This window comes from Streptomyces sp. H51 (genome assembly GCF_035656535.1).
Lineage (GTDB): Bacteria > Actinomycetota > Actinomycetes > Streptomycetales > Streptomycetaceae > Streptomyces.
Window position 1 is genome coordinate 1 of the sequence record NZ_JAYMHD010000033.1, and the last position, 57,671, is coordinate 57,671.

The 57,671-nt window shown below is 72.4% G+C and carries 49 protein-coding genes (1 of these 49 running past the window's edge); 22 read left to right on the plus strand and 27 right to left on the minus strand.

Annotated elements, in window-relative coordinates; all coding sequences use genetic code 11:
* The 3 genes from VKA29_RS09020 to glgB all read left to right on the plus strand — a co-directional run.
* A partial coding sequence (locus tag VKA29_RS09020) for an alpha-glucosidase C-terminal domain-containing protein (RefSeq protein WP_324784748.1) occupies nucleotides 1-352 on the plus strand: 352 nt, incomplete at its 5' end.
* 96 nt (nucleotides 353-448) lie between these two features.
* Nucleotides 449-1,837 (plus strand): maltokinase N-terminal cap-like domain-containing protein, encoded by a 1,389-nt coding sequence (locus tag VKA29_RS09025; protein ID WP_324784749.1) that lies wholly within the window; start codon nucleotides 449-451, stop codon nucleotides 1,835-1,837.
* Nucleotides 1,838-1,872: 35 nt separating this feature from the next.
* Entirely contained in the window at nucleotides 1,873-4,761 is a 2,889-nt protein-coding gene (gene glgB, locus VKA29_RS09030) for a 1,4-alpha-glucan branching enzyme (protein WP_324784750.1), read from the plus strand.
* 209 nt (nucleotides 4,762-4,970) lie between these two features.
* On the opposite strand, the gene VKA29_RS09035 is transcribed toward glgB, so the two are convergent.
* The 6 genes from VKA29_RS09035 to VKA29_RS09060 all read right to left on the minus strand — a co-directional run bounded on the left by VKA29_RS09035 (nucleotide 4,971) and on the right by VKA29_RS09060 (nucleotide 11,766).
* Complete coding sequence (locus VKA29_RS09035; RefSeq protein WP_324784751.1) at nucleotides 4,971-7,187, minus strand: HelD family protein; 2,217 nt, start codon at nucleotides 7,185-7,187, stop codon at nucleotides 4,971-4,973.
* Between the two features lie 192 nt (nucleotides 7,188-7,379).
* Nucleotides 7,380-7,694: a thioredoxin family protein gene (locus tag VKA29_RS09040; protein ID WP_324784753.1), complete on the minus strand. Its 315-nt coding sequence runs from the start codon at nucleotides 7,692-7,694 to the stop codon at nucleotides 7,380-7,382.
* Nucleotides 7,695-7,708: 14 nt separating this feature from the next.
* Nucleotides 7,709-8,098: a MerR family transcriptional regulator gene (locus VKA29_RS09045; RefSeq protein ID WP_324784754.1), complete on the minus strand. Its 390-nt coding sequence runs from the start codon at nucleotides 8,096-8,098 to the stop codon at nucleotides 7,709-7,711.
* 90 nt (nucleotides 8,099-8,188) lie between these two features.
* Entirely contained in the window at nucleotides 8,189-9,019 is an 831-nt protein-coding gene (locus VKA29_RS09050) for a maleylpyruvate isomerase family mycothiol-dependent enzyme (protein WP_324784756.1), read from the minus strand.
* Nucleotides 9,020-9,171: 152 nt separating this feature from the next.
* Entirely contained in the window at nucleotides 9,172-9,936 is a 765-nt protein-coding gene (locus tag VKA29_RS09055; protein ID WP_324784757.1) for a DUF2127 domain-containing protein, read from the minus strand.
* 84 nt (nucleotides 9,937-10,020) lie between these two features.
* Nucleotides 10,021-11,766, minus strand: a complete 1,746-nt coding sequence (locus tag VKA29_RS09060) for an MFS transporter (RefSeq protein ID WP_324784758.1) — start codon at nucleotides 11,764-11,766, stop codon at nucleotides 10,021-10,023.
* A 192-nt stretch (nucleotides 11,767-11,958) separates the two neighbouring features.
* Here VKA29_RS09060 and VKA29_RS09065 point away from each other — a divergent pair, with 192 nt between their 5' ends.
* A complete protein-coding gene (locus VKA29_RS09065; RefSeq protein ID WP_324784759.1) occupies nucleotides 11,959-12,576 on the plus strand; it encodes a TetR/AcrR family transcriptional regulator in 618 nt (205 codons plus the stop codon).
* A 123-nt stretch (nucleotides 12,577-12,699) separates the two neighbouring features.
* Here VKA29_RS09065 and VKA29_RS09070 read toward each other — a convergent pair whose 3' ends face one another.
* Nucleotides 12,700-14,082 carry a cation:dicarboxylate symporter family transporter gene (locus VKA29_RS09070; protein ID WP_324784760.1) on the minus strand — a complete coding sequence of 461 codons (1,383 nt, stop codon included), beginning with the start codon at nucleotides 14,080-14,082 and terminating at the stop codon, nucleotides 12,700-12,702.
* Nucleotides 14,083-14,234: 152 nt separating this feature from the next.
* Here VKA29_RS09070 and VKA29_RS09075 point away from each other — a divergent pair, with 152 nt between their 5' ends.
* The 3 genes from VKA29_RS09075 (at nucleotide 14,235) to VKA29_RS09085 (ending at nucleotide 17,615) form a co-directional block, all read left to right on the plus strand.
* Nucleotides 14,235-15,860 carry a sensor histidine kinase gene (locus VKA29_RS09075; RefSeq protein ID WP_324784761.1) on the plus strand — a complete coding sequence of 542 codons (1,626 nt, stop codon included), beginning with the start codon at nucleotides 14,235-14,237 and terminating at the stop codon, nucleotides 15,858-15,860.
* On the plus strand, nucleotides 15,857-16,543 hold the full coding sequence (locus tag VKA29_RS09080; protein ID WP_324784762.1) for a response regulator: 687 nt from the start codon (nucleotides 15,857-15,859) through the stop codon (nucleotides 16,541-16,543). Before VKA29_RS09075 ends, VKA29_RS09080 begins: the two co-directional genes overlap by 4 nt.
* 367 nt (nucleotides 16,544-16,910) lie before the next feature.
* Nucleotides 16,911-17,615 (plus strand): XRE family transcriptional regulator, encoded by a 705-nt coding sequence (locus VKA29_RS09085; protein WP_324784763.1) that lies wholly within the window; start codon nucleotides 16,911-16,913, stop codon nucleotides 17,613-17,615.
* Between the two features lie 331 nt (nucleotides 17,616-17,946).
* On the opposite strand, the gene VKA29_RS09090 is transcribed toward VKA29_RS09085, so the two are convergent.
* The gene (locus tag VKA29_RS09090) at nucleotides 17,947-18,972 is read right to left on the minus strand and encodes an ATP-dependent 6-phosphofructokinase (protein ID WP_324784764.1); all 1,026 of its coding nucleotides are present in this window, start codon (nucleotides 18,970-18,972) and stop codon (nucleotides 17,947-17,949) included.
* Nucleotides 18,973-19,293: 321 nt separating this feature from the next.
* Here VKA29_RS09090 and pta point away from each other — a divergent pair, with 321 nt between their 5' ends.
* From pta to pyk, 3 genes are all read left to right on the plus strand, one after another.
* Nucleotides 19,294-21,384, plus strand: a complete 2,091-nt coding sequence (pta, locus tag VKA29_RS09095) for a phosphate acetyltransferase (RefSeq protein WP_324784765.1) — start codon at nucleotides 19,294-19,296, stop codon at nucleotides 21,382-21,384.
* Nucleotides 21,381-22,640, plus strand: a complete 1,260-nt coding sequence (locus tag VKA29_RS09100; protein ID WP_324784766.1) for an acetate kinase — start codon at nucleotides 21,381-21,383, stop codon at nucleotides 22,638-22,640. Before pta ends, VKA29_RS09100 begins: the two co-directional genes overlap by 4 nt.
* Before the next feature lie 126 nt (nucleotides 22,641-22,766).
* The gene (gene pyk, locus VKA29_RS09105; protein WP_324784767.1) at nucleotides 22,767-24,197 is read left to right on the plus strand and encodes a pyruvate kinase; all 1,431 of its coding nucleotides are present in this window, start codon (nucleotides 22,767-22,769) and stop codon (nucleotides 24,195-24,197) included.
* Nucleotides 24,198-24,320: 123 nt separating this feature from the next.
* Here the strand turns inward: pyk and VKA29_RS09110 are convergent, their stop codons facing one another.
* The 4 genes from VKA29_RS09110 to VKA29_RS09125 form a co-directional block, all read right to left on the minus strand.
* Nucleotides 24,321-25,634, minus strand: a complete 1,314-nt coding sequence (locus tag VKA29_RS09110; protein ID WP_324784768.1) for a hypothetical protein — start codon at nucleotides 25,632-25,634, stop codon at nucleotides 24,321-24,323.
* A complete protein-coding gene (locus VKA29_RS09115) occupies nucleotides 25,624-26,256 on the minus strand; it encodes a DUF6114 domain-containing protein (protein WP_324784769.1) in 633 nt (210 codons plus the stop codon). The genes VKA29_RS09110 and VKA29_RS09115 overlap by 11 nt, the downstream gene beginning before the upstream one ends.
* Before the next feature lie 216 nt (nucleotides 26,257-26,472).
* Nucleotides 26,473-27,108, minus strand: coding sequence for a DUF6230 family protein (locus VKA29_RS09120; RefSeq protein WP_324784770.1), 636 nt, complete (start codon nucleotides 27,106-27,108; stop codon nucleotides 26,473-26,475).
* 648 nt (nucleotides 27,109-27,756) lie between these two features.
* Nucleotides 27,757-28,728 (minus strand): tetratricopeptide repeat protein, encoded by a 972-nt coding sequence (locus tag VKA29_RS09125; protein ID WP_324784771.1) that lies wholly within the window; start codon nucleotides 28,726-28,728, stop codon nucleotides 27,757-27,759.
* Between the two features lie 244 nt (nucleotides 28,729-28,972).
* Here VKA29_RS09125 and VKA29_RS09130 point away from each other — a divergent pair, with 244 nt between their 5' ends.
* Nucleotides 28,973-29,593 (plus strand): TetR/AcrR family transcriptional regulator, encoded by a 621-nt coding sequence (locus VKA29_RS09130; protein WP_324784772.1) that lies wholly within the window; start codon nucleotides 28,973-28,975, stop codon nucleotides 29,591-29,593.
* Nucleotides 29,594-29,695: 102 nt separating this feature from the next.
* Here the strand turns inward: VKA29_RS09130 and VKA29_RS09135 are convergent, their stop codons facing one another.
* The 4 genes from VKA29_RS09135 to VKA29_RS09150 form a co-directional block, all read right to left on the minus strand.
* The gene (locus VKA29_RS09135) at nucleotides 29,696-31,396 is read right to left on the minus strand and encodes an acyl-CoA mutase large subunit family protein (protein ID WP_324784774.1); all 1,701 of its coding nucleotides are present in this window, start codon (nucleotides 31,394-31,396) and stop codon (nucleotides 29,696-29,698) included.
* A 140-nt stretch (nucleotides 31,397-31,536) separates the two neighbouring features.
* Nucleotides 31,537-31,875 (minus strand): DUF3817 domain-containing protein, encoded by a 339-nt coding sequence (locus tag VKA29_RS09140; protein WP_324784775.1) that lies wholly within the window; start codon nucleotides 31,873-31,875, stop codon nucleotides 31,537-31,539.
* Between the two features lie 55 nt (nucleotides 31,876-31,930).
* The gene (locus VKA29_RS09145) at nucleotides 31,931-32,440 is read right to left on the minus strand and encodes a MarR family winged helix-turn-helix transcriptional regulator (protein ID WP_324784776.1); all 510 of its coding nucleotides are present in this window, start codon (nucleotides 32,438-32,440) and stop codon (nucleotides 31,931-31,933) included.
* Between the two features lie 22 nt (nucleotides 32,441-32,462).
* The gene (locus tag VKA29_RS09150) at nucleotides 32,463-33,812 is read right to left on the minus strand and encodes an MFS transporter (protein WP_324784778.1); all 1,350 of its coding nucleotides are present in this window, start codon (nucleotides 33,810-33,812) and stop codon (nucleotides 32,463-32,465) included.
* A 69-nt stretch (nucleotides 33,813-33,881) separates the two neighbouring features.
* Between VKA29_RS09150 and VKA29_RS09155 the strand changes: the two genes are divergently transcribed.
* Nucleotides 33,882-34,865, plus strand: a complete 984-nt coding sequence (locus tag VKA29_RS09155; protein WP_324784780.1) for an ArsR/SmtB family transcription factor — start codon at nucleotides 33,882-33,884, stop codon at nucleotides 34,863-34,865.
* 188 nt (nucleotides 34,866-35,053) lie between these two features.
* Here the strand turns inward: VKA29_RS09155 and VKA29_RS09160 are convergent, their stop codons facing one another.
* From VKA29_RS09160 to VKA29_RS09180, 5 genes are all read right to left on the minus strand, one after another.
* Nucleotides 35,054-35,704 (minus strand): TetR/AcrR family transcriptional regulator, encoded by a 651-nt coding sequence (locus VKA29_RS09160; protein WP_324784781.1) that lies wholly within the window; start codon nucleotides 35,702-35,704, stop codon nucleotides 35,054-35,056.
* Nucleotides 35,701-36,348, minus strand: coding sequence for a DUF4166 domain-containing protein (locus VKA29_RS09165; RefSeq protein WP_324784806.1), 648 nt, complete (start codon nucleotides 36,346-36,348; stop codon nucleotides 35,701-35,703). Before VKA29_RS09165 ends, VKA29_RS09160 begins: the two co-directional genes overlap by 4 nt.
* A 23-nt stretch (nucleotides 36,349-36,371) precedes the next feature.
* Nucleotides 36,372-37,124, minus strand: coding sequence for a hypothetical protein (locus VKA29_RS09170; protein ID WP_324784782.1), 753 nt, complete (start codon nucleotides 37,122-37,124; stop codon nucleotides 36,372-36,374).
* 114 nt (nucleotides 37,125-37,238) lie between these two features.
* The gene (locus VKA29_RS09175; protein ID WP_133025253.1) at nucleotides 37,239-37,532 is read right to left on the minus strand and encodes an MTH1187 family thiamine-binding protein; all 294 of its coding nucleotides are present in this window, start codon (nucleotides 37,530-37,532) and stop codon (nucleotides 37,239-37,241) included.
* A complete protein-coding gene (locus tag VKA29_RS09180; RefSeq protein WP_324784784.1) occupies nucleotides 37,529-37,873 on the minus strand; it encodes a DUF3817 domain-containing protein in 345 nt (114 codons plus the stop codon). Before VKA29_RS09180 ends, VKA29_RS09175 begins: the two co-directional genes overlap by 4 nt.
* 195 nt (nucleotides 37,874-38,068) lie before the next feature.
* Here VKA29_RS09180 and VKA29_RS09185 point away from each other — a divergent pair, with 195 nt between their 5' ends.
* The 6 genes from VKA29_RS09185 (at nucleotide 38,069) to VKA29_RS09210 (ending at nucleotide 43,316) form a co-directional block, all read left to right on the plus strand.
* Nucleotides 38,069-38,701, plus strand: a complete 633-nt coding sequence (locus tag VKA29_RS09185) for an AIM24 family protein (protein WP_324784785.1) — start codon at nucleotides 38,069-38,071, stop codon at nucleotides 38,699-38,701.
* Nucleotide 38,702: 1 nt separating this feature from the next.
* Nucleotides 38,703-39,353: an AIM24 family protein gene (locus VKA29_RS09190; protein ID WP_324784787.1), complete on the plus strand. Its 651-nt coding sequence runs from the start codon at nucleotides 38,703-38,705 to the stop codon at nucleotides 39,351-39,353.
* Nucleotides 39,350-40,147, plus strand: coding sequence for an AIM24 family protein (locus tag VKA29_RS09195; RefSeq protein WP_324784789.1), 798 nt, complete (start codon nucleotides 39,350-39,352; stop codon nucleotides 40,145-40,147). Before VKA29_RS09190 ends, VKA29_RS09195 begins: the two co-directional genes overlap by 4 nt.
* A 92-nt stretch (nucleotides 40,148-40,239) precedes the next feature.
* A complete protein-coding gene (locus tag VKA29_RS09200; RefSeq protein WP_324784790.1) occupies nucleotides 40,240-40,716 on the plus strand; it encodes a MarR family winged helix-turn-helix transcriptional regulator in 477 nt (158 codons plus the stop codon).
* Between the two features lie 335 nt (nucleotides 40,717-41,051).
* Complete coding sequence (locus VKA29_RS09205; protein WP_324784791.1) at nucleotides 41,052-41,846, plus strand: shikimate dehydrogenase; 795 nt, start codon at nucleotides 41,052-41,054, stop codon at nucleotides 41,844-41,846.
* A gap of 75 nt (nucleotides 41,847-41,921) precedes the next feature.
* Nucleotides 41,922-43,316, plus strand: a complete 1,395-nt coding sequence (locus VKA29_RS09210) for a class II 3-deoxy-7-phosphoheptulonate synthase (RefSeq protein ID WP_324784792.1) — start codon at nucleotides 41,922-41,924, stop codon at nucleotides 43,314-43,316.
* 116 nt (nucleotides 43,317-43,432) lie between these two features.
* Here the strand turns inward: VKA29_RS09210 and VKA29_RS09215 are convergent, their stop codons facing one another.
* A complete protein-coding gene (locus tag VKA29_RS09215) occupies nucleotides 43,433-44,770 on the minus strand; it encodes an acyltransferase (RefSeq protein WP_324784793.1) in 1,338 nt (445 codons plus the stop codon).
* 223 nt (nucleotides 44,771-44,993) lie between these two features.
* Between VKA29_RS09215 and VKA29_RS09220 the strand changes: the two genes are divergently transcribed.
* The 4 genes from VKA29_RS09220 to VKA29_RS09235 are packed head-to-tail and all read left to right on the plus strand — an operon-like array spanning nucleotide 44,994 to nucleotide 48,873.
* A complete protein-coding gene (locus VKA29_RS09220) occupies nucleotides 44,994-46,487 on the plus strand; it encodes an FAD-binding oxidoreductase (RefSeq protein ID WP_324784794.1) in 1,494 nt (497 codons plus the stop codon).
* A 40-nt stretch (nucleotides 46,488-46,527) separates the two neighbouring features.
* A complete protein-coding gene (locus VKA29_RS09225) occupies nucleotides 46,528-47,790 on the plus strand; it encodes a cytochrome P450 (protein ID WP_324784795.1) in 1,263 nt (420 codons plus the stop codon).
* A gap of 5 nt (nucleotides 47,791-47,795) precedes the next feature.
* On the plus strand, nucleotides 47,796-48,017 hold the full coding sequence (locus VKA29_RS09230) for a ferredoxin (RefSeq protein WP_324784796.1): 222 nt from the start codon (nucleotides 47,796-47,798) through the stop codon (nucleotides 48,015-48,017).
* Between the two features lie 40 nt (nucleotides 48,018-48,057).
* Nucleotides 48,058-48,873, plus strand: a complete 816-nt coding sequence (locus VKA29_RS09235) for a DUF2306 domain-containing protein (RefSeq protein WP_324784798.1) — start codon at nucleotides 48,058-48,060, stop codon at nucleotides 48,871-48,873.
* Between the two features lie 403 nt (nucleotides 48,874-49,276).
* Here the strand turns inward: VKA29_RS09235 and VKA29_RS09240 are convergent, their stop codons facing one another.
* The 5 genes from VKA29_RS09240 to VKA29_RS09260 form a co-directional block, all read right to left on the minus strand.
* Nucleotides 49,277-50,380 carry a Gfo/Idh/MocA family oxidoreductase gene (locus tag VKA29_RS09240; protein WP_324784799.1) on the minus strand — a complete coding sequence of 368 codons (1,104 nt, stop codon included), beginning with the start codon at nucleotides 50,378-50,380 and terminating at the stop codon, nucleotides 49,277-49,279.
* A gap of 156 nt (nucleotides 50,381-50,536) precedes the next feature.
* Nucleotides 50,537-52,006, minus strand: coding sequence for an MFS transporter (locus VKA29_RS09245; protein WP_324784800.1), 1,470 nt, complete (start codon nucleotides 52,004-52,006; stop codon nucleotides 50,537-50,539).
* Nucleotides 52,007-52,169: 163 nt separating this feature from the next.
* Entirely contained in the window at nucleotides 52,170-53,807 is a 1,638-nt protein-coding gene (locus VKA29_RS09250; protein WP_324784802.1) for a bifunctional 3-(3-hydroxy-phenyl)propionate/3-hydroxycinnamic acid hydroxylase, read from the minus strand.
* Nucleotides 53,808-53,821: 14 nt separating this feature from the next.
* Entirely contained in the window at nucleotides 53,822-54,616 is a 795-nt protein-coding gene (locus VKA29_RS09255; RefSeq protein ID WP_324784803.1) for an arylamine N-acetyltransferase family protein, read from the minus strand.
* 50 nt (nucleotides 54,617-54,666) lie between these two features.
* Nucleotides 54,667-57,671, minus strand: the 3' portion of a protein-coding gene (locus VKA29_RS09260; protein WP_324784804.1) for a type I polyketide synthase. It continues 124 nt past the right edge of the window; 3,005 of the gene's 3,129 nt are visible here — the last part of the coding sequence; the start codon falls outside the window, past its right edge — the gene reads right to left on this strand; the stop codon is at nucleotides 54,667-54,669.

Sequence of the window (57,671 nt, forward strand, 5' to 3'; positions counted from 1 at the left end):
CGTGGAGGCGTCGATGGCGTCGCCGTCCTCGCTGCTGCACTGGACCCGCCGCATGATCGAGATCCGCAAGCAGAACCTCGCCTTCGGCCTCGGCTCCTACCGGGAGCTGCCGTCGTCGAACCCGGCCGTGATCGCGTTCCTGCGCGAGTACGAGGACGACCTCGTGCTGTGCGTGAACAACTTCTCCCGGTTCGCCCAGCCGACGGAGCTGGACCTGAGCGCGTTCAACGGACGCCACCCGGTCGAGCTGTTCGGCGGGGTGCGCTTCCCGGCCGTCGGTGAGCTGCCGTACCTGCTGACCCTCGCCGGGCACGGCTTCTACTGGTTCCGGCTGCGCAAGGACGCCGCGTAGGGCGTCGGCCCGACCCCGGGCGGGGCGGTTTCTCCCGCCCCACCCGGGGCACGCATCAGTAACACCCCGACCACCCCCGGGGAAAGGACGCGACGTATGTCGGAAGCCGTCACCCGTACCGTCACCAGCAGTCCCGGCCTCCTGGCGTCCCTGGATCCACTGCTGCGCGAGTGGCTGCCGAGGCAGCGCTGGTTCGCGGGAAAGGGACGTCCGGTCACCGGGTTCTCGCTGGTCGCCGTCACCGAGCTGCTGCCCACGGGCGGCAAGCTGGGCCTGTACCACCTGCTGGTGCGCGCGCACCAGCCGTCCACGCCGGGCGGGGAATCCCATCCCGGCGACTGCTACCAGTTGCTCATAGGCGCGCGCGAGGCGCTGCCGCCCCGGCTGGCGCCCGCGCTGATCGGACACGTGGAGGAGGGCCCGCTCGCCGGTCACACGGTGTACGAGGCCCTGTACGACCCCCGGCCCGCCGAACTGCTCCTGGAGGCGATGCGCACCCAGGCCCGGATCGGCGGGCTTCGCTTCGAGCGGGACCCGGCCCAGGAGATCCGCGGCGGGCTGGTGCCCCGGGTGATGACCGCCGAGCAGTCGAACTCGTCGGTCGTCTATGGAGATACGTTTATTCTGAAGCTGCTGCGCCGCATCGTGCCCGGCGTCAACCCCGATCTGGAGCTGCCGCTGGCGCTGGCCCGCGAGGGCTGCCCGCGGGTGCCGGCGCCGGTGGCGTGGCTGCGGGCCGAACTGGGCGGTGAGCCGTACGTCCTCGGTGTGCTGCAGCCCTTCCTGCAGGGCGCGGCGGACGGCTGGGAGCTGGCGCTGCGCGAGCTGGCCAAGGGCGAGGACTTCGGCGCCGAGGCGCGCGCCCTCGGGCGCGCCACCGCCGAGGTGCACACGGCGCTGGCCCGCGCCCTGCCGACCGTCACCCTGGCCCACCACCAGGTGCAGTCGATGGCCGACGGGATGACCGAGCGCCTGGACGCGGCCGCACAGGCGGTGCCCGCGCTGCGGCCGCACGTGCCCGGGCTGCGTTCGGCGTTCACGGCACTGGCCGACCTGGCCGCCGAGGGCCACACCTGGACCGCGCAGCGCGTCCACGGCGACCTGCACCTCGGGCAGTGCCTGCGCTCGCCGGCCGGCCAGTGGTGGCTGATCGACTTCGAGGGGGAACCGTCGAAGCCGCTGTCCGAGCGGCGGCTGCCGCATCCGCCGCTGCGGGACATCGCGGGGATGCTGCGCTCCTTCGACTACGCGGCGCTCTCGGCGGACCCGCCCGCGCCGGAGTGGGCCGAGACCTGCCGGGCCGCGTACTGCTCCGGATACGGCGAGGTCAGCGGCCGGGATCCGCGCACCGACCCGGTGCTGCTGCGGGCCTACGAGACGGACAAGGCCGTGTACGAGGTCGTCTACGAGGCCCGGCACCGTCCGGACTGGCTCGCCGTACCGATGGCGGCGATCGAGCGCTACGCCGCGTCCGACCTGATCTGACCGACCGACCTGACGTCGCCCAGGAGGCTCCGCCCGTGACCCCCCGCCCCCCGTCCAGCGGACCGGATCCGAAGCAGACGGCCGAGCAGACGGCCGCCGCGGAGACGAGCACCGCGAAGAGGACAGCCGAGAAGACCCCGGCCGGGAAGAGCCCGGCCGAGAAGAGCACCGTACGCAGGACCGCCGAGAAGGCGGCGAGGAGCGTGAAGAAGGCCGCGGAGAAGGCGGTCGCTCCCGCCGGATCGGCGGGAGCGAAGACGGCGGCGAAGAAGACGGCGGCCAAGAAGGCCGTCGCCAAGAAGGCCGTCGCGAAGAAGGCGGTGACCAAGAAGGCCGCCGCGCAGACCGCCACCGCGGCGACCGCTCCCGCCAAGAAGACCACTGCCGAGAAGACCACTGCCGAGAAGACCGCGGTGAAGAGGACGGCGGCCGGGAAGACCGCTGCGGAGAAGACCGCCGTCAAGAAGGCCGTGGCGAAGAAGGCCGTCGCGAAGAAGGCCGTGGCCGGGCCGTCGGCCGGGGAGACCGGGGCCGTCGCGGCGGGCGCGGCGGGCGCGGCCGAGAAGGCCGCCGCCCGGAAGACCGCCGCCACCGCGAAGAAGACCGCGCCGAGGAAGAGCGCGCCCCGGAAGGCCGCCGAACCGGCGGCCCGGCCGGCCTCCGTGACGGCGCCGGCCCCGGCCGCCGCGCGGGAGACCCCCGCCGAGCCCTCGGTCGAGACCCCCGTCGAGGTCGCCGTCTCCCCCGCCGTCGGGGCCCCGGACCGCGAGCGGCTGCTCGACGGCTCGCACCACTCCCCGCACTCCGTGCTCGGCGCCCACCCGGTGCCGGGCGGGGTGGCCTTCCGCGCCTTCCGCCCGTACGCCCTGTCGGTCACCGTGGTCGCCGGGGACCTGCGGGCGGAGTTGCACGACGACGGCGACGGCTTCTTCTCCGGGCTGATGCCGTTGTCCGAGGTCCCGGTCTACCGGCTCCTGGTGGCGTACGAGGGCACGGTGCAGGACACCCCGGACGCCTACGGCTTCCTGCCCACGCTCGGCGATCTCGACCTGCACCTGATCGGCGAGGGACGCCACGAGGAGCTGTGGCAGGCCCTCGGCGCGCATCCCATGACCCACCAGGGCGTGACCGGCACCCGCTTCGCGGTCTGGGCGCCGAACGCGCGCGGTGTGCGGGTGGCCGGCACCTTCAACTTCTGGGACGGCACGGGCCACGCGATGCGCGCGCTGGGCTCGTCCGGCGTCTGGGAGCTGTTCGTGCCCGGCGTCGGCGAGGGCGAGCTGTACAAGTTCGAGATCACCCGGCCCGACGGTGCGAAGACACTGCGCGCCGACCCGCTGGCCCGCCGCACGGAGGTCCCGCCCGCCACCTCCTCGATCGTCACCGCCTCGCACCACGTGTGGCAGGACGCCGAGTGGCTGGAGCGCCGCGCCGCACTCCCCGCGCACAAGGCCCCGTTCGCCGTGTACGAGGTCCACCTGCCGTCCTGGCGGCCCGGCCTGACGTACCGTCAACTCGCCGAGCAACTGCCCCGGTACGTCAAGGACCTCGGCTTCACCCACGTCGAGCTGATGCCGGTCGCCGAGCACCCCTTCGGCGGATCCTGGGGCTACCAGGTCACCGGCTTCTACGCGCCCACCGCCCGCCTGGGCACCCCCGACGACTTCAAGTACCTGGTGGACGCGCTGCACCAGGCCGGGGTCGGCGTCCTGATGGACTGGGTCCCGGCGCACTTCCCGCGTGACGCCTGGGCGCTGGCGGAGTTCGACGGCCGCCCGCTGTACGAGCACCAGGACCCGCTGCGCGCCGCGCACCCCGACTGGGGCACCCTGGAGTTCGACTACGGGCGCAACGAGGTGCGCAACTTCCTGGTCGCCAACGCCGTGTACTGGTGCGAGGAGTTCCACATCGACGGCCTGCGCGTGGACGCCGTCGCCTCCATGCTCTACCTCGACTACTCGCGCGAGCCGGGCCAGTGGACGCCGAACGTGTACGGCGGGCGGGAGAACCTGGACGCGGTGGCGTTCCTCCAGGAGATGAACGCCACCGTGTACCGGCGGGTGCCGGGCGTGGTGACCGTCGCGGAGGAGTCGACGGCGTGGGACGGGGTCACGCGGGCCACCCACCACAAGGGGCCGGGCGGCTTCGGCGGGCTCGGTTTCGGGCTGAAGTGGAACATGGGCTGGATGCACGACTCGCTGGACTACATGAGCCACGACCCGGTCCACCGCAAGTACCACCACGACGAGATGACCTTCTCGATGGTGTACGCCTACAGCGAGAACTACGTCCTGCCCATCTCCCACGACGAGGTGGTCCACGGCAAGGGCTCGCTGGTGTCGAAGATGCCCGGCGACTGGTGGCAGCAGCGCGCCAACCTGCGCGCCTACCTGGGATTCATGTGGTCCCATCCGGGCAAGCAACTGCTCTTCATGGGACAGGAGTTCGCGCAGGGCGCCGAGTGGTCCGAGACGCACGGCCCCGACTGGTGGCTGCTCGACCCGGGCTACGGCGCCGAGGCCGACCACCGGGGCGTGCGCGACCTGGTCCGCGACCTGAACGCCGTCTACCGGCACACGCCCGCCCTGTGGCAGTGCGACACCGAGCCCGAGGGCTTCCAGTGGATCGTCGGGGACGCGGCCGAGGACAACGTCTTCGCGTTCCTGAGGCTGGACGCCGACGGCAGTCCGCTGCTCGCGGTCTCCAACTTCGCCCCCGTCGTACGGACCGGGTACCGCCTCGGCGTACCCGACGACGTCCCCGCCTGGCACGAGGTCCTCAACACCGACGCGGCGAAGTACGGCGGCAGCGACGTCACCAACCCGGACGTGGTCAAGCCGGAGCCCCGCGGAGCGCACGGCCGCCCGGCCAGTGTCCGGCTGACGCTGCCGCCGCTGGCGACGGTCTGGCTGCGCCCGGCGTAGCCCGGCCGGCCCGGGCCGGACGTCCGGCGACCGTTGTCGTCCGGCGTCGCGTCCGGCCCTCCTGTCGGATCGCCGTCCGGCAGGAGGGCCGGACGGCGACGGCCCGGGCCGCGGCCGACGGCGGCGCGGCCCGCGGCACCGTCGGCGGACCCGGCGGACCCGGCGGACCCGGCGGACCCGGTGGGCCCGCCGACGGTGCCGGCCGGTGTTCAGCCGGTGGCCAGCGCCTTCGGCGGCTTTCCGGTGTGCAGCACGCCCAGCCGCTGGGTGGCCCGGGTCAGCGCCACGTACAGGTCGCTCGTGCCGTACCGTCCGGGCTCGACCACCAGCACCGTGTCGAACTCCAGCCCCTTGGCCTGCCGCGGGTCCAGCAGGACGACGGCCCGTGTCAGGTCGGGCTGCGCTCCCGCGGTCACCCCGTCCAGCCGTGCGGCCAGCTTGCGGTGCAGCTCGCGCGGGGCGATCACCGCCAGCCGCCCCTCCGCCGGGGTGAGTTCCCGGACCGCCTCCGCCACCGCGCCGGGCAGGTCGGTGGTGGCGCGGATCCAGGGCCGTACGCCCGTGGACCGCACGGAACTCGGTGGCGCGAAGTCCGGGTCCTCGGCCCGTACGACGGCCGCCGCCAGCTCCATGATCTCGGCGGGGGTGCGGTAGTTGACGCCCAGACGGGTGTGGACCCAGCGGTCCTCGACATAGGGTTCGAGGATCTTCGCCCAGGAGCCGACACCGGCCGCCTCCGCGGTCTGCGCCGGGTCGCCCACCAGGGTCATCGAGCGGGTGGGGCAGCGCCGCATCAGCATCCGCCACGCCATGGGCGACAGCTCCTGCGCCTCGTCGACGATGATGTGCCCGAACGCCCAGGTGCGGTCGGCCGCCGCGCGCTCGGCGGCGCTGCGGTGGTCGTCCTGCTCGTGCCGTTCGGCGAACCGTTCGGCGTCGATGATGTCGTGCGCGGACAGCACCTCGCTGTCCTCGTCCTCCTTGTCGTCGAACTCGTAGGTGCGGGAGGCGTAGGAGACGTCGAGGACGCCCTGCGCGTAGGCGATCTGGGTCCGGCGTTCGCGGTCCGCGCGCGCCCGGGCCGTGCGGTCGTCCTCGCCGAGGAGCTCGGCCGCCTCGTCCAGCAGCGGAACGTCCGCCACGGTCCACGCCCGGGTCACCGGGCGCCGGACGGCGGCCGCGTCCTCGTCGGGGAGGTGGCCGACGGGGTCGGCGAGGAAGTCCGCGACCAGCCGCTCGGGCGTCAGCCGCGGCCAGAGCTGGTCGATGGCGGCCCACACCTCCGGGTTCTCGGCGAGTTCGTCCCGGATCTGGGTGATGTCGCTCGGGTCGAGGAGGTTCGTGCCGTCGTAGGGGTCGGTGCCGATGCGCTCGGCGACCATGTCGGTGAGCGTGTTGAGGATGTGCCCCTCGAAGGTCTCGCGGGCGGCGTTGTGCGGCAGCCCGGCGGCGCGGGTGCGCTCCCGCGCCACGCGCACCAGGTCGTCGTCGAGCATCAGGATCTCGCGGTCGTGCTCGATCGCGATCACCGGTTCGGGCAGCGCCTGCCGGTCGCGGACGACCTCGGCGAGCACGTCCGCCATGGCGGCGCGGCCCTTGACCGCGGCCGCCTCGCGGGTGTCGGCCGCCGTCGCCTTGACGCCGGGGAACAGTTCGCCCACCGTCGACAGCAGCACGCCGGTCTCGCCGAGGGAGGGCAGCACCTCGCCGATGTAACCGAGGAAGGCCGGGTTCGGGCCGACGATGAGCACGGCGCGCTTGGCCAGCAGTTCCCGGTGCTCGTACAGGAGGTAGGCCGCGCGGTGCAGCGCGACCGCCGTCTTGCCGGTGCCGGGGCCGCCCTCGACGACCAGCACCCCGCGGTGCGGGGCGCGGATGATCCGGTCCTGCTCGGCCTGGATGGTCTGCACGATGTCGCCCATCCGGCCGGTGCGCGCGGAGTTGAGCGCGGCCAGCAGCACGGCGTCGCCGGACGGGTCCTCGTGGCCGGTGCGCGTCTCGTCGCCGAGGTCGAGGATCTCGTCGTGCAGGGCGGTCACCGTGCGGCCGCTGGTGGTGATGTGCCGGCGCCTGCGCAGGCCCATCGGGGTGTGGCCGGTGGCCAGGTAGAAGGGGCGGGCGACAGCGGCCCGCCAGTCGATGAGGATCGGGGTGCGGTCGGTGTCGTCCGCGCGCAGGCCGACGCGGCCGATGTGGTGGCTGGTGCCCGAGGCGAGGTCGATGCGGCCGAAGCAGAGCGAGCCGTCGACCGCGTTCAGCGCGGCGAGCAGCCCGGAGCGCTCGGCGACCAGGATGTCCCGCTCCAGCCGGGCCTGCATGGGCGTGCTGCCCTGGGCGAGCGCGTCGGTGACGGCGGTCTCGGTGTCGCCGCGCAGGGCGTCGACGCGCGCGTACATGCCGTCGATGAATTCCTGTTCACGCCTCAATTCACCGTCATGAAAGTCGGTGTTTGACAATTCCGCTCCCGCCCGGATATACTGTGCCCACTGAACTTATCCGCGATTCGCATGATGAAGTCGCGAATCAATGAATATACGCAAGAAAATCCCCCGAGCGCAATTGCTCGGGGGATTTTTCGTGGCGTCGTCCGGGCCGGCCGGACGGTCACAGCACATCGGTCACAGCACGTCGGACAGTTCCTCCAGCAGCCGCCGCTTGGGCCGGGCGCCCACCATCGCCTTCACCGGCTCGCCGTCCCGGAAGACCATGAAGGTCGGCATCGACAGCACCTTGTACGCGTTCGTCGTCTCCGGATTGGTGTCCACGTCCAGCTGGACCACCTTCAGCCGCTCGCCCTCCTCGGCCGCGAGGGCGGTGAGCACCGGCCCCATCTGCCGGCACGGCGGGCACCAGTCGGCGGTGAACTCCACCAGCACCGGCAGCTCCGCCCCGATCACCTCCGCCCCGAAGTCCGCGTCGGTCACCTCGGTCACTCCGGCCGCCCTGATCACAGTTCCGTCCCTCCCAGTTCGCACAACGGTGGTGGTTCGCCTTCGGCCATGGCCAGCCGCACGCCGATCTTCGCCCGCACGGCCTGCAGCTCCCCGATCAAGGCGTCGAGTTCGTCCAGCTTGCGCCGGTAGACCTCGATCGAGGCGGGACAGGTGTCACCCTCCGGGTGGCCCGCCCGCAGGCACTCCACGAAGGGCCGCGTCTCCTCCAGCTCGAACCCGAAGTCCTGGAGGGTCCTGATCTGCCTGAGCAGCCTCAGATCGCTCTCGTCGTACGTCCGGTACCCGTTGTCGCCGCGCCGCGCGGGCAGCAGCCCGCGCGACTCGTAGTACCGCAGCGTCCGCGTAGTGGTCCCGGCCCGTGCGGCCAGCTCGCCGATTCGCATGCGTACGACGGTACGGCTTGACGCCGACGTCAAGGCAACACCGGCCGCCCGGCCGACCTCGCCGTCCGCCCGCCTCGCCGTCCGCCCGCGTCACCGCTTGTGCGCGGCGGCCGGGTGGACCGTCCCGTGCGCGGCGGCTGGGCGGCCCGTCGTTTGCGCGGCGGCCGGGTGGACCGTCGCTTGAGCGGCGGCCGGGTGGACCGTCCTGTGCGTCGCGGTCGGACGGAGCGTCGGCGGCTCGCATCCCAGCCAGCACTGCGCCCTCGACCACAGCGGCTCCTCGGCCCGCCGGAACCACGCCCGGGCCGCCTCGGGGCGTCCGGTGAGCAGCAGGAGCAGTGCCGCGACCGGTGCGCGGACCTCCTCGCCCTCGCCGCGCGTCCAGTCGATGTCGGTGGCGACGAGCCGGGCCTGCGGCCGCGGCCACGGACGGGGCGGGAAGCGCATGGTCCACACGCGTTCGGCCGCGTCGCGGGCCGCCGCCGGCGGCATCTCCCGCTCCCGGCCGAGGGCAAGGGCGATGTCCTGGCCGTGGACCAGCAGGTCGAGCAGCGTCTCGTGCGGGGTGGTGCCCGGCGCCGCGCGGCGGGAGCCGACGGCGGAGCGCAGGGCGGCGACGATCTCACCGACGGGCCGCCGGCCCTCGCGGACCGACACGTCGTGGATCATGCGGTGCGGGTCCCCGTGGGCGCGCAGCAGCTCGCGCAGGACGTCCCGCCCGTGGCTGCGCGGTCCGACGGTCAGGTGCGCGGCGACGTCCCGCACCCGCCAGTCGCCGCACAGGGTGGGCGCCTCCCACTCCTCGGGGCTCAGTCCCTCCAGCAGATCGGCCAGACCCGCCCGCTCCTGGTCGACGTAGCGCCAGAGCTCATCCCTGTCCAGGACCGTGACCATGGGGATCACCACCCAGTCGACTGGCAAGCTTCGCCGACCAACATAGCCAGGGAACCGGCCGACACCAAGATGCCGGAAAGGTCCCGGAAAAGTACGGAAGGGTTGTTGACGGCGGGCGCGGAACGTGCAAACCCGATCAGGCCGCGGCCGGACACCGTACGGCGCCGGACCAGCACCCGCTAGACCAGCACCCCCGCGGACTCCTCCACCTCCAGCAGTGAGGCGCTCCGTCGTTCCCGGTCGAAGGCGGCGCGGCCGCCGCGCAGGCCGAACAGGCGCTTGGTGAGGGCGATGTAGAGGACGGCGAGGATGTTGAGGACCAGGGTGGTGATCTTCAGCCAGCTGACGTGCCCGGTGAGTTCGTAGATCTCCAGCGGCAGGAAGGCGGAGGTGGCGACCACCGTCAGGTACTCCGCCCAGCGTTTGGCGTACCAGAGGCCGACCGCCTCGACGAGTTCGACCACCGCGTACGCCAGCAGCAGCCCGGCCAGCAGCAGGAGGGTGTCGTGCCGGTAGCCGAAGGCCTTCTGGATGGTGCCGACGACGGGCGAGTGGTCCAGGTCGTAGTGGAAGTGCCGGAAGACCGGCCGGAAGACGTCGAGGTACTCGTCGAAGAGCCGGCGCACCGCGTTCTGGCTGTTGCTGAACCTCCACACGGCCACCGCGACCAGCACGATGAACACGCCGCGCACCGCCCGTTCGATCGCCAGGAAGCGCAGCACGAACAGGTCCCGCAGCACCTTGCCGCGCGGCACCAGCGGGGCGTCGGCCGCGGGCCCCGAGCCGTGCGGCTCGCCGAGCACGAAGTCGCCGCAGCGCAGACAGCGCCACACCTCGCCGAGCGCGGTCCCGGCGTGCAGCCGCACCCGCAGGCGGGGGTCGTCCGGCGCGTAGGTGACGTGCCCCTTGCGGGCGCACGTCCGCCGGTCCCAGTCGATCGCCATCCCGCGTGCCTCCACAGATACGTGCCGCGCCGGTACACCGCCGGCGCGGCACGCTAGTGGACGACGGTAAGAGACCGGTGAGGATCAGCGGCTCCCGCTGGACTGCCGCACCTTCTCACTCCTCTTCCCTTCCCCCTCGGATCCGGCCGTCCCCTCGGATCCGGCAGTCCCCTCGGCAACGGCGGTCCCCTCGGCCTCGGCCGCCCCCGCGGCCTTGCGTCCGCGCGGCAGCAGCACCGCCACCAGCACCGTGCCGACGCCGAGGATCACCGCACCGGTCAGGCTGGTGCGGGCGACCGCGTCGGCGAAGGCCGAGCCGACCGCGTCCGCCAGTTGCCGGGCGCCCTCGGCGAGCTGCCCGGCCTGGACCTTCAGCCCGGCGGCCTGCTGCGGGTCGGTCGCCTGCCGGGCCTGTGCGGCGGCCTGCTGCGCCTTCTCGCCGAGGCCGTGCGCGACCGCGTACCCGGCGCCGACCGAGTCCTGCGCGGTGGCCAGACCGGCGGCGGGCAGCGGACTGCCGGCGGCGGCGTCGGCGAGGCGGTCCGAGTAGGACGTCCCCAGCAGCGAACCGAGGATCGCGATGCCGAGCGAGCCGCCGAGTTCCAGCGAGGTGTCGTTCACCGCGCCGCCGACGCCCAGGTCGGACTCCGGGAACACCCCCATGATCGTGTCCGTGCAGGGCGAGAGCGCGAGCCCGATGGCCAGGCCCAGGACGACGAGGGGGACGACGAGATCGCCGTACGACGAGCCGGCGTCGACCCGGGTGAGCAGCGCGAGGGCGGCCGTCCCGCCGACCATGCCCGCGGTGACCGTCCACTTCATGCCGACCCGCGGGGTGAGCAGGCCGGTCAGGCCCGCGCCGACGAACACGGCACCGGCCAGGGGCAGCATGCGCAGGCCGGTCTCCAGGGCGTCGTAGCCGAGGACGAACTGCAGGTACTGGGTGAGGCAGTAGAAGGCGCCGAAGACGGCCAGGAAGAACAGGGCCACGGCGAGGTTGGCGCCGGCGAAGGCGCGGTGCGCGAAGCGGCGTACGTCGATCAGCGGGCGCGGGTGGCGCAGCTCCCACAGCACGAAGGCCACCAGGCCGACGCCCGCGACGACCGCGGCCGTGACCGCCTTCACGCCCCAGCCGAAGTGCGGGCCCTCGATGATCATGTAGATCAGCGAGCCGATCCACAGCACGGACAGCAGGCCGCCGACGTGGTCGATGCGCTCGTGGTGGGCGGCCCTGGACGGCGGCACGAGGACGAAGCACGCGAGCAGGGCGACGGCGGCCACCGGGACGTTGATCAGGAACGTCGAGGACCAGCCGTGGCGCTCCAGCAGCGCACCGGCGACGACCGGGCCGGCCGCGATCGCCAGGCCGGCGGTGGCGGTCCACGCGGTGATCGCCCTGGCCCGCTCGGCACGCGGGAAGGTCGCGGCGAGCAGGGAGAGCGTGGCGGGCATGATCAGCGCGGCGCCGGCCCCCATCACGGCGCGCGCCGCGATGACCGTCGCGGCGCTGTCGGCGAGGTAGCCGAAGACCGCACCGGCCCCGAACACCGTGAGCCCGGCGGCGAGCGCACCGCGGCGGCTGTACTTGTCGCCGATCGCGCCGAGCAGCAGCATCAGCGCGGCGTACGGCACGGTGTAGCCGTCGATCACCCATTGCAGGTCGGCGCTGGACAGACCCAGGTCCCGGGTCATGTCGGGCGCCGCGACGGTGAGGGCGGTGTTGGCCATCACGATGATCAGCAGGCTCAGGCAGAGCACCAGGAGCGCCCACCGGCGCCGGGCGTAGGGGCGGTCCATCCTTTCGACCGGTTCGTTCATGACGAGTCGCATGGGCGGGAGCGCCTTCCTCGGACGACAGGACTTCGACACGGCTTGCACAGCCGTGTGCACTTGCACAACGATGTGCAATGTATGTCGCTTGCACATCGCTGTGCAAACGAGGGAGGTGAAGCCCATGCCGGCGAAGTCCGTGCCGGGGCCCACGGCGAAGCCCACGCAAGGGAAACGGGCGCGCCAGGCACAATGGCGGTCATGACCACGGGTAACACCAGCCGCGCCGACGCGAACCGCCGCCGCATCCTCGACGTCGCCCTCGCCGAGCTGCTGCGCGACCCCGACGCGTCCATGGACCAGATCGCGCGCGCCGCGGGCGTCGTACGACGGACGGTGTACGGGCACTTCCCGAGTCGTGAGGCGCTGGTCGACACCATCATCGACGGGGCCGTGGAGGCGGTGGCCGCCGCGCAGGAGGCCGCCCGCGCGGGGGTGCGCGACCCCGCCGAGGCGGTGGCGCGTTCGGTCCTCGCGATCTGGGAGATCGCCGACCGCTACCGGCTGCTGGTGGCCCTCGCCCAGCGCACGGTCACCGTGCGGAGCATCCGCGAGCGCCTCGCGCCGGTCCGGGAGAGCGCCGTGGAACTGCTCCAGCACGGCTTGGACGAAGGGGTGTTCAGCTCCCCGCTGCCCGCGCCGGCGCTCGCCTTCGTGCACGAGCAGATCCTGTTCGCGCTGATGGAGGCGGTGAACGAGGACCTGCTGGAATCGCCGAAGGCGGGCCGCTCCGCCGCGGTCACCGTGCTGACCGCGGCGGGCGTACCCGCCGGGGAGGCCACCGGACTGGTGGCGAAACTGAGCGATTGAGGCAATCGGGCAAGGGACCGGGCGGCCGAGCGACGGGGGAGCACCCAGCCGCCCGGAGCGCGGAAGACCTGGACGACCCCGGACGAACTTGGACGGACCCTGGACGACCCTGGACGCCAGAGCCTACGCCCGGGCGAGTTCCTTCTCGCTGCCCTGCTCGGGCACCTCGGGGCGCTCGGCCTGGTCCTCGTCGAGGAGCGTCGTCTCGTCGAAGGGCAGTTCGCCGGCGAGGACCCTCCGGACGCGGTCCCTGTCGATCTCCTTCGTCCAGGTGCCGATGAGGACGGTGGCGACGGAGTTGCCCGCAAAGTTCGTCAGGGCGCGGGCCTCGCTCATGAACCGGTCGATGCCGACGATCAGGCCGACGCCGTCCACCAGCGCGGGCTTGTGCGACTGCAGGCCGCCGGCCAGGGTCGCCAGACCGGCGCCGCTGACGCCGGCCGCGCCCTTGGACGCCAGCAGCAGGAACAGCAGCAGCGGGATCTGCTCGCCGAGGGACATCGGGGTGCCCAGGGCGTCGGCGATGTAGAGCGACGCCATGGTCATGTAGATCATCGTGCCGTCGAGGTTGAAGGAGTAGCCGGTCGGGACGGTGATGCCGACCACGGCCTTGCTGACGCCCAGGTGCTCCATCTTCGCGATGAGCCGCGGCAGCGCGGACTCGGAGGAGGAGGTGGACAGGATGAGCAGGAACTCCCGCGCCAGGTACTTGAACAGGGTGAGGATGTTCAGCCCGGCGACCACCCGCAGCAGCACGCCGAGGACGAGGAAGACGAACAGCACGCAGGTGACGTAGAAGCCGAGCATCAGCACCGCGAGGCTCTTGAGGGCCTCGACGCCGGAGGAGCCGACGACCGCGGCGATGGCTCCGAACGCGCCGACCGGGGCGGCCCACATCACCATGGCGAGGATGCGGAAGACCAGCCGCTGGACGTGCTCCACACCGCGCAGCACCGGCTGCCCGGCCGGGCCCATGGCCTGCAGCGCGAACCCGGCGAGCAGCGCCACGAGCAGCGTCTGCAGCACCTGGCCCTCGGTGAACGCGGACACGAAGGTCACCGGGATGATCGACAGCACGAAGTCGACCGGCGGCAGCGCGTCCGCGGAGACCTGGTCGTGCCCGGTCGCCTTGACCGCGTCGGTCAGGTGCAGCCCGTCGCCGGGGTGCAGGACGTTGCCGACCAGCAGGCCGATGCTCAGCGCGACCAGCGACATCACCAGGAAGTAGCCGAGCGCCATGCCGCCGACGGCGCCGACCTTGGCGGCCTTGCGGACCGAACCGATGCCGAGCACGATCGTGCAGAAGATGATCGGCGAGATCATCATCTTGATCAGGTTCACGAAGCCGGTGCCGAGCGGCTTCAGCTCGACGCCCGCGTCGGGCCAGATGAGTCCCACGGCGATCCCGAGCGCCACCGCGACGATCACCGCGATGTACAGGTAATGGGTGCGGTCCCGCTTCTCGGCGGGTGCGGCAGGTGCCGTATCGGGGGTGCTGGCGGCCACGGCTGCCCTCCTTGACGTCTTCGTCGGTCACACCGGCGTGCGGCTCACGTCCGGGGGTTGTGGGGGATTGCCGTGACTATCTCCCGGCCTGTGGGGCCGGTCACCCTTGCGTTCATTTAGTTCACGCCCGGCGTGCGGGGCACACTGGCGGCATGCGCCTTCCCGTCCCGAGACCCCGCAGCCTGGCGGGGCAGCTCTTCGCCATGCAGGCCGTGCTGATAGCGGTCGTCGTCGCCGGGTACGCGCTGTTCACCTACATCAGCGATCAGCGGCAGGCCGAGGAGGCGGCCGGCCGGCAGGCCATGGCGGTGACCCGCGCGGTGGCGGACTCCCCTTCGGTCAGGGCGGCGATCCGCACCTCCGATCCCAGCGCCCGGCTCCAGCCGTACGCGCTGCGGGTGATGCGCGACTCGGACGTCGACTTCGTCACGATCATGGACCCGCGGGGGATCCGCTGGACGCACCCCCGCGCGGACCAGATCGGCAAGCACTTCCGCGGCACCATCGACCGGGCGCTGAAGGGCGAGTCCTTCACCGAGACCTACACCGGCACGCTCGGCCCGTCGGTGCGGGCCGTCACCCCGGTCGTCGGCGACGACCGCCGTATCGTCGGCCTGGTCAGCGCGGGCATCAAGGTGGACGCGATCAGCAAGCGGGCGCAGGGCCAGGTGTCGGCGCTGCTCGGCGTCGCGGCGGGCGCCCTCGCCCTCGGCGCGGTCGGAACGTACGTCGTCAACGCCCGGCTGCGCCGTCACACTCACGGCATGAACGCGACCGAGCTGAGCCGCATGCACGACTACCACCAGGCCGCCCTGCACGCCGTGCGGGAGGGACTGCTGATGCTGGACGGGCAGTACCGGGTGGCGCTGATCAACGACGGCGGACGGGAGTTGCTGGGGGTGGGGCCCGACGTGGTGGGCAGGTCGGTGGCCGAACTCGGGCTGCCGGCCCCGCTGACCGGGGCGCTGCTGGCCTCCGAACCCCGGGTGGACGAGGTGCACCTGACGTCCACGCGGGTCCTGGTGGTCAACACCTCGCCGGTGTCGGGCGGAGAGCGCCGGGGCGCCGTGGTCACCCTCCGGGACGTTACCGAACTCCAGTCCCTGATGGGCGAGTTGGATTCCGAACGGGGCTTCACGCAGGCGCTGCGCTCGCAGGCGCACGAGGCGGCGAACCGGCTGCACACGGTGGTGTCGCTGATCGAACTCGGCCGGGCGGACGAGGCGGTCGAGTTCGCGACGGCGGAGCTGGAACTCGCCCAGGCGCTCACCGACCAGGTGGTCGCGGCGGTCGGCGAGCCGGTGCTCGCGGCCCTGCTCCTGGGCAAGACGGCACAGGCCAACGAGCGGGGCGTGGAGCTGGTGGTGTCGCCGGACAGCCGCCTGGACGACGGGCTGCTGCCGGAGAGCCTGCCGGGCCGGGACCTGGTGACCATCCTGGGCAACCTGGTCGACAACGCCGTGGACGCGGCGCAGGGCAGCCCGCGGGCCCGGGTGACGGTGACGGCGTACACGGACGGGGACGAACTGGTCCTGCGGGTGTCCGACACGGGCCGCGGGGTGGACCCGGACCACGCGGAGCTGGTGTTCCGGCGCGGGTTCTCCACCAAGCCGGCCGGACCCGGCGGGCGCGGCCTGGGGCTGGCGCTCGTCCGGCAGGCCGTGCACCGGCACGCGGGGACCCTGACCGTGGCGGATGCGGACGGGGGCGGGGCGGAGTTCGAGGTGCGGCTGCCGCTGAGCGAGCAGGGCGCCGTGGCCGCCGGGAGCGGCGCATGACGAGCGACCGGCCCATCCGCGTCCTGGTGGTGGAGGACGACCCGGTGGCCGCCGACGCGCACGTCATGTACGTCGGCCGGGTGGCCGGCTTCGTGGCCGTCGGCACGGCGCGCACGGGGGGCGAGGCGCGCCGCGTCCTCGACCGCACGCCCGTCGACCTGCTCCTGCTGGACCTGCACCTGCCCGACGTGCACGGCCTGCAGCTGGCCCGCTCGCTGCGGGCGGCCGGACACCACGCGGACGTCATAGCGGTGACATCGGCGCGGGATCTGGCGGTGGTGCGGGAAGGGGTGTCGCTGGGCGTGGTGCAGTACGTGCTGAAGCCGTTCACCTTCGCGACCCTGCGGGACCGGCTGGTGCGGTACGCCGAGTTCCACGCGGCGGTGGGCGAGGCGAGCGGGCAGGACGAGGTGGACCGGGCGCTGGCCACGCTGCGGGCGCCCTCGCCGGCGGCCCTGCCGAAGGGCCTGAGCGCCCCGACGCTGGAACGCGTGACCGTGGCACTGCGCGACCGCACCGAGGGGCTGACGGCCGCCCAGGTGGCGGAGACGGTGGGCATCTCCCGGATCACCGCCCGCCGCTACCTGGAACACCTCGTGGACACCGGGAGGGCGGCACGGAACCCGCAGTACGGAACGGTGGGCCGGCCAGAACTGCGCTACCGCTGGGTGAAAGCCCCGTAGCCGAAGCACGGGCGACGGGTGGCGGGTGACGGGGGCCGCGGGACACTGAGGCCGCAGGCCGGGCGGGTGTGGGGGTGTGGATCGCGCCGGTGGTTACCGGGCCGTAGGGGCGGGGCCGGTCATGGCGGTGGTGAGTGGGGGTGGGGGGTTCGCCGCCGGCGGTGCACGGCATGTGCCCGCTCACCTCGCTCTTCGCCGCGTGGCCGACGCGCCTGCCGCGCCCGATCGCCGCCCCGCCGCCCCGCCGGGTCAAACACCCGTTCCCCGTCCGGCCGCCCCCGCGGCCGGAACCGTAGGTTCCTACGATCTGTGATCCTGGCCGAACAGAACGTAGTCATCGCGGGTCCGGAGCCCTACGTTGAGGGCCGTGCGCCAACCACCCCCCGCTCGGCCGAACCGGCCCGCCACCCCCAATCCGCCCTTCGACGCCCCCGCCGCGCGCCGTCTGCGCGCCGCCCTGAACATGGGGCCCGAGCACGTCGCCTTCGGGCTGCGCGCCTCCTACGGACTGCCCTACGTCACCCCGGACCTCGTCATCGCCTGGGAGCACGAACTGACCGCCCCGACCGGCCCCGAACTCACCGCTCTGGCCGGAGTCCTGTGGTGTTCGCCGGACGAACTCCGCGGCAGACCCCGCACGTTGCGCGAGCACCGCATCGCCCGCGGACTCGCCCCGGAGGACGTCGCCCACGCCGTCGGGCTCGAACTCCTCGCCTATCTGCACATGGAGCAGCACGACTGCTGGCGCGGCAGCGACCGTCAGTCGGCCGCCCTCGCCGACCTGCTCGCCCTCTCGCTGCCGGACTTCATCTCGGTCACGGGACGCGACGGGAAACTCGCCCAACTGCTGCGCAGCGCCGTGACCTCACGCTGGCAGGCGTACGTCCGGCCGGTGGGCAGGACGGTGCCCCTGGACCGGCGCCTGCTCGCGGACGCCCTGCAGGAACTGCACCAGGACTACCAGCGGCAGACGACCGCCGCCCCGAGCCGGGGCGGCGGCGACGCGGGCCGGGAGTTCCTGCACCGGATCGTCGACCGCTTCTGGGCCGCGGTCCAGGACAACACCGTCTGAGCCGGACCCCGCGGGAGCAGACCCTACGGGGGCAGACCCTACGGGGGCAGACCCCGCGGGAGCGCACCCCGCGGGAGCGCACCCCGCGGGGGCAGACCCGGCAGCAGCGGACCCGGCAGGGGCGGACCCTGCGGGGACGGACCCGGCAGGGACGGACCCGGCAGGGACGGACCCGGCAGGGACGGACCCGGCAGGGACGGACCCGGCAGGGACGGACCCGGCAGGGACGGACCCGGCAGGGACGGACCCGGCAGGGACGGACCCGGCAGGGACGGACCCGGCAGGGACGGACCCGGCAGGGACGGGCCCGTCCAGGACCGTCCGGAGCGGTCTAGAAGACCGACTCCGCCTCGTCCATCCGGTCCTTCGGCACGGTCTTCAGCTCGGTGACCGCGTCCGCCAGCGGCACCATCACGATGTCGTTGCCGCGCAGCGCGGTCATCCGGCCGAACTCGCCGCGGTGCGCGGCCTCGACGGCGTGCCAGCCGAAGCGGGTGGCGAGGACGCGGTCGTAGGCGGTCGGCACGCCGCCGCGCTGGACGTGGCCGAGGATGACCGGCTTGGCCTCCTTGCCGAGGCGGCGCTCCAACTCGTAGGCGAGGGCGGTGCCTATGCCCTGGAAGCGCTCGTGGCCGTACTTGTCGATCTCGCCCTTGCCGTAGTCCATGGTGCCCTCGGCGGGGTGGGCGCCCTCCGCCACGCAGATGACGGCGAACTTCTTCCCCCGCGAGAAGCGCTCCTCGACCATCTTGACCAGGGCGGCCGGGTCGAAGGCCCGCTCGGGCAGGCAGATGCCGTGCGCGCCGGCCGCCATGCCGGACTCGAGGGCGATCCATCCGGCGTGCCGGCCCATCACCTCGACGACCATCACGCGCTGGTGCGACTCGGCGGTCGTCTTCAGGCGGTCCATCGCCTCGGTGGCGACCCCGACGGCGGTGTCGAAGCCGAAGGTGCGGTCGGTGGAGGAGATGTCGTTGTCGATCGTCTTGGGGACGCCGACCACCGGCAGCCCCGCGTCCGACAGCATGCGCGCCGCCGTCAGGGTGCCCTCGCCGCCGATCGGGATCAGCGCGTCGATGCCGAACTCGCGGACGATGTCGGAGGCGTTCTCGCAGGCCTCGCGCAGGCGGTCACGCTCCAGCCGCGAGGAGCCGAGGATGGTGCCGCCGCGGGCCAGGATGCCGCTGACCGCGTTGAGGTCGAGGCCGCGGTAGCGGCCGTCCAGCAGGCCCGCGTAGCCGTCCACGAAGCCGATGACCTCGTCGCCGTACGCCGTCACCGCTCGGTGCACGACCGACCGGATCACGGCGTTCAGGCCAGGGCAGTCGCCGCCTGCGGTGAGAACTCCGATGCGCATCGTGCTGTGTCTCCTGCTCGCTTCTGGTCGCCGATGAGCCGGATTGCTGGTTCCGGTGAGCCAGTTCGATTGTTCCATGCCGCACAAGGCCATAGTGCTTCTGTCCGGTCCCTCCCGGACGGAAGCCGTGTGGGCCATTGGTCCCGATCTTGCTGCGGAACGGTGCTCCGGCCAGGGGCGGAGGTACTGTCAAGAGGGCTGCGCTCACCCCGGTGGGCGATTTCCGCGACCGCGTGCGCACCCCGCCTCCTGCCCGGACGACGCCAGGCCCCGGCACCACCGAGGCCGCCGAAACCCCCGAGAGACGAACGGAGAGCACGCGTGACGCGCAGCGTGTACGTGACCGGTATCGACCGCGGCGACGGCCGCCAGGTCGTGGAGCTGGGGGTGATGGAGCTCCTGACCCGGCAGGTCGACCGGGTCGGCGTGTTCCGGCCGCTCGTCCACCACAGCCCCGACCGCCTCTTCGAGCTCCTGCGTGCCCGCTACCGGCTGGTCCAGGACCCGGCCACCGTCTACGGCATGGACTACCAGGAGGCGTCCGCCCTGCAGGCCGAGCAGGGCACCGACGAGCTGGTGTCGACGCTGGTCGACCGGTTCCACCGGGTCGCGCGCGACTACGACGTCGTCCTCGTCCTCGGCACCGACTTCGCCGACACCCAGCTGCCGGACGAACTGTCGCTGAACGCCCGCCTCGCCAACGAGTTCGGCGCGTCCGTGATCCCGGTGGTGGGCGGCCGCAGGCAGACCGCGGAGTCCGTGCGCGCCGAGACGCGCAACGCCTACCGGGCGTACCACGGGCTGGGCTGCGACGTCCTCGCCATGGTCGTCAACCGGGTCGACCGCCAGGACCGTGAGGTGATCGCCGAGCGGCTGGAGGCGCGGCTGCCGGTGCCCTGCTACGTCCTGCCCGACGAGCCGGCCCTCTCCGCGCCGACCGTCGCGCAGATCGCCCAGGCGCTGGACGCCAGGATCGTGCTGGGCGACGACTCCGGGCTCGCCCGGGACGCCCTCGACTTCGTCTTCGGCGGCGCGATGCTGCCGAAGTTCCTCGACGCCCTGACGCCCGGCTGCCTGGTCGTCACCCCCGGTGACCGCGCCGACCTGGTCGTCGGCTCGTTCGCCGCGCACAGCGCCGGCACCCCGCCGATCGCCGGTGTGCTGCTGACCCTGGGCGAGGCCCCCGGCGAGGACGTCCTCACCCTGGCCTCCCGGCTGGCCCCGGGCACCCCGGTGCTCTCGGTGCCCGGCATGAGCTTCCCGACCGCCGAGCAGCTGTTCGCGCTGGAGGGCAAGCTGAACGCGGCGACCCCGCGCAAGGCGGAGATGGCGCTCGGCGTCTTCGAGCGCTACGTGGACACCGCCGCCCTGCTCGGGCGGGTCTCCGCGCCCACCACCGACCGTGTCACGCCCATGATGTTCGAGCACCAGCTGCTGGAGCAGGCGCGCTCCGACCGGCGCCGCGTCGTCCTGCCCGAGGGGACCGAGGAACGCGTCCTGCACGCCGCCGAGGTGCTGCTGCGCCGCGGGGTGTGCGACCTCGTCCTGCTCGGCCCGGTCGAGCAGATCCGCAAGAAGGCCGCCGACCTGGGCATCGACCTGGGCGAGGCGCAGCTGATCGACCCGGCCACCTCCGAGCTGCGGGACGCCTTCGCCGAGAAGTACGCGCGGCTGCGCGCCCACAAGGGCGTCACGGTGGAGCTGGCGTACGACGTCGTCTCGGACCCCAACTACTTCGGCACGCTGATGGTCGAGCAGGGGCTCGCCGACGGCATGGTGTCCGGTTCGGTGCACTCCACGGCCGCCACCATCCGGCCCGCGTTCGAGATCATCAAGACCAAGCCGGACACCAAGATCGTCAGCTCCGTCTTCTTCATGTGCCTCGCCGACAAGGTGCTGGTGTACGGCGACTGCGCGGTGAACCCCGACCCGGACGCGGCGCAGCTCGCCGACATCGCCGTCCAGTCGGCGGCCACCGCCGAGCAGTTCGGGGTGGAACCGCGGATCGCGATGCTGTCGTACTCCACCGGCACCTCCGGCTTCGGCGCCGACGTCGACAAGGTGCGCGAGGCGACGGAACTGGTGCGTTCGCGGCGGCCGGACCTGAAGATCGAGGGGCCCATCCAGTACGACGCCGCCGTCGAGCCGACGGTCGCGGCGACGAAGCTGCCGGAGTCCGAGGTGGCCGGGCAGGCGAGCGTCCTGATCTTCCCCGACCTCAACACCGGGAACAACACCTACAAGGCCGTGCAGCGCTCGGCCGGGGCGATCGCGGTCGGACCCGTGCTCCAGGGGCTGCGCAAGCCGGTCAACGACCTGTCCCGGGGCGCGCTCGTCCAGGACATCGTGAACACGGTCGCCATCACGGCGATCCAGGCCCAGTCCCCGACCGAGAAGGTTTCCGGCCCGTGACCTCCCACCCGTCGCCCAGCACCGCCCGGCCCGGCGATCCGTGTCCGGCCCCTGCCGCGCGCGTCCTCGTCCTCAACTCCGGCTCCTCCTCGGTGAAGTACCAGCTCCTCGACATGCGGGAGAGCCGCCGGCTGGCGGTGGGGCTCGTCGAGCGCATCGGCGAGCAGACCTCGCGGCTGCGGCACACGCCCTCGGCCACCGGCGTGACGCGGGAGCGCAGCGGGCCCATCGCCGACCACGACGCCGCCCTGAAGGCCGTCGCCGACGAGCTGGCCAGGGACGCGCTCGGACTCGACTCGCCCGAACTCGCCGCCATCGGGCACCGGGTGGTGCACGGCGGCATGCACTTCACCGAGCCGACCGTGATCGACGACACCGTGCTCGACGAGATCGAGCGGCTGATCCCGGTGGCCCCGCTGCACAACCCGGCCAACCTCACCGGCATCCGCACCGCGCGGGCGCTGCGCCCCGACCTGCCCCAGGTCGCCGTCTTCGACACCGCGTTCCACACCACGATGCCGGAGTCGGCCGCCCGGTACGCGATCGACGTGGCCACGGCCGACGCCCACCGCATCCGGCGCTACGGCTTCCACGGGACCTCGCACGCCTACGTGTCCCGGGCGACGGCGAAGCTGCTGGGCAGGGCGCCCGAGGACGTCAACCTGATCGTGCTGCACCTGGGCAACGGCGCCTCCGCGTCGGCCGTGCGGGCCGGGAAGTGCGTGGACACCTCCATGGGCCTGACGCCTTTGGAGGGGCTGGTGATGGGTACGCGTTCCGGGGACCTGGACCCGGCCGTCATCTTCCATTTGATGCGCGTAGGGGGAATGTCCACCGACGAGATCGACACTCTTCTCAACAAGAGGAGCGGACTGATCGGGCTGTGCGGTGACAACGACATGCGGGAGATCCGACGGCGTATCGGTGAAGGTGACCAACAGGCGCAGCTCGCCTTCGACATCTACATTCACCGTTTGAAGAAGTACATAGGCGCCTATTACGCGGTGCTCGGACGGGTGGACGCGGTCGCCTTCACCGCCGGGGTGGGCGAGAACGCGGCATCGGTGCGGGAGGCCGCCGTGGCGGGCCTGGAGGGGCTGGGCCTGGCGGTCGACGCCGCGCTGAACGCGGCGCCCGGCGACGGGCCGCGGCTGATCTCGCCCGCGCACGCGCGCGTGGCCGTCGCCGTGGTGCCGACGGACGAGGAACTGGAGATCGCGACACAGACCTACGCACTGGTCGGAAAGAACCGCTAGACGACAGAACCGCCGGACAACAGCCGAGGAATACACGTCGGTAACACGCCTGAGCGCGGCCCCGCCCATTTGTATCTTCCGCCAGACGGAATATTCCGCGGCGAAACAAACCGATAGGATCGCCCCATGCGCCGTTCGAAAATCGTCTGTACTCTCGGCCCCGCGGTCGACTCCCACGAGATGCTGGTCTCCATGATCGAGGCCGGCATGAACGTGGCCCGCTTCAACTTCAGCCACGGCACCCACGCCGAGCACCAGGCACGGTACGACCGCGTCCGGGCCGCGGCCAAGGAGACCGGCCGGGCCATCGGCGTCCTCGCCGATCTGCAGGGTCCGAAGATCCGCCTGGAGACCTTCGCCGAGGGCCCGGTCGAACTCGAGCGGGGTGACGAGTTCGTCATCACGACCGAGGACGTCCCCGGCGACAAGAGCGTCTGCGGCACGACCTACAAGGGCCTGCCCGGCGACGTCGCGCGCGACGACCAGATCCTCATCAACGACGGCAACGTCGAGCTGAAGGTGCTGGAGGTCGAGGGCCCGCGGGTGAGGACGGTCGTCGTCGAGGGCGGCGTCGTCTCCGACCACAAGGGCATCAACCTGCCCGGCGCGGCGGTGAACGTGCCGGCGCTGAGCGAGAAGGACGTCGAGGACCTCCGGTTCGCGCTGCGCATGGGCTGCGACATGGTCGCCCTGTCCTTCGTGCGGGACGCCAAGGACGTCGCCGACGTCCACAAGGTCATGGACGAGGAGGGCCGCCGGGTCCCGGTCATCGCCAAGGTGGAGAAGCCGCAGGCGGTGGAGAACATGGAGGACGTCGTGATGGCGTTCGACGGTGTCATGGTCGCCCGCGGCGACCTGGCCGTCGAGTACCCGCTCGAGAAGGTCCCCATGGTGCAGAAGCGCCTGATCGAGCTGTGCCGGCGCAACGCCAAGCCGGTGATCGTGGCGACCCAGATGATGGAGTCGATGATCACCAACTCCCGTCCGACCCGCGCCGAGGCGTCCGACGTGGCCAACGCGATCCTGGACGGGGCGGACGCGGTCATGCTGTCCGCCGAGTCGAGCGTGGGCGCGTATCCGGTCGAGACCGTCAAGACGATGTCGAAGATCGTCATGGCGGCCGAGCAGGAGCTGCTCAGCAAGGGCCTGCAGCCGCTGGTGCCGGGCAAGAAGCCGCGCACGCAGGGCGGTTCCGTCGCGCGTGCCGCGTGCGAGATCGCGGACTTCCTGGGCGGCAAGACCCTGATCGCCTTCACCAAGTCCGGTGACACCGCCCGCCGGCTGTGCCGCTACCGCGCCACCCAGCCGATCCTCGCCTTCACCACCGACGAGGGCACCCGCAACCAGCTCACGCTCAGCTGGGGCGTGGAGTCGCACATCGTGCCGTTCGTCAACAGCACCGACGAGATGGTCGACCTGGTCGACCAGGAGGTCATGAAGCTGGGCCGGTACAACGACGGCGACATCATGATCATCACCGCCGGCTCGCCCCCCGGCGTCCCCGGCACCACCAACATGGTCCGCGTCCACCACCTCGGCGGCGGCGAGAACGACTGACGCCGGGCGCGCACTGCCCGCCCGGCCCCGTACGACCGCGGACCCGTACGACACCGAGGGCGCCCCCTGGGACCAGGGGGCGCCCTCGGCTCGTGCGGCTCCCGAACGGGTTCGTGGCGGCGGTCAGCCGACGCCGTCGGTGGTGTACAGGTGCATCCCGGGCACGTGCAGGGTGCCGCCGAACTGGGCGGCCTGCACGACCTTGACGTTGGTGAAGTAGATCAGCGGGATGTTCAGCGGCGGGGGGTTGTCCGGGCTGAACGTGATCGGGATCAGGCCGAACAGGTTGCCGGAGATGCTCTCGGTGTACATCACCGTGTCGCCGTCGCGGATCGTGGACGTCGTGCCCTTGCCGGCCTGGACGTGGTAAGTCTTGCCGGTCTGCTGGTCCTTGACCGTCTGGTGCAGGTCGCCGATGTCGGTGCCGCCGGAGATGACGTACTTCAGCGCCTTCTTCTTGGTGCCGTTGGCCGTCTTCACCTCGACGATGCCCTGGTAGTCGGCGCCCTTCAGCAGCAGGGAGCTGGCGTTGAGGTACCAGGGGTCGTCCGCCACCGGCACCGCGTTGTCGACGCCGCTGACGTCGTCCGTGGCGGTCGGGCAGTCCGTGGGGGCCGGGCTCGCACTGGGCGAGGCACTGGCGGAGGGCGTGGCGGACGCGGTCGGGGCCGGGGTCTCGGTGGCCGTCGCGGTCGCCGTGGCGGCCACGTCCTTCACCGTGTCGCCGGCCGGTCCGGCCGTGCCACTGTCCGAGGACTTCGACGCAGACGAGGACGACGAGGACGACGAGGACGAGGAGCCCGCGGTCGCGCTCGGCGACGCCGACGCGGTCGGCGTCGGGTCGGTGGTGGCCGTGGAGCCGCCGGTGAAAATGTCGCCGATCGTGTCGCCGATGGTGTCGAGCAGGTTGCCGCTCTCGGACGGCGACGGGGTCGGCGTGGCGGTGGCGTCGCCACCGGAGTCCGAACCCGAGGTGCCGGCGGACGGCGCGGGCGTGGCCTTGTCGCCGGAACCCGGATCCGACGGGGATCCCGTGCCGGAGTCCGTACCGGTGTCCGAGGAGTTCTTCGACGTGCCGGCGGTGGACGACGGCGTGGGCGTCGCGGAGTCAGTGGCGCTCGCCGAGGCGGACGGCGACGGCGAGGCCGACGCGTCCGGCGAGTCCGTCAGGGCGGTCACGCAGTCCTTGTACTCGTCGGCGGTCAGGCTCTTCGCCGTCGGCGACGGCGCGGAGCCGTTGCTGTCGGCGAGGGCGAGGGTCGACGTGAATCCCATCCCCATCAGCACCGCGGTCGGCATCGCCACCGTGGCTATCGCCTTGCCGGCCGGCATGTGGAACCTGGTGAACAGCGGCTTCTTGGGTGCCGCGTGACGCGGCCCGGTTCTCGCACGGGACGCGTCCACGTCAGTCCCGTGGGTCACCTCGTCAGCCGGCACTGTGCCTCCCGTTCGCCCCGTTGGCCGGGCTCGTTCCTGACAGATCGTTCGGCTCGCTCGCCTCGGGCTGCATCTCGGCCAAGGCCTCGGGCTGCGTCTCGGCCGGCACCGCGGACGGCGTCTCGGCCGGCGCCTGGGCGGGCTCGGGCGCCGTGGGCACCGGGCCGACCGCCGCGGGGGCGGTGCCCATGCCCGCCGCGTCCTTGTGGACCGGCTCATCGGCGGACGGCGCACCGGGCACCCACGACACGGCCATGGCCCCGCCGACCATCGCGAGCAGGAAGCCCATGAGGAAGCCGCCGAGGTTGGACACCGGGATGGACACCAGGGCCAGCAGGATCGCCGCGACGCCCGCGAAGGTGCGCACGTGCTTCTGGAACCAGAGGCTGACACCCAGTACGACGAGCAGCACGCCGATGATCAGGGAGCCGGCACCCCCGGTGGTGGCCATCGCCAGCGTCAGGTGACCGACCTGGAGATGCGCGTACGGGAAGTACATGATCGGAAAGCCGGCGAGCAGGACGAACAACCCGGCCCAGAACGGCCGCGTGCCCCGCCAGGCGCGGAACTGCAGCCTCCGGCGGCTGAACTGGCCGGGTGCGGCAGGAGTCTCGGCGCTCATGGAAAACAGCTCCCTGGTGCGGCGTTGCTGTGGTGGTGGTGCGGTGTGGTGCGGTGATGCGATGTGGTGCGGTGGTGCGGTGTGGTGCGGTGACGCTGTGGTGGTGCGGTGTCGGTGCTTGGTGATGCGGTGGTGATCAGTGGGCAAGGTGTGAAGAAGACGGGGGAGAGTGGACGGGCGGGGGCGCCATCGGCTCCCCCGCCCGTCATCGAGTGCTTAGTAGCACTCCTTGACACCCGTCGACACCGACATCTTCAGGCCGCTGAGCTTGAAGGTTCCGGCGGTGGTGGCCCACGCCGTCTGCTTCACGCCGGTCAGCTCGACCTTCTCGGCCTGCTGCGCGAATCCGTACGGGTTCGCCTGCTCGCCGCCGCCCTTCATGCCCGGACCCTTGGAGGCGTCCTTGGCGGCCACACCGATGTCGATGTTCGTGAACGTCGCGTCGGCGCTCAGCTCGTCGAGGTCGATGTAGAGGTTGTCCGCCTCGACCGGCGTGGCGCCGCCGCCCGCCTTCAGGATCAGGCTGACGTTGCCCAGAATCGGGACGTCCGGGGTGACCACGGACTGGCACAGGCCCTTGATGGTCGCGGACTTGAACGCCGAGACCGCCACCGGGTGGACCGTCTTCTTGCCGTCGAGGGTGTACCCCGAGTCAAGCGCGCCGTACTGCGAGAAGCCGGCGCCCTGCAGGGAGTCTGCGGTCACCTTGAACTGCTGGCCGGACACGCTGAAGGACGCGGCAAGAGCGCCCTGCGCGAGGGCGACGCCTATCGCGGCCGTTGCGGCGACGCTGGGCACCATGACCACAGCGAACCGCTTCCATCTGGTCCCGCCACGCACCTGGGACTCCATATTTCCTCCTTCTCGGACGTACATCTCCTGACCCTGACTGCCTCCAGTCGGCGGCTCAGCCGGGCAGGGATGGGAGAAGTGCTACGTCCTCGGGAAGGAGAGCGCCCGCGCTCGGCGGCGCGAGAAACGCGCCCGAATCACCGGCGATCACCCCCGAGCGACAACCACTGGTCGCGCCTGACACGCATCACGCACAACCTTGCCGGACAGGCTTCGCCGGGTGGGCGAAGACCCCCCTGTCCGAGAACCGGCGTCCGGGACGCCGGCTCTGCTCGGTGGGGACCCTGGAACTCCCGCGACCCGACCGGCTGTCGGGGTACGGGAACGGACCGAGCGAGGCCGATCGTGGTGCATTCCCGCCGCCCGCACAAGGGGGTTCGTTACTGGCTAGTAACGGCCGGATAACCGAGGGGCGGCCCAGAGGTCTCGGACGGCGACGCAGGGTGCCGTCGAACCGGGGGGCAAAACTATTGATCGCTGGACAGAATCCGACAGATCGACGCCCTCAACTTACTGGCAGTAACAGCGGCCGCGATTACCAAGATTTGGTAAAGCGCGGCCGCAGTGGAACCCCGTCGGCGGATCTTTCACCCGGGCATCACAGACCCGAGCGTTTAACAACTGGTCAGAACAGGCCCGGCGCCCCGCTCAGAACAGGGCGCGCGCCAGCGCCCGGCGCGCGGCGGCCACCCGCGGGTCCTCCGCCCCCACGACCTCGAACAGCTCCAGCAGCCGCAGGCGTACGGCGTCCCGGTCGTCACCCGCCGTGCGCCGCACGGTGTCGATGAGCCGCCCGAAGGCGTCCTCGACGTGTCCGCCGACCAGGTCCAGGTCGGCGGCGGTGATCTGGGCCTGCACGTCGGCCGGCTTCTCGGCCGCCTCCCGGCGGGCCAGCTGCGGGTCGACGCCCTGCACCCGCTGCAGCAACTCCGCCTGCGCGAGGCCGAGTTTGGCCTCCGGGTTGGCCGGGTCGTCGCTGAGCACGTTGCGGTAGGCCTGGATGGCGCCCGCCAGGTCGCCCGCGTCCAGGGCCCGCACGGCGGCGTCGAGCAGCGCGTCGTGGGGGCCTTCGGGCTTTTCGTGGGTCACCGCGCCGCCCGGCTCGGCGTCCGGATCGACGGTCAGGCCGGTCAGGCCGAAACGCTGTTCGGCGACCTGCACCAGCTGGTCCAGGGTCTGCCGGATCTGCGCCTCGCCCGCGGCGCCCTGGAAGAGGGGCAGTGCCTGGCCGGCGACCACCGCGAACACCGCCGGGATCCCCTGGACCCCGAACTGCTGCATCAGCATCTGGTTCGCGTCGACGTCGATCTTGGCGAGCAGGAACCGGCCGTTGTACTCGACGGCGAGCCGCTCCAGGACCGGGCTCAGCTGCTTGCAGGGCTGACACCACTCGGCCCAGAAGTCGATGACGACGGGCACCTCGGCGGACCGCTGCAGGACCTCGTGTTCGAAGGACGCCTCGTCGACGTCGATCACGAGGTCGACCGGGGAGACCGCGCCTCCCCCGCCCTGCCGTGCCGCTTCGGCGCGCGCCTGCTCCGCCTTCGCCTTGGCCTCCTGGGCCGCCTTCACCGCGGCGAGGTCGACGACTCCGCTCATGGACATGTTCCGTGGCTGCATGCGTCTATCCTCCCCCGTGAGTGCGCGTGTTGTGAAAAGCGGCGGCAAGCCGGTCCGCCGTGTGCGTCGGCGCCGGGTCCCCACCCGCGCCAGTGGTCGTCACTCGTGCAGTCGCTCGATCGCGCGGTCGCCCGATCGAGCTTTCGCTACGACCCGTAGCGTAATAGCACCGAGGACCCGCGCGGAACCGGATTCCGGTGATCTCCCTCACGGCACCACGACATCCGCCGGTTATGGTCGGGGCATGCAGAGCCGCACACCCGCCCCGCGCGCCGCAGGACGCCCGCGCAGCGCCGCCGCGGACACGGCGATCCTGGCCGCCACGCGGCAGGCGCTGGTGGAACTCGGCTGGTCGAAACTCACCCTCCAGGACGTCGCGTCACGCGCCGGGGTGGCCAAGACGACCCTCTACCGCCGCTGGGCGGGCAAGAACGAACTCGTGGTGGACGCGGTGGCGGAACTCTTCGACGAGCTCGAACTCCCCGACCACGGCACCCTGGCCGCCGACATCGAGGGCGTGGTCCTGCAGTTCGCCGCCATCCTGGCCCGCCCGGAGGCCAGGAGCGGCCTGATGGCGGTGGTCGCCGAGTCGACGCGGGACGCGGCCCTGCGCGAGCGCATCCGCCAGTCCATCGTGGAACGGCAGAAGCGCCTGGTGGTGGACGGCCGCGCCCGGGCGCAGGAGCGCGGCGAACTCCCGGCGTCGGCGGATCCGGAGGAGGCCGCCCGCACCGCGGACCTGATCTTCGACGTGGTGGCGGGTGCGGTGGTCCACCGCACCCTGGTGAGCGCGGAACCGGCGGACGAGCAGTGGGCGCGCGGCCTCACGAAGGTGCTGCTGCTCGGTCTCGCCGGAACCGCGTGAAACGGGCGGTTCCCGCAGAGGGCGGTTCCCCCGCAGGGCGGTTCCCCCGGAGGCCGGTCACCGCGGAGGCCGGTCACCGCGGAGGACCGTTCGGCCGCCAGGTCAGAAACCGGCGGGCTCGGTGTACACCCCCCACTCGTCGCGCAGCACCCCGCAGATCTCGCCGAGCGTCGCCTCCGCCCGTACGGCGTCCAGCATCGGCCCGATCATGTTGGCGCCCTCGCGCGCGGCGGTGAGCATCGCCTCCAGCGCGGAGCGCACGGCGGCGTCGTCGCGTGCGGCCTTGCGGCCGGCCAGCACCCGGACCTGCTCCCGCTCCACCTCGTGGCTGACCCGCAGGATCTCCAGGTCTCCGGTGACGGACCCGGTGTGGACGTTGACGCCCACGACCCTCTTCTCGCCCTTCTCCAGGGCCTGCTGGTAGCGGAAGGCGGACTCGGCGATCTCGCCGGTGAACCAGCCGTCCTCGATGCCGCGCAGGATCCCGGAGGTGATGGGCCCGATCGGGTGTCGCCCGTCCGGGTGCGCCCGCAGGCCCCGCTCCTTGATCTGCTCGAAGATCTTCTCGGCGTCCGCCTCGATCCGGTCGGTCAGCTGCTCGACGTACCAGGAACCGCCCAGCGGGTCGGCGACGTTGGCGACGCCGGTCTCCTCCATGAGCACCTGCTGGGTGCGCAGGGCGATCTCCGCGGCCTGCTCGCTCGGCAGCGCGAGGGTCTCGTCCAGGGCGTTGGTGTGCAGCGAGTTGGTCCCGCCGAGCACCGCCGCGAGCGCCTCGACGGCGGTGCGCACCACGTTGTTGTAGGGCTGCTGCGCGGTCAGCGAGACGCCGGCGGTCTGCGTGTGGAAGCGCAGCCACTGGGCCTTCTCGGAGGTCGCGCCGTACACGTCCCGCATCCAGCGCGCCCAGATCCGCCGCGCGGCGCGGAACTTGGCGATCTCCTCGAAGAAGTCGACGTGCGCGTCGAAGAAGAAGGACAGGCCCGGGGCGAAGACGTCGACGTCCAGGCCGCGGGACAGGCCCAGCTCCACGTACCCGAAGCCGTCCGCGAGGGTGTACGCCAGCTCCTGCGCCGCCGTGGCCCCGGCCTCGCGGATGTGGTACCCGGAGACGGACAGCGGCTTGTAGGCGGGGATGCCGGCCGCGCAGTACTCCATGAGGTCGCCGATCAGGCGCAGGTGCGGCTCGGGCTGGAAGAGCCACTCCTTCTGCGCGATGTACTCCTTGAAGATGTCGGTCTGCAGCGTGCCGTTGAGGACCGACGGGTCGACGCCCTGGCGCTCGGCGGCGACGAGGTACATGCAGAAGACCGGGACGGCCGGTCCGCTGATGGTCATGGAGGTGGTGACGTCGCCGAGCGGGATGTCCTTGAACAGCACCTCCATGTCGGCCGCCGAGTCGATGGCCACACCGCAGTGGCCGACCTCGCCCAGCGAGCGCGGGTCGTCGGAGTCGCGGCCCATCAGCGTCGGCATGTCGAAGGCGACGGACAGCCCGCCGCCGCCGTTGCCGAGGATCATCTTGTAGCGCTCGTTGGTCTGCTCGGCGTTGCCGAACCCGGCGAACTGGCGGATGGTCCAGGTCCGCCCGCGGTAGCCGGTCGGGTACAGCCCGCGCGTGAAGGGGTACTCCCCCGGCCAGCCGATGCGCTCGAATCCGTCGTAGGCGTCCCCCGGCCGTGGCCCGTACACCGGCTCCACCGGGTCCCCGGAGAGCGTGGTGAAGTCTGCGTCGCGCTTGCGTGCGGCGTCGTACCGGGCCTGCCAGCGTCGGCGGCCCTCCTCGATGGCGTCAGCGTCCATACCCCCGAATTTACTAGGACGTCCAAGTAAATGTCGATGGGGAACCGCCGTACGCACTCGGACGGCGGTGCGGCCGAGGTGTGCGTACGGCGGTGAGGCCCAGGTCAAGGCCCAGGTCAAGGCTCAGGTCAGGGCTCAGGTCAGGCCTTGGCGACGGCCGGGGTCTCCGCGGCGAACCGTGACTCCAGCTCGTGGCTGACCTTGCGCTCCACGAAGAAGGCCGCCGTCGGGATCGTCCCGGCCAGCAGCACCCACAGCTGCTTGCCGACCGGCCACTTCGCCTTGGAGCCCAGGTCGAAGGCGAAGACCAGGTAGACGACGTAGAGCCAGCCGTGCGCGATGGCGACCACGCGGGTGAAGTCCGCGGCGCCGTTCATGTCCAGGCCGTACTTGGCGATCATGCCCAGGCACAGCAGGACCAGCAGCACACCGGTGAGGTAGGCCATGACGCGGTAGCGGGTCAGCACGCTTCGTTTCATGGCTTCGAGCGTAACCGCCCGTTCCGGGAGATCCGGTCCCGGGCCCACCCCGGCGTCACTCGTCGTCGAAGTCGTGCGCCGACACCCGCAGCGGGCGCAGCATCGCGAAGATCTCCTGGCACTCGTCCGCGTCGTACACGCCCAGGCCGAAGTCCATCGCCATCAGGTCGCGGGTGGCGGCGTCGACCACCTCGCGGCCCTTGTCCGTGATGACGGCGAGGGTGCCGCGGCCGTCGTTGGGGTTGGGCCTGCGGTCCACCAGGCCGGACTTCACCAGCCGGTCCACGGTGTTCGTGACGGACGTGGGGTGCACCATCAGACGCTCGCCGATCTTGGACATCGGCAGCTCGCCGGCCTTGGAGAAGGTGAGCAGCACCAGGGCCTCGTACCGCGCGAAGGTCAGTCCGTAGGGCTTGACCACCGCGTCGACCTCGGCGAGCAGGATCTGGTGCGCGCGCATGATCGAGGTGATGGCCGCCATGGACGGCACGTTTCCCCAGCGCTGCTTCCAGAGTTCGTCGGCGCGGGCGATGGGATCGAACGGGAGACTGAGCGGCTTCGGCACGGCATCAGACCTTACCGGCCGGTCATATGCTGGTCAGCCCCGTCTCGCCTTTCGGTCGGGTGCGGACCGCTTCGCGGGCGAGCAGGGCGCAGCAGGCCGCGCCGAGCACACCCGCGCCCACCACCGTCGCCGTCACCCCGGCGAACTGGGCGGCCACGCCGGCCAGCGCCATGCCCGCCCCCTGGATCGTCATCAGCCCGGCGGTGAGCAGGGTCATCGCCCGGCCCCGCGACTCCTCCGGCACCGCCCGCACGAACCACTGGTCCAGCCCCAGCGTGTACGCCGAGCCCGCGCCCGAGACCGCGAGCAGCAGGAGGGACACGGCGAGGCCGGGACGGAAGGCGTAACCGGCGTACGGCAGCAGGGTCAGGCAGACCAGGGGCAGCACGATCCGCTCCCGGGTGGCCGGGCGCAGGCGGGCGCCCGCGTACAGCTCGCCGGCGATCGTGCCGGCCGGCAGCGCGCACATCAGCAGGCCGAGCCCTACGGAACCGGCGGCCAGCTGGTCGGCGTAGGGCGCCGCGAGCGCCTCCGGCACCACCGCGAACAGGGGCGGCACCCAGAACAGCAGGAGCAGCACGCGCACGCGGCGGTCGGCGAGCAGTTGCCGGGCGCCCCCGGGGGAGTCCTGCGCCGGAGCGCTTCCGGCGGCGGCGCGGGCCGGGGCGCTTCCGGCGGCGCGGGCCGGCCTGCGCCGGGTGCCGAAGCGCAGCAGGGCGGCCGAGGCACAGAAGGTGCCCACGGTGATCAGCAGCGCGTGGCGCGGCGACACGGCGACCAGCAGCAGGCCGCCGAGGCCGTAGCCGACGAGCAGCGCGCTCTGCGAGACGATGCGCAGCAGGGAGCGCCCGAGCACGAACAGGTCGCCGTCGCCGAGGATGTCCGCCAGGGTGGCCATCCGGGTCCCCTGGAACACCGGCGAGACGACGGCCACGCAGCAGCGCAGGGCGAGCAGGACGGCTGTGTGGGTGCCGGGGACGACCATCAGGGCGGTGCACGCGGCCTGTGCCAGGTCGCACACCACCAGCACCCGCCGGGCCGGGAAGCGGTCGGCGATCCCCGCCAGCACCGTTCCGCCCAGCGCGTACGGCAGGAAGCCGAGGGCGAAGGTGAGGGCGCTCATCAGGGGTGAGCCGGTGAGGTCGTAGATCAGGACGGACAGGGCGATCTCGCTGACGATCACGCCCAGGAGGGACAGGGCGTGGGCGGCGAAGACGGCGCGGAACTCCTGGACCGCGAAGACCTGGGCGTAGCGGGGTGGGGGTTGGGGGGCCGGTTTGGGGGCGGGGGCCGGTGGGGGTGCGGGGGCCGGTGGGGGTGCGGGTTCGGGGGCGGGTTCGGGGGCCGGTGGGGGCTTTGGTGCGTGTGGCATGGGCAGCAGCTTGGGTGAGGGGGGTGGGGCATCCTAGAGATTCGGTGTGGTCCGAATCCTGGGAGCGTCGTGCCCTCGTATCTGCACTTCGGGGAGGACGACTTCCTCCGGTGCCGCTTCGCCGTGTCCCCGTTGTGGGAGACGCAACAGGCCGTGCGCATGCTGAAGCACCCCGAGCGGCACGGCTACCACGCGCACTGGCTGCGCCGCACGGGCCGCGCGGCCGCCGCGCTGGACCTGACGGACCTGTGGCTGCTGATGCCGCGGCACGGGCACTGCCCCGACTGGCTCTGCCCGCCGCCGATCGGGCCCGCGGCCGGTTTCGAGGAGGAGATCGCGGCCGTGCGGGCGAGCGACCCGGAGGAGGCCCGCGCGGACACCGCGAAGTCGCTCGCGGACACGCCGGGCGGGCTGGACTCGGCGCAGGCCAGGAGGTGGCTGCGGGATCCGGCCCGCATGGTCCGGGAGCTGTCCGACGCGATGGAGGAGGTCTGGCACACCCTCCTGGCACCGGACTGGGCACGGCTGCGCGCCCTGCTGGAGGCCGACGTGGCGTTTCATTCGCGGCGGCTGGCGGAGGTGGGGCTGGGCAGGCTGCTGCCGGAGATCAACCGGCGGTTCGGGTGGCGTGCCGGGACGCTGACCGTCGAGTTCCGGGGGCGGCACGAGCGGCACCTCGGCGGGCAGGGGCTGGTGCTCATGCCGAGCGTGTTCCTCTGGCCGGACGTCGTCAGCACCTTCGACCCGCCGTGGCAGCCGACGCTCGCCTATCCGGCCCGCGGGATCGGCGGGCTGTGGGCCGCGCCGGACGACCGCACCCCCGAGGCGCTCGTACGACTGCTCGGGCAGGGGCGCGCCGCCGTGCTCGCCGCGCTGGACGAACCCGCCGCCACCACCGCGCTCGCCCTCCGGCTGGGGCTCGCTCCGTCGTCCGTGTCGGCCCACCTGACCGTGTTGCGCGGGGCCGGGCTGCTGACCTCGCGCCGGTACGGGCATCAGGTGCTGTACGAGCGGACGCCGCTGGGGATCGCGCTGGTCTCGGGGGACGGGTGAACGTCTCCGGCCGAGTGGGGGGTTCGGGGTCGTGGCGGTGCGGTGAGCCCGCCGCGGGTTGCGCCCCTCCGCCCGTCGCCACGGCCCAGGGCGTGGGGACCGGGTAAGCGGCGGGCTCCACCGCACCGCCACGACCCGCTCCCGTGCGTACTCGGCCGCGGGTGCGTCCCCACCGGCGCGGCTGCGGTTCAGTTGCGTCCCGTGCGGCGCAGGCGGTGCTTCACGGCCCGTTGGGCCACGGGGCCGAGTTCCTCCAAGGCGGCTACGAGAGAGCCCAGTTGGTCCAGTGCGTCGAGCGCTGCGGTCGCGCCGGGCAGGTCCACCCCTTCGTACAGTTCGATGCCGACGAAGGACGCCGCCACGGCGCGGGCCAGGCCCGCGGGGTCGGTGAACTCGGCGAAGGGGGTGCCCGCGAGGACCCTGGTGAGGACCTGTTCGATCTCGGTGATCCACAGGTCCAGGCCCGCCGCCGTGGCGGGGCCGAGGGTGGCGTGGGTCTGGGCGCCCGCCAGCAGTTGGCCCAGGAGCGCCACATGGCCGCCGGCGCGTTCCTCCTCGTGCATCCGCCGTCCCACGGCGAGGAGTTCGGACAGCGAGGTGACCGAGGCGAGACGGGCGCGGTAGCGGGAGACGGAGCGCTCCGCCCCGTAGCGGCAGGCCGCGGCGAGGAGTTCGTCCACCGAGCCGAAGTGGTAGAAGACCAGCGCCTGGTTGACCCCGGCCGCCGTCGCGATCGTACGGGCCGACGTCTTGGCGATGCCCTGCTCGGTCAGTGTGCGCAGCGCGCCCTCCAGGAGCCTGGTCTTCGTCTCGTGCGACTTGGCCGTCTCGGCGCTCACGCGCGCCGCTCCTCGCGGACCGGGCGCAGGTCGGGGCGTGGCCGGACGGGGGTGTAGGCGGCGGTGAAGGAGCCCTCGTAGCCGAACAGCGGGCCGAAGCGGCGGTTGACCACGCGGACGCTGATGCGGAAGCGGGCGGCGGTGTCGTCGTAGGACTCGCGGACCTCGGCCGTCGCGCCGATCAGTTCGGGGACGCGCACGTCCACCGGGCCCTCCCGGAACCGGTGTTCGCCGGAGCGGATGAGGAGCGAGCCGTCCGGCTCGGCGCGGAGGTGGAGGTCGCTGGCGAGGTGCTGGTGGGTGCCCAGGTAGTCGAGGATGCGGTCGCCCTTGGGGCTCAGCACCATCTGGGCGTCGAAGCGGCGGGGCCGGCCGGGCAGGTCGAAGGTGCGCACGAAGGTCACCGTCTCACGGCCGTGGCGGTCGGTGTACGGGACGTTCTCGATCACGAACGGCACCCGGCGGCCCGCCCGGGGGACCAGGATGTTGCGGGTGGCGCCGAGGGCCAGGAACGGCTTCACGAACGCCCGTCCGTGCCAGACGCGGTCCATCACGCCCCGGCCGGTGCACGCCTCGCCGCTCGCCAGACCGACGGAGAAGCGGCGCCGGAGCTGGGGGTGGAGGCGGTCGAAGTCGGGGCCCATGGCCGTGCGGAAGATCGATGTCGTCACCGGTGGTCCTCCAGGGTGCGCAGCAGTCGGGGGGCGCGCGCGTGCGTGGATGGCGTGCGCAGGCAGCGGCGGGCGGCCGGTGTCGTGGGCAGTGGGGGCGCAAGGAGGGCCAGGGAGAGGGCCACCAGCGACAGCGCGGGGGTCGTGAAGGAGAGCAGGGGGGACAAGGGGCCGGCGGGGGGCAGGAGGTGGCCGTAGTCGAAGAGGGCGAGGGAGAGAGCGGCCGTGAGGGCGCGGAGGAGGAGTTCGGCCAGCCAGTTGGCGCGGGCCCGCTCGGGGGTGATGCCCCGCTCCAGCCACAGGCGCAGCCGGTCGAAGGACCAGGCCGTCGCCCAGCCCATGAGCGGGCGCAGCAGCAGCCGGTCGGCGAGGGTGCCGAGGACGCCCCAGCGGGGGCGGTAGTCGTAGCCGGTGAGGAAGCGGACGCCGTCGCCGTCGGGGATGTAGCGCCAGTAGCCGCTGCCCTCGGCGAGGAGGGAGAGGGGGTGCGGGGAGGCGAAGCGGAGGGCGGAGGTGCGGGTGCCGTCCGGGCGCCGGCGCTCGCCCGCCGAGACCCCGGTGCCGGCGATCTTCAGGAAGGGCAGCACGCGCGTGGCGTAACGGAAGCGCTGCGGCTCGCCCTCCGCGGACGGCAGGAGGGTGATCTCGGTGAAGCGCAGGTCCCAGCGCCGGTGCTGGGCCGGGTCCTGGGTGCGCGTCCAGAGATCGTCGAGATCGGCGCGGATGCGCGCCTCTATGTAGAGCCCCATGTCGTTCTTCCGTCCCCCGGTCGGCTTGAGCGACTGCTCAAGTTACAGGTTTTTGAGCGGTCGCTCAAAGAGCTGGGACGAGAAAACCCCGGCTCGTGCGAGCCGGGGTCGCTGCTACCGGGCGAGGTGGCGTTCCACCGTCTCCACCTTGGAGGTCAGGCCGTCGGTCACTCCGGGGCGGATGTCCGCCTTCAGGACCAGGGAGACGCGCGGCGCCCGCGCCTCGACGGCGGCGACGGCGCGCCTGACGACGTCCATCACCTCGTCCCACTCACCCTCGACGGAGGTGAACATGGCGTCCGTACGGTTGGGCAGGCCCGACTCGCGGACCACCCGGACGGCGTCGGCGACGTACTCCCCCACGTCCTCGCCGACGCCCAGCGGCGTCACGGAGAAGGCGACGATCACGCGTTCACGACCCCTTCCTGGCGGGCGCGGGAGGCGATGACCGCGTCCTCGGCCGCCCGCTTGAGCTTGCGCTCGGCGAAGAACCCGCCGGCCGGCAGGACGGAGAGGACGAAGTAGAGGGCCGCGGTCCTGAGGTCCCACTTGGCGCGGTTCCAGGCGTCCACCCAGAAGATCACGTAGAGGACGAACAGGACGCCGTGCACCATGCCCATCACCGGCACCGCGTTGAAGTCCGTGGTCCGCTTCAGGACCGAGCAGACCAGCAGGAGCAGGAAGGAGACCGCCTCGGGCGCGGAGACGAGGCGGAGGCGGCGGAGGGCGGTGGCGGTCTTGAGGTCCACGGGTCACCTTCGGGGGTCGGTCGGAGTGAGGTTTGTGAACACAAGCACAAACGCTCGCCCATTGTGGCAAACGACCGGGCGAACGGGGTTCGGGGGGTCGGCCGGCGGGGGTCACCAAGGGTTTCTTCAGGGACTTTCTCCCCCTGTGGGCTCTGTGCGGCGGGGGCGGGCGGCGGTTACCGTCGCTGCGTGGCGATGTTCCGACTTCAAGGCAGCAAGGTGCTCGCCGTCGACATGACCGGAGATGCCGTCAAGGCGAAGAACGGCTCCATGGTCGCGTACGACGGGCAGATGGCCTTCAAGAAGATGAGCGGCGGCGGTGAGGGCATCCGGGGCATGGTGACCCGGCGCCTCACCGGTGAGCAGATGACGTTGATGGAGGTGAAGGGGCACGGGACCTGCTGGTTCGCCGACCGGGCGAGCGAGATCAACCTGGTCGCGCTCCAGGGGGACAAGCTGTACGTGGAGTCGAGCAACCTGCTCGCCACCGACGCCGGGCTGCGCACCGGGACGACCTTCACGGGGCTGCGCGGGGCCACTCAGGGCAACGGGCTGTTCACGACGACGATCGAGGGACACGGGCAGGCGGCGATCATGTCGGACGGTCCGGCGGTCGTGCTGCGGGTCAGCGCGCAGTACCCGCTGAACGTCGACCCCGGCGCCTACATCGCGCACCAGGGCAACCTGCGGCAGTCGTTCCAGTCCGGTGTGACGTTCCGCACCCTCCTGGGCGAGGGCGGCGGCGAGGCCTTCCAGATCCGGTTCGAGGGGGACGGCCTGGTGTACGTGCAGCCGAGCGAGCGGAACACGATCGCGGGGGATGTGTGACATGGCTCTGCGCGAGATCAACTCCAAGATGGTCGAGGCGACCGTCCTGCCGGGCCAGCGGCTGTTCAGCCAGCGCGGCGCCATGCTCGCCTACAAGGGCGAGGTGTCGTTCACGCCCAACACGCAGGGCGGCCAGGGCGGGCTGATGTCCATGATCGGGCGGCGGGTCGCGGGTGAGGCCACCCCGCTGATGACGGTGGAGGGCAGCGGCACCGTGTTCTTCGGTCACGGCGGCCACCACGTCCAGGTCATCACCCTCGCCGGCGACACGCTGTACGTGGAGGCGGACCGTCTGCTCGCCTTCGAGGGCACGCTCGAACAGGGCACGATGTTCATGGGGTCGCAGGGCGGCGTGATGGGCATGGTGCGCGGCCAGGTCACCGGCCAGGGCCTGTTCACCACCACCCTCAAGGGGCACGGCGCGGTGGCCGTGATGGCCCACGGGGGCGTGTTCGAGGTCCCCATCACCCCGCAGCGGCCGGTCCACGTCGACCCGCAGGCGTACGTCGCCCACCACGGTGACGTGCGCAACAGCCTGTCCACGGCGCTGGGCTGGCGGGACATGGTGGGCCGCGGCTCCGGCGAGGCCTTCCAGCTGGAGCTGAGCGGCAACGGTTCGGTGTACGTGCAGGCCTCGGAGGAGAAGCTGTGACGACCTACCCGGGGGCCGGTCCCACGGTCCACGACCCGATGACGCTGCCGGCCGACGACAACGTGAACAGTTACACCTTCTGCGTGGAGCTCAAGGGGAGCCAGTGGTTCCTGCAGAAGGGGAAGATGATCGCCTACTACGGCTCGATCGAGTTCGACGGCATCGGGCACGGCCGGCTCGACCGGCTCGTCCGCACCGCGTTCCATTCGCCTTTGCACGCAGCCGACTGGGTCGTGGCGCAGGGATCGGGCAAGATGCTCCTCGCCGACCGGGCCTTCGACGTCAATTCCTATGACCTCGAGGACGGCAATCTGACCATTCGCTCGGGCAATCTGCTCGCTTTTCAGCCAAGCCTGTCACTCAAGCAGTCGATCGTGCCCGGGTTCCTGACCCTCATCGGAACCGGAAAGTTCGTGGCCGCTTCCAACGGCCCGGTGGTGTTCATGGAACCCCCGATCCGGGTGGACCCGCAGGCGCTCGTCGGGTGGGCCGACTGCCCCTCTCCGTGCCACCACTACGACCATGGGTACATGACCGGCGTGATGGGCGGTCTACGTGCGCTGACGGGGCTCGGCGGAGCCTCCGGCGAGGAGCACCAGTTCGAGTTCGTGGGGGCGGGCACGGTACTGCTGCAGTCCACCGAGACGCTGATGGCCGAGCAGCCCACGGGGACGACTCCCCAGCAGGCCGGAGTGCCCGGTGGCGGGGGACCCTTCACAGGCTCCCCACAGCAGAGCGGCACACCGCGCCTTCCCGGACAGCTGGGCGACCTCCAGCGCCGCTTCGGGCTGTGAACGGTAGTCTGCGGAGTGTGACATCGAACGCGTGCGCACAGTCACACCACCCCCATTAGTTCGCCTTTCAACTTTTTAGGTAGACTTCATTCATGGAGACCGAGACGGCCACGCGCTGGCTGACCGATGCGGAGCAGTGCGCCTGGCGCACCCACCTGGAGGTCAACAGGCTGTTGACGTACCAGCTCGAGAAGGACCTGCAGCCGTTCGGCCTGACGATGAACGACTACGAGATCCTCGTGAACCTCTCCGAGTCGGAGGACGTACGGATGCGCATGAGCGATCTCGCGTCCGCCACCCTCCAGTCCAAGAGCCGCCTCTCCCACCAGATCACCCGGATGGAGAACGCGAACCTGGTCCGGCGCGAGCACTGCGAGTCCGACCGCCGCGGGCTCTACGCCGTCCTCACCGAGCACGGCATGGAGACCATGCAGAAGGTGGCGCCCCACCACGTGGCGTCCGTGCGCAGGCACTTCATCGACCTGCTGTCCCCCGAGGCCCTGACGGAACTCGACAAGGCCCTCAAGCCGATCGCGGAACACCTGCGCGGTCAGCGGGGACGTCCCTAGCGGGCGGGGGCGCGGCCCCGATCCGCTGACGGACCCGGGCGGCCGGGCCGGACGGGCTCGTCCCCGTCCGGCCCGGCCGCATTCGGTCGGCGGGCCGCTCGGTCGGGGAATCGGGGCCACTCGGTCGGGGGCCCCTCGGTCGGCGGGCCGCTCGACCCCGGCCGGCCCCCGCGTCGCGCCCCGGGGATCCGGCTGCGCCCGCCGCCCGCGACCCCGGAGAACCCGTGGTCGGCGGCCCTGTTCAGGGGGACATGAGGGGATGGCCCGTCACCCGTGCCGCCGTATCGTCGGGCTGTCTCAACGGCTTCGGGGCCCACGCGGAGGGCGGTCGTGACATGGACAGCGTGAACGTGATCAGCGGCACGACGCGCCTGTACGCGGTGCTCGGCGACCCGGTGACGCAGGTGCGGGCGCCGGCCCTGCTCAATCCGCTCTTCGCGCGGCTGGGGCGGGACGCGGTGCTGGTGCCGGTCGATGTGGCGCCGGCCCGGCTGGCGGACGCCGTCAGGGGGTTGACCGCCGTACGCAACCTGGACGGGCTGCTGGTGACCGTCCCGCACAAGACGGCCTGCCGGGTGCTGGCGGACCGGGTCACCGGGGCCGCGGCGCTCAGCGGCTCGGTCAACGCGCTGCGCCGCCTGCCCGAGGGCGGCTGGGAGGGCGCGAACTTCGACGGCGAGGGCTTCGTACGCGGGCTGCGCACCGCCGGACACGAGCCGCGCGGCGCGACGGTGTGCCTGGCGGGTGCCGGGGGCGCCGGCTCGGCGATCGCGGTGGCGCTGCTGCAGGCGGGCGCCCGGGTCACCGTATGGGACGCGGACCCGGACCGCGCGGGCGCCCTGACGGCCCGGCTCGCCCCGCACTTCCCGGGCCGGCTCGCCGCCGCCCCCGGGCATGTCGACGCGGACCTCGCCGTCAACGCCACCCCGATGGGGCTGCGTCCCGGCGACCCGTTGCCCTTCGACCCGGCCGGCCTGCGCCCCGGCACCCTGGTGGCCGACATCATCATGTCGCCGCGGTGCACGGCCCTGCTGCGGACGGCGCTGGAGGCCGGGCTGCCGGTGCACTACGGAGAGCCGATGCTCGCCGAACAGATGGCCCTGTACCGGGAGTTCTTCGAGCTGGGCTGAGGCCGCCCGGGCAGATGGGCACCCGGTTACCGCGCAGTGGCCGGGCGTGACCGCGCCCTGCCTACTGTCCTGGACATGCCTCCACTCATACAGACCACCGCCGCGGCGAGCAACGCCGCGCTGCCCCCCGCAGTGGCCGAACGGGTGGCCGACGCTCTCGCCCGACCCGCGGCCCAGCAGCCGGAGTACCCCGATCCGGCCCGAGTCGGCGAGGCGCGCGCCACCCTGGAGCGGCTGCCCTCGCTCGTCCTGCCCGGCGAGGTCGACCGGCTGCGCCGGCGGCTCGCCGAGGTCGCCCACGGACGCGCCTTCCTGCTGCACGGCGGGGACTGCGCGGAGACGTTCGAGGGCAACACCGGGGAGCACGTCCGCGCGAACGTCCGCACCCTGCTGCAGATGGCCGTCGTCCTGACGTACGGGGCGAGCCTGCCCGTCGTGAAGGTCGCGCGGATCGCCGGACAGTTCGCCAAGCCCCGCTCGAAGCCCTCCGACGAGCTGAACCTGCCCGTCTACCGCGGCGACATCGTCAACTCCGCCGAGCCGGTCCCCGCGGCCCGGGTCGCGGATCCCGGCCGCATGGTGCAGGCGTACGCCCACTCCGCCGCCGCCCTCAACCACGTGCGCGCGATGACCGACTCCGGCCTGGCCGACCTGGACCGGGTGCAGGGCTGGAACCAGGACTTCGTCCGGCTCTCGCCCGCCGGACAGAGCTTCAGCGCCCTCGCCGCCGAGATCGACAGCGGGCTGCGCTTCATGAAGGCGTGCGGCGCCGACCACCGGGCCCTGCACACCACCGAGGTGTACGCCTCCCACGAGGCGCTGCTGCTCGACTACGAGCGGGCGCTGCTGCGCCATGTCGTCGAGGAGGACACCGGCCGCACGGCGCTGTACGGCCTGTCCGGGCACTTCCTGTGGATCGGGGAACGCACCCGTGACCTGGACGGCGCGCACATCGCCCTCGCCGCGCAACTGGCCAACCCGATCGGGCTGAAGATCGGGCCGGGCACGTCTCCCGAGCAGGCGGTCGAGTACGTCCGGCGGCTGGACCCGGACCGGGTGCCCGGGCGGCTGACGTTCATCTCGCGGATGGGCCGGGAGCGGATCCGCGAGGTGCTGCCGCCCATCGTGGAGAAGGTCACCGCGCTCGGCCACCGGGTGGTGTGGCAGTGCGACCCGATGCACGGCAACACCAAGGAGACCGAGAGCGGCTACAAGTCCCGGCACTTCGACGACATCCTCGACGAGGTGCGCGGCTTCTTCGAGGTGCACCGGGCGCTCGGCACCCACCCGGGCGGGCTGCACGTGGAGCTGACCGGCGACCCGGTCACCGAGTGCCTGGGCGGCGCCTGCGAGCTCGACGACACCGCCCTGGTGGCCCGCTACGAGACCCTGTGCGATCCCCGGCTCAACCCCGAGCAGTCGGCGGAACTCGCCTTCCTCGTGGCCGAGTTGATGCGCATGCGCGGATGAGGAGTACCGCTCGCCGGTCCGGGCGCGACGCCCGTGGCGGGCGCGGCCGGTGCCGCGCCCGCCACGGGGCGGGCCCTCCGTACCCGGGCGGGGGAAGGGACGGGTACGGAGGGGGTTCAGGACGGGCGGACGGAACCCCGGGCGGGGACCGGCGCCGTGCGCGGCGCCGCCGCCCCGGACGCGGCCTGGACCTCGGGCGCGGCCTGGACGTCGGGCGCGGCCTGGACGTCGAGTGCCGCCTGGACCTCGGACGCGCTCCGGGCCTCGGACGCGCTCCGGGCCTCGGCGGTCCGGGCCTCGGCGGTCCGGGCGGCGCGGGCCCGGTCGGCGCGGGACCGGCTCAGGTACCGCATCGCCGGGGTCTCCACGCAGGCGTACAGCAGCCAGCCGGCGAGCAGGGTGGCCGCGAACATGCCGATCATCACGAGGATCGCGACGGGCGTGCCGTACTGGCCGTTGCCGAGCAGCGCCTGGCGGCCCCAGAAGAGCACCACGCCCTGGCACAGGTAGAAGCCGAAGGACACGTTGCCGAGCCACACCAGGACCCGGCCGTCGAGGTGGGTGGGCACCCCGTGCACATCGGCGCGGGCCACCGACGCGATGGCGACACCGAAGGGCACGACCGTCACCGAGACGAAGTTGAACGGCGCCGGGACGTACATGGCGGCGGCGTAGCCGGCCACCAGCAGGGCCACCACCCAGCCGGCCGGGATGCGCGGCCAGCGGCCGGCCATCACCAGCCGGGCCAGCATCATGCCGAGCACGAACTCGAACATCCGCATGGGCGGGAACGTGTAGTTGAACCAGTTCTGGGTGGGAGAGAGCGGGATCACCGGCAGCCGCGGGCTGTCGGGCAGCAGAAACGTCGTCACGAGACCGACCCCGACCGTGGCCGCCGCCGTGCCGGCCGCCCACCACCAGAGGTTGTCCACCTTGATCCGCCGCACCGCGAGAAGCAGCAGGGGGAACGACAGATAGAACAGCAATTCCGAGCAGAGTGACCAGGACGGCGCGTTCACGCTCATCTGCACGGTGAATTCGTTGATCCACGAGTTCACCAGGAACAGATTCGGCAGCCAGGTGCTCACCGGGGTGTAGGCGGACGCGAAGAGCAGCATGGCCGCCGTCCACATCACCAGGTGATTGGGGAAGATCTTGGCGATCCGGCGCCGCCAGTACGCGGTGACCGGTTCGCCGGGCCGCACCGACCAGGTGATGACGAACCCGCTCAGCAGGAAGAAGAAGGAGACGCCGAGGTAGCCGGCGGGCCCGAAGAACTTCAGCAGTCCCTCCGCGACGGACTTGTCCGCGAAGGGGTTGACGGGGCCGGTGGGGTCGACCGGCCCGATCGGCTGCAGCGAGTGGATGAAGAACACCAGGAGCGCGGCGAAGAACCGCATGCCCGTCAGGGACGGCAGGGCTTTCCGCCGTGGTCCGGGTGCATCGGAATCCACCTCAGGAATGGTTGCGGTCACGATGGTCTCCTGTTTCTCCCTCAGCGATGAGCGGTTTGACGACCGGGAATACCGGGAGCCTAGAAGAACAGCACGGCACAGCGGCACCCGTACATTCCGGGACCGAATTGAGCGGCCGAATTCAGGGGGGTGTTAGGGGAATTCAGGACGGGCGTCCGCGCCCTAGCGTTCTCGCGTATTCACGCCATACGGAGGAATCACGATGGACCGAAGGAACCTGCTCCGCGCCGGAGGCGCCCTCGCCCTGTCGGCGGCGGCCGGGGCCGCGGCCACCAAGTCGGCGTCCGCCGCCATCCGCGCGGCCGGCGCGCCCGACTGGGAAGGCCTGCGCGCGGCCATCGGCGGCGACGTCGTGCTGCCCGGCGACTCCGCCTACGACACCGCCAAGCAACTCGCCATCGGCGAGTTCGACAGCCTCACCCCGCAGGCCGTCGTGTACGCCGAGAGCGCCCAGGACGTGCAGACCGCGATCCGGTTCGCGGCCGCCAACGGCGTCCGGCCGCGGGTGCGCAGCGGCGGCCACAACTTCCTCGGCTGGTCCTCCGGCGAGGGCATGATCCTCGACGTGCGCCGCATCAACCACGTCAGGGGCGGCGGCTCCCCGACCGTACACGTCGGTCCGGGCACCATCAGCATCGAGGCGCTGAACGCGCTGAAGCCGTACAACCAGCAGATGGTGACGGGCACCTGCCACGACGTCGCCGTCGGCGGCTACGTCTCCGGCGGTGGCATCGGCTACCAGAGCCGCGGGTTCGGCGTCGGCTCCGACCGGCTGGTGTCGGCCAAGGTGGTGCTGGCCGACGGCCGCCTGGTGTGCGCGAGCGAGATCTCCAACCCGGACCTGTTCTGGGCGCTGCGCGGCAGCGGCGGCGGCAACTTCGGCGTCGTCGTCGACTTCGAGCTGCGGCCGATCTCCGCGCCGCGCATGGTGTTCTACGAGCAGACCTGGAACTGGGCGGACGCCGAGCGGTTCCTCACCACCTGGCAGGAGTGGTACGCCGGCACGCCCCGCCGGTCCACCGGCCAGGTCATCGTCATCCAGCCGGACGCCGGCTCCGGGAACCCGCCCGTCATCCTGCAGCAGGGCGCCTACTACACCACGCGGGAGGACGCGGACGCGGGCCTCGCCGAGCTCTCCTCGCTGGTCGGCGCGCAGCCCGCCACCAGCCGGGTCCTCGACCTGCCGTTCGACGAGGGCATGCAGTACGTGTACGGGCTCGCCGACGGCGGCGTCCACCCGCGCACCGAGTGGCAGCGCATGCGCGCCCGCCTGGTCGACGAGCCGCTCGGAGCGGCCGGCACCGCGGCCGCGCTGGCCGCGTTCGAGGCCGACCCGCGCGCCGGGCAGACCCGCTACCTGAGCTTCATGGGCCTCGGCGGAGCCGTCGCCGACCGCGCGCCGGACGCCACCGCGTTCGTCCACCGCAGCGCGCTCTTCCACATCGGCTACGGCGTGGCCCTGGGCACGGCGACCCCGAACGCGGAGGAGGCCGGCGCCGCCGTGGCCTGGGCCACCAAGGGCTTCGGCGTCATCGACCCGCTGTCCGGCGGACAGTCCTACATCAACTTCCCCGACCTGTACCTCAGCGACTGGCAGGACGCCTACTACGGCTCCAACTACGCGCGTCTGCGGACGCTGAAGAAGGTCTACGACCCCAACCGCCTGTTCGACTTCCCCCGCGCCATCGGCAACTGACGACCACCACCCACCGCGCCAGAGAGAGGGCGACCTTCCGATGACGGTCACCGACCACGCCAGCCTCCAGCCCGGCGACGCCGCCGTGCCGCCGCCCGGCTGCCCGATGCACCGGGTGCTCGACTACCCGTTCGCCGAGCCCGTGGCCACCGATCTGCACCCGATGTACGCGCAGGTGCGCGAGGAGCAGGCGCTCACCCGGGTCGACATGCAGTACGGCGGGGAGGCCTGGCTCGCCACCCGGCACGCCGACATCAAGACGGTCCTGGCCGACCCGCGCTTCAGCCGGGCCGCCACGGTCGGCAAGGACGTGCCGCGCGTCCGCAAGGCGTACGAGGAACTGAACATCGTCTCCATGGACGACCCGGAGCACGCGCGGCTGCGCAAGCTGGTCGCCAAGGCGTTCACCGTGCGCCGCGTGGAGCAGATCCGCCCGCGCGCCCAGGAGATCGCCGACGAACTGCTCGACCGCATGCTCGCCTCCGAGGACCACACCGGTGACCTGGCCGCGCAGTACGCGTGGATGCTGCCGATCACCGTGATCTGCGAGATGCTCGCGGTGCCGCTGGCGGACCACTACAAGTTCCGCGGCTGGATCGACACCTGGCTGACCATCGGCAACGAGCACACGCTCGAGGAGATGAACGAGGCACGCTTCGAGAAGCTGCCCGAGTACATGTCCTCGCTGATCGCCGAGCGGCGCGCCGAGCCCGGCGACGACCTGCTGTCCGCCCTCGTCGCCGCGCGCGACGAGGAGGACCGGCTCAGCGAGGAGGAGCTGATCACCATGTCGATCGCGCTCCTCGCCACCGGCCACCACACCACCGCCAACCAGCTCGCCAACCACCTGTACATCCTGCTCAGCCGCCGCGAGGAGTGGGAACGGCTGGTCGCGCGACCGGAGTTGCTGCCGACGGCGATCGAGGAGCTGCTGCGGGTGACCCCGCTCAGCCCGTACTCGGAGAACACCCGCATCGCCGTGGAGGACATCGAGCTCGGCGGGCAGACGGTCAAGGCCGGCGAGGCCGTCATGGTGTTCCCGGCGGTCGCCAACCGCGACCCGCGGGTCTTCGAACGTCCCGAGGAACTGGACCTGACCCGCGAGCACAACCCGCACATCGCCTTCGGCCACGGCATCCACCACTGCCTGGGCGCCCCGCTGGCCCGGCTGGAGCTCCAGGTCGCCCTCGGCACGCTGCTGCGCCGGCTGCCCTCCCTGGAACTGGCCGTGCCCGCCGCCGAGGTGCCGTGGAAGCGCGACCACGTCGTGCGCGGTGTCGCCGCGCTGCCCGTCCGGTGGTGACGGCCGTGACCTGGCAGATCGAGGTCGACCGCCGCGCCTGCATGGGCGCCGGGCTGTGCAACGGCACGCTCCCGCACCGCTTCCGGCTCGTCGACGGCAAGGCGCAGCCCGTCGAGGTCCGCATCGAGCCCGACGAGGACGTGCTCGACGCCGCGGACTACTGCCCCTACCGGGCCATCCACATCACCGACCAGGCAACCGGCGAAGCCCTGGTTGCCGTGGACTGACCCGGGTCCGCTGGGGACCCGGTGCGGACAGGAGAACGGCGTGACGATCACGACGACGGAACCGGGGCGGTCCCCGGGCGGCGCGGCGGACGCGCGCCGTGGAGCCGACGACGCTCCCGGGGCGTCGCCGCGCTGGTGGCGGCGGCCCTGGGTGGGCCCGCTCGCCCTGGTGGTGGCGGTGTTCCTGGTCATGGGCATCCCCCGCTATCTCACCTTCGACCCGGCGGAGTCCAAGATCCCGCCGAACCCGCAGTACCCCTGGCACTACCCGGTGCTGGTGGTGCACGTCCTGACCGGCACGGTCGCCATCGTGACCTGCTGCGTCCAGGTGTGGCCGGCCCTGCGGCAGCGTTGGCCGCACGTGCACCGCTTCAGCGGCCGGCTGTACGTGGCGGCCGTCCTGCCGGGGGGTCTGGCGGGGCTGGCGGTGGCCTATGCGAGCCCTTCGGGGCTGTCGATGCAGCTCAGCACGATGATGACGTCGGTGCTGTGGATGGGCACGGCCGCGGCGGGCGTGCGCATGGCCCGGCAGGGCCGCGTGGACGAGCACCGGCGGTGGATGGTGCGCAGTTTCGCGCTCACCATGTCGATCGTGCTGAGCCGCGTCCTCGGGGTGGTCTACGACCACACGCTCCTGCCGCCGCCGGTCACGAACAACGTGGCGGAGCTGATCGCCTGGGGTCAGCAGCGGGCCGGGCTGGCGTCCTGGCCGGGCTGGATCCTGCCGCTGCTGTTCGCGGAGTGGTGGCTGGTGGAGCGCGGCGCCGGGGCGCGCCACCGGGCCCGCCGGGCCCGCCGCGAGGCGGCGGTGCGGCAGGCGGCTGCGCGGCAGGCGGCGGCCGCACCGCGGCCCTGAGACCCACGTGGGCCGGTGTGGCCCCGCCCCCCGGCCCGGGGGGCGGGGCCACACCGGCCCATGCTGACCAGAGTCGAGAACGCCGGCCCTTGGCCGGGGGTCGCACATGCTCACGCCGACCCGGGGTCGGGGCCACGCCGGCCTACGGCTCCAGCCCGCACCGGCCCGGTGCTCGGGGCCGCGTGTGGCCCGCGGAGCGACGCCGCTCGCGGGCCGAGACCGCCCCGACCCGCGAGTCGAGGCCGCCCCGGCCCAGGGTCGGGGCCACGCCGGCCTACGGGGCGAGGTCGTGCCGACCCACGGGGGCGAGGGCGCTCCGGCCCGAGGTCGGGGCCGGAGCGGGCACGGCCGGGGGTCGTCTCCCGTGGGAGGCGGCCCCCGGCCGTGTGTGCAAGGGGGCGGGTCAGGGGGCCAGGGTCTCGCGGGTGCCGTGGCGGGCCGCCGACTTGATGGCGTCGAGCAGTCGGTGGGTGCGGACCGCGGTGGTGAAGTCGGGCCCGAACTCGGCGCCCGTGCGGACGGCCCGCGCCAGGTCCGCGTACACCTGGGCGACATTGCTCACCGGTGACGGCGGCCCCGGCAGCAGCGGCCGGTAGGCGTCCGGCACCGGGATCTCCACCGCGGGTGAGCCGTTCGCCGTGGCGTGGGTCAGCGTGAACTGCGGGCCGACCAGGGAGTCGTCCGAGGAGACCAGCACCAGGCGCCCGCTCCGGCCGTGCACCTCGATGCGGAAGCCGTCACCGCGCGGACCGCCGGTCATGAAGTGCGCCGACGCGGCCGCACCCGAGCGGAGCAGCCCGCCGACCACGATCTGGTCCGGGGACGTGACCTCGATCCGCTCCCCCGTCTCCTCCATCGTCACCCGGTCGATCCGGGTGGTGAGCGTCGCGGACAGCTCGGCGAACTCCCCGACGGCGTACTGGAACATGTCCAGCGAGTGCCCGCCGACCACGGCCACGTGGTTGACGCCCTTCGTCTCGTCGAACAGGGCCGCGTACCGCGTGGACCACACTTCCGGCGTGCTCAGCGAGTACAGCAGCGACGCCGACAGCACCTCGCCGATCAGGCCGTCGCGCAGCAGGTCCCGCAGCAGGCGCACCGCCGGGTGATGCCTGCTCTGCAGCCCCACCGCGTGCCGCACCCCGGCGGCCCGCGCCTTCGCCTCGAAGCGCTCGGCGGTCGCCGCGTCCAGGGCCAGCGGCCATTCGCTGTAGACGTGCCGGCCCGCGTCGATGGCGGCCTCCACCAGGCCGTCGCGCTGCGGCAGTTGTACGGCGATGGTGACCAGGTCGACGTCCGGGTCGGCCATCAGGGCGCGGGCGTCGTCGTACGCCCGGTCGGCGCCCCAGACCGCGGCCGCCGCGCGTGCCGACTCGGGGCTCGTGCCGGCGACGGCGACGATCTCGAAGTCGTCCTCCAGCGCCGACAGCGCCGGCAGGTGGATGCCACGGCCCCACCCCCGTTCGGCGTGTGCGCCGACGACTCCCACTCGGATCCTGTCCGCCACGGTGAAACCTCTTTCGCTTGCGTTGGTGGTTGGGTGTTGGGGGTTGGGGTTGGGCTGGGTCGGGGGTGGTGATCGTCGCAGCCGCCGTGGCCGCGGGGAACACGCGTCGGAGCGTGACCGGGTCCACCGGTCACGCTCCGACTGGTCGGCGTCGCGTCAGATGTGGGCGTTCACGGCCGGGGCGTCGGCCGCGGCCTGCGGCTCCGCGGAGGCCCCCTCCTTGGCGTCCTTGAGCACCAGGAAGGTCACGCACCAGGCCAGGAACACGAAGCCGGCGGCGAACACGAAGGCCAGGCTGTAGCCGTCGCGCAGCGCCTGAAGCTGCGGCCGGCCCTGGTCCAGCAGGGTGTTGCTGTGCGAGGTGGCGAGTGTCGCCAGGACCGCCAGACCCACCGCCGCGCCCGCCTGCTGCGCCGTGTTGTTCAGCCCGGAGGCCAGTCCCGCGTCCTCGGGGGCCGCGCCCGACATGGCCCGCATGATGACCGACGGGACGGTCAGGCCCATGCCGAAGCCCTGGATGACGAGGGTGGGGGCCACGTCGATCCAGTAGTTGCCGTCGACGGGCGCCCTGCTGAGCAGCAGCAGCCCGCCGCCGAGGAACAGCAGACCGGTCAGCAGCACCCGCCGGGTGCCGAAGCGTCCGGTGAGCTTCGCCGTGAAGAACAGCGACATGGTGCCGATCACCAGTGGCGCGGGCAGGAACGCCAGGCCGGTCTGCATCGAGTCGAAGCCCAGCACCCGCTGCAGGTAGAGCGCGTTGAGGAACTGGAAGCCGAAGCCGGCCGCGAACACCAGGATCACGGCGAGGTTGGCGCCCACGATCTCCCGGCTGCGGAAGATGCGCAGCGCCAGCAGCGGACGCCGGGCCGTGGCCTGCCGCCAGACGAAGCCGCCGAGCAGCAGCACCGCCACCGCCCCGTAGAGCGCCAGTTCACCGGTGCTGAACCGGTTCTCGGAGATCTGCGAGATGGTGAAGACGCCCAGCGACAGGCCGACCGTGACCAGGACCGCGCCGATCGCGTCGGCGCCCGCGCCGATGCCGATGCCCGGCTGGGCGGCCAGCTGGCGCAGGCCGACCACCAGGGCGATCGCACCGATGGGCAGGTTGATCAGGAACACCCAGTGCCAGCCGAGGGTGTCGGTGATGACCCCGCCCGCGATCAGGCCGACCGAGGCACCGCCCGCCGAGACGAAGCTGTAGATGCCCATGGCCTTGGCCTGCTCGCCCGGCTCCGGGTACAGGCCGACGATCATGCCGAGCACCACCGCGGAGGCCAGCGCGGCGCCCACGCCCTGCAGGAAGCGGCCCGCGATGAGCAGCTCCGAGGTGTTGGCGAGGCCGCACAGCAGGGAGGCGATGGTGAACGTCGTCAGGCCGCTGAGGAAGACCTTCTTCGGGCCGATCAGGTCGCCGAGCCGGCCGGACAGCAGCAGCAGTCCGGCGAAGGCGATGAGGTAGGAGTTCACCACCCAGGACAGGCCGCTCTGGGAGAAGCCGAGCCCGCTCTGGATGGTCGGAAGGGCGACCGTGACGATCGTCCCGTCAAGGATGATCATGAGTTGCATCGCGCAGAGGATGCTGAGCGCGAGGCCGCGCGAGCGGCCCGCTGCTGTCGGGGGGGTCATCACTCACTTCTTTCGTCGTCACATCGTGGTCGTGGCTCGGAGTCCAGCGCTCACCGCCGACGCGTTCGCTCGCGCCCGCGCGTGGATCAAGTACGCCACGCGCACGGCCACCTTGCGGCAACCGTGCGGTAATCGCGCAGGTCACAGCGGGTGTGGCGGCACCTCATACGGCCGCCGGAACGGGGTGCGAGGTCTCCCGGAGGGCCTCCCGCAGAGCGTCGACGAGGGCGCCGGCCGCCTCGGCTCCGTCGGCCGTGCCGAAGGCGTAGGTGTCGGGCCGTACGAGCACGCAGCGGGCCGCCGCCCCGGTGAGGTACGCGCCGAAGCCGCCCTCGACGTCCACCACGCTGCCCGCCGGCACCCCGGCCGGATCGGTGCCGGCCGGCAGCAGCCGGACCAGGTAGGCGCCGAGCGACTCCAGGAACGCCGTCCGCTCGGCGCCGAGCAGCTCGCGCGGGTCGTCGAGGGAGGCGAAGACGAAGCCCCGGCCCGCCACCTCGTCGAACAGCCCGTGCGCCGTCCCGGCGGCGACGCGCGGCTGGGGCACCTGGTCGCCCGCGCCGCGCCGCCTGCGGCCCGTGCCGTCCCGCCAGACCAGTCCCCGGGTCAGCGGCTGGAACGGCGACTGCTGCGGGCGGGCCATGCGCCGCTCGCGCGCCGCGATCATCACCGCGTCCCGGTCGGCGGCGGCCTTCGGGTCGGTCTGGCAGATGACCTTGCCGAGGTTCACCGACATGCCGATGGCGTGCTGCACATGGGCCCGCCGTTCCTCGGCGTAGGAGTCGAGGAGTGCCTCGCCGGCCCGCCCGTCCAGCACCAGGTCGAGTTTCCAGGCGAGGTTGGCGACGTCGCGGAAGCCCGAACTCATGCCCTGGCCGGCGAACGGCGGCATCAGGTGCGCCGCGTCACCGGCGATCAGCAGCCGCCCGAGCCGCCATCGGCGGGCGGTCGCGGCCTGGAAGGTGTAGACCGCGTGCCGCTCCATGGTCCCGTCGTCCGGGGTGATGCCGCACTGGGCGAGCAGCCGCCAGGCGACCCGCGGATCGTCCATGTCCTGTTTGCGCTCGCCGGGCAGCAGCATGAACTCCCAGCGCCGGTGCCCCGGGCCCGCCGAGACCTGGGTGCGCGGCCGGGCCGGATCGCAGATCTGGAGGTTGTTGGGCACGAAGGTGCGGTCGTCGTGCATCGCGAGGTCGCAGATCAGCCACTCGTGGTGGAATCCGAGGTCCTCGAAGTCCGTGCCGATCGTGCGGCGGACGAGGCTGTTCGCGCCGTCGCAGCCGACCACCCACCGGGCGCGCAGCAGCCGCCGTGCTCCGTCGCCGTCCGTGACCCGCAGTACGGCGCCGTCCGCGTGCTGCGCCAGTTCCACGGCCTCGCAGCCGCGCAGCACCGTCAGGTTGGGCAGCCGCTTGCCGTACGCGATCAGCGCGTCCTCCAGGCCGGGCTGGTACATGGAGGTCGACTCCGGCCAGCCGTTGCGCCCCTTGACCTCGGCGGCGTCGATGTAGAGCAGGTCGCGGCCCTCGCCGTTGCGCCACAGGTAGTCGCCGGAGGGTTCGCCGACCGCGGTGAGGTGGTCCGCGACCCCGGCGGCGGCCAGGATCCGGGCGGCCTCGCCGTCGAAGGCGACCGCGCGCGGCATCGGGTACGGGCGCGGGTGCCGTTCGACGACGATCACCCGCCGTCCGCGCCGCGCCATCAGGTTGGCCAGCACCTGGCCCACCGGCCCGTACCCGACGACGAGCAGGTCCGCCACCTCGTCGGGCCACCAGCGGGGGTCTGCAGCCGTTGCCGTCATGCGCGTCTCCCCCTTCAGGCCGCCGCGGACCGGGTCCGCAGCAGGATGTCGTCGAGCACGGCCTCGTAGTCGGCCGGCTTCACCAGGACCCGGACCCGCTCCCGGCCGTCCTCGACGATCAGCAGCCGGCGGCCGGTCAGCGTCATCTGCCCGTTCTCGAGGGCGCGTCCGCGGATGTACGTCACGTGGGCGGCGAGCATCCGGGCGTACGCGTCGAGTTCGGGGTTGTCCGCGTCGAGCCACTCGGAGAACCGACGCGGCTTCAGCCGGAAGCGGTGGATGACGCCCCACTCGCCGTCCCGCGGCCGGCGCTCCAGGTAGTGGAAGCCGTCGTCCTCCTCCCGGACGCGGAAGCCGGTCCCGTACTGCTCCTGCGGCTCGGCGGACACCCGCACCGGCTCGATCAGCGACGGGCCGGAGTAGCCGACGTCCGCCAGGTACCACTCGCCGTCGATGCGGACGCCGTTGAACAGGTGCTCCATGTCCGGTCCGTAGGAGCCGTCCGGGCCGCGCACCCCGGCCGACAGCACCACGACCTCGAAGCCGAGGCGGGTGAGCAGGGCGCGGAAGAGGCCGTTGAGCTCGTAGCAGACTCCGCCGCGCCCGCCGACGATCACCTCCTGGTAGACGGCGTCGACGTCGATGTCCACGCCGTCCCAGATGGCCGTTCCGCGGGCCTCGTTGAGGTGGTTGTCGAACGGGACGGTCATCAGGTGGCGCTTGTGCAGCAGCCGCAGCGTCTCCAGTGTGGGCGCGGGCGCGGGCCCGGTGTGGCCGAGTGCGGCCAGGTAGTGGTCGAGGTCGAACATCGTGTGGTCCGTTCCCTTCGGGGCGTGGCGGTGGCGGTGGTCGTCGCGGCTCAGGCGTACTCGGCGGCCGGCGCGGCCACCTGGCCGAGCAGGTACTCGGTGAGGAGGCTGGGCGTGGGCTGGTCGAACAGGAGCATCACGGGCAGTTCGGCGCCGATCGCGGCGGCGAGGCGGTTGCGCAGTTCGACGGCCGTCAGCGAGTTGAAGCCGATGTCGAAGAAGCCCTCGTCGGCGTCGACCGCGTCGGCGTCGGAGTGCCCGAGCACGGCGGCCGTCTCGGCGCGCACCAGGTCGAGGAGGGCCGCGGGGCGCTCCTCGGCGGGCAGGGCGGCGAAGCGGTCGAGGAAGGATTCCTGGTCGTGCGCGTCGGTGGTCATGTCGCTCTCCGGGTGCGGGATGGTCGGGACGTCGGGCGCCGGGCCCGTGGGCTGGAACTGCTCGAGCCAGTAGGGGCGGTGCTGGAAGGCGTACGTGGGCAGCGCGGTGGCCGCCTCGGCGGGGAGCCCGGCGTCGGGGCCGAGCAGACCGCTCCAGTCGACATCGCCGCCGCGCACGTACAGCTCCGCGAGCGATACGGCGAACCGCTCGGGGCCGCCCTCACCGCGCCGCAGCGTCCCCACGACGACGGTCGGGGCGCCGGGCCGGCCCTCGACGCTCTCCCGCACAGCCATGTTCAGCACCGGGTGGGCGCTGACCTCGACGAAGGCGCGGTGGCCGCTGTCGAAGAGGGCGTCGACGCAGGCGCCGAAGCGGACCTCGTGGCGAAGGTTGCCGTACCAGTACGCGGCGTCCAGCGGGGTGGTGTCGTCGAGCCAGGCCCCGCGGTACGTCGAGTACATCGGGATCTCCGGCTTCCGCGGCGTCAGCCCGGCGAGTTTCTCGGCGAGTTCGTCCTCGACGGCCTCGACGTGGCTGGTGTGGGAGGCGTAGTCGACGGGGATCATGCGGGCGCGGATCCCGGCTTCCGTCGCCGCCTCGTGGCAGTCCCGCAGCGCGTCCGCGTCACCGGCGACGATGGTGGAGGCGGGCCCGTTGACCGCGGCGATCTCGATGCGTCCCGCGTACTCCGCGATCCGGTCCTCCGCCGCGGCCCGGGGCACCGGCAGGAACATCATGCCGCCGCGTCCGGCGAGGCGGGCGGCGATGGCCTGGCTGCGCAGGGCGACCACCCGGGCGGCGTCGTCCAGGCTGAGCGCGCCGGCGATGTGCGCGGCGGCGATCTCGCCCTGGGAGTGGCCGACCACCGCGTCCGGCCGCACGCCGTGGTGCTGCCACAGCCGTGCCAGGGCGACCATGACGGCGAAGGAGGCCGGCTGGACGACGTCGACCCGGTCGAAGTCGGGCGCCCCGTCCGCCTGCCGCAGCACGTCGAGCAGGTCCCAGTCGACGTACGCGGACAGCGCCCGCGCGCAGTCCGTGATCGTCTGGGCGAACACCCACTCGGTGTCCAGGAGCCGGGCGCCCATGCCCGCCCACTGGTGTCCCTGGCCGGGGAAGACGAACACCGTCTTGCCGTCCACGTCGGCCGTGCCGGTCACCACGTTCGGCGACTGCTCCGCCGCGAGCAGGGATTTCAGCCCGCCCGACAGTTCCTCGGACGTGGTCCCCAGCACGACCGCACGCCGGTCCATGCGGGCGCGGTGGAACGCCAGCCCGTGTGCGACGACCGCCGGGTCGAGGTTCCCCGAGGATTCCAGCAGCCGGCCGGCCTGGGCGGCAAGGGCGGCCTCGGTCCTGGCGGAGACCAGCCAGGGGACGACGGCGGGCCGGGGCGTGTCCGGCGTTCCGGGCCGGTCCGGGGCCTGTTCGAGGATGACGTGGGCGTTGGTGCCGCTGACGCCGAACGAGGACACCGCGGCCCGGCGCGGACGGCCGGTCCTCGGCCACTCCCGCCGCTCGGTGAGCAGTTCGACCGCCCCGGCGCTCCAGTCGACCTTGGTGGACGGCTGGTCGACGTGCAGCGTCCTGGGCAGCACCCCGTGCCGCATCGCCTGGACCATCTTGATGATGCCGGCCACCCCGGCCGCCGACTGGGCGTGCCCGATGTTCGATTTCAGTGATCCCAGGAACAGCGGGTAGCCGCGGTTCCTGCCGTACGTGGCGAGGAGGGCCTGCGCCTCGATCGGGTCGCCGAGCGTGGTGCCGGTGCCGTGGCCCTCGACCGCGTCCACCCCGTCCGGGGTGAGGCCCGCGTTGGCCAGGGCCTGGCGGATGACGCGTTGCTGGGACGGGCCGTTGGGCGCGGTCAGGCCGTTGGAGGCGCCGTCCTGGTTGACCGCGGAGCCGCGCACCACCGCCAGCACCGGGTGCCCGAGCCGCTGCGCGTCCGACAGCCGTTCCAGGGCGAGGACGCCGACGCCCTCGGCCCAGCCGGTGCCGTCGGCGGCCTCCGCGAACGCCTTGCAGCGGCCGTCCGCCGCGAGCCCGCGCTGGGTGGAGAACTCCACGAACACGCCCGGCGTGCCCATGACCGCGGCACCGCCCGCCAGCGCCATGTCGATCTCACCGCTGCGCAGTGCCTGCGCGGCCAGGTGCACGGCGACCAGCGAGGACGAGCAGGCCGTGTCGACGGTGATCGCCGGCCCCTCCAGACCGAGCGTGTACGACACCCGGCCGGAGGCCACGCTGCCGGAGTTGCCCGTGCCCAGGAACCCCTCCAGGCCCTTCGGGGAGAACTCCAGGCCGGGCGCGTAGTCGTGGTACATCACCCCCGAATAGACCCCGACCCGGCCGCCGGCCAGCGCGGTCGGGTCGACCCCCGCCCGCTCCAGTGCCTCCCAGGACGTCTCCAGCAGCAGCCGCTGCTGCGGGTCCATGGCGAGCGCCTCGCGCGGCGAGATGCCGAAGAAGCCCGCGTCGAACTCGGCCGCGTCGTGCAGGAACCCGCCCTGGTTCACGTACGAGGTGCCGGGGCGCTCCGGGTCCGGGTCGAAGAGCCGCTCCAGGTCCCAGCCGCGGTCCTCGGGGAAGCCGGAGACCGCGTCGCGGCCCTCGGCGACCAGCTGCCACAGCTCGTCCGGGCTGCTCACCCCGCCCGGCAGCCGGCACGCCATGC

Coding starts and splice junctions, on each gene's coding strand:
- VKA29_RS09150 (WP_324784778.1), bottom strand. CDS start 33,812: ATGCCACACGCACCAAAGCCCCCACCGGCCCCCGAACCCGCCCCCGAA.
- VKA29_RS09205 (WP_324784791.1), top strand. CDS start 41,052: ATGGACAGCGTGAACGTGATCAGCGGCACGACGCGCCTGTACGCGGTG.
- VKA29_RS09045 (WP_324784754.1), bottom strand. CDS start 8,098: ATGCGAATCGGCGAGCTGGCCGCACGGGCCGGGACCACTACGCGGACG.
- VKA29_RS09245 (WP_324784800.1), bottom strand. CDS start 52,006: ATGACCCCCCCGACAGCAGCGGGCCGCTCGCGCGGCCTCGCGCTCAGC.
- VKA29_RS09140 (WP_324784775.1), bottom strand. CDS start 31,875: ATGAAACGAAGCGTGCTGACCCGCTACCGCGTCATGGCCTACCTCACC.
- VKA29_RS09065 (WP_324784759.1), top strand. CDS start 11,959: ATGGCGGTCATGACCACGGGTAACACCAGCCGCGCCGACGCGAACCGC.
- VKA29_RS09075 (WP_324784761.1), top strand. CDS start 14,235: ATGCGCCTTCCCGTCCCGAGACCCCGCAGCCTGGCGGGGCAGCTCTTC.
- VKA29_RS09090 (WP_324784764.1), bottom strand. CDS start 18,972: ATGCGCATCGGAGTTCTCACCGCAGGCGGCGACTGCCCTGGCCTGAAC.
- VKA29_RS09080 (WP_324784762.1), top strand. CDS start 15,857: ATGACGAGCGACCGGCCCATCCGCGTCCTGGTGGTGGAGGACGACCCG.
- VKA29_RS09255 (WP_324784803.1), bottom strand. CDS start 54,616: ATGTTCGACCTCGACCACTACCTGGCCGCACTCGGCCACACCGGGCCC.
- VKA29_RS09115 (WP_324784769.1), bottom strand. CDS start 26,256: ATGAGCGCCGAGACTCCTGCCGCACCCGGCCAGTTCAGCCGCCGGAGG.
- VKA29_RS09225 (WP_324784795.1), top strand. CDS start 46,528: ATGACGGTCACCGACCACGCCAGCCTCCAGCCCGGCGACGCCGCCGTG.
- VKA29_RS09130 (WP_324784772.1), top strand. CDS start 28,973: ATGCAGAGCCGCACACCCGCCCCGCGCGCCGCAGGACGCCCGCGCAGC.
- VKA29_RS09185 (WP_324784785.1), top strand. CDS start 38,069: ATGTTCCGACTTCAAGGCAGCAAGGTGCTCGCCGTCGACATGACCGGA.
- VKA29_RS09250 (WP_324784802.1), bottom strand. CDS start 53,807: ATGACGGCAACGGCTGCAGACCCCCGCTGGTGGCCCGACGAGGTGGCG.
- VKA29_RS09170 (WP_324784782.1), bottom strand. CDS start 37,124: ATGGGGCTCTACATAGAGGCGCGCATCCGCGCCGATCTCGACGATCTC.
- VKA29_RS09125 (WP_324784771.1), bottom strand. CDS start 28,728: ATGCAGCCACGGAACATGTCCATGAGCGGAGTCGTCGACCTCGCCGCG.
- VKA29_RS09120 (WP_324784770.1), bottom strand. CDS start 27,108: ATGGAGTCCCAGGTGCGTGGCGGGACCAGATGGAAGCGGTTCGCTGTG.
- VKA29_RS09200 (WP_324784790.1), top strand. CDS start 40,240: ATGGAGACCGAGACGGCCACGCGCTGGCTGACCGATGCGGAGCAGTGC.
- pyk (WP_324784767.1), top strand. CDS start 22,767: ATGCGCCGTTCGAAAATCGTCTGTACTCTCGGCCCCGCGGTCGACTCC.
- VKA29_RS09165 (WP_324784806.1), bottom strand. CDS start 36,348: ATGGGCCCCGACTTCGACCGCCTCCACCCCCAGCTCCGGCGCCGCTTC.
- VKA29_RS09025 (WP_324784749.1), top strand. CDS start 449: ATGTCGGAAGCCGTCACCCGTACCGTCACCAGCAGTCCCGGCCTCCTG.
- VKA29_RS09190 (WP_324784787.1), top strand. CDS start 38,703: ATGGCTCTGCGCGAGATCAACTCCAAGATGGTCGAGGCGACCGTCCTG.
- VKA29_RS09055 (WP_324784757.1), bottom strand. CDS start 9,936: ATGGCGATCGACTGGGACCGGCGGACGTGCGCCCGCAAGGGGCACGTC.
- VKA29_RS09135 (WP_324784774.1), bottom strand. CDS start 31,396: ATGGACGCTGACGCCATCGAGGAGGGCCGCCGACGCTGGCAGGCCCGG.
- VKA29_RS09220 (WP_324784794.1), top strand. CDS start 44,994: ATGGACCGAAGGAACCTGCTCCGCGCCGGAGGCGCCCTCGCCCTGTCG.
- VKA29_RS09060 (WP_324784758.1), bottom strand. CDS start 11,766: ATGCGACTCGTCATGAACGAACCGGTCGAAAGGATGGACCGCCCCTAC.
- VKA29_RS09210 (WP_324784792.1), top strand. CDS start 41,922: ATGCCTCCACTCATACAGACCACCGCCGCGGCGAGCAACGCCGCGCTG.